Below are 57,671 nucleotides of genomic sequence, written 5' to 3'. Positions count from 1 at the left end.
ACGCTCCAGGACAACACGGACCAAACAGCCGTGGCAAAAAATCAGAATACGGCATGCAATTAACTGAAAAACAAAAATTGCGTCATATGTATGGCATGAACGAACGTCAATTCCGTACATTGTTTATCAAAGCAAGCAAAATCAAAGAAGGTAAACACGGTGTTAACTTCATGATCTTGCTAGAACAACGTTTAGATAACGTTGTTTACCGTCTAGGTTTAGCAACTACTCGTCGTCAAGCACGTCAATTAGTAAACCACGGTCACGTTTTAGTTGATGGCAAACGCGTTGATATCCCTTCATACCACGTTGAAGTTGGACAAGTCATCAGCGTTCGTGAAAAATCACAAAACATCTCAACAATCAAAGAAGCAGTTGAAGCAACAGCTGGCCGCGCGTCATTTGTAAGCTTTGATAGCGAAAAATTAGAAGGTTCATTAACTCGTTTACCTGAGCGTGATGAATTGTCTGCAGAAGTTGACGAAGCACTAGTCGTTGAATTCTACAACCAAAAACTTTAAGATTTCAACCGACACGATTCCTTTTTGGAATCGTGTTTTTTTGTGGAATCAACGGATTTACTGATCCTCTTAAGAAGACCCTTGAAAAAATACCAAAAAAACCGACAATGATACATCGCTGTATTCATTTGCCGGTTTTGTTCCTATTATTAGATAAAGTTCGCAACAGATTCGCCTTCTTCTTGCTTTTGGCGATAATTAAACATGAGCAGCTCTGTTTGGCGTCGTTTGAAAATGATCTTTCGTAAGTTTCGTGGCACGAATTTACGAATGTCTTCTTCATTGTACCCCACTTGGAGCTTGTTCTCATCTAAGATAATTGGCCGTTTCAATAAGTTCGGGTATTGTTCGATCAATGAAAGTAGCTCTTCTAGCTTCAACTCTTCTAAATCGATGTCTAACTTTTGGTACACTTTCGAACGAGTAGATATAATGTCTTCCGTTCCATTTTTTGTTAAAGAAAGAATCTCCATTAGTTCATCACTATTTAATGGATCGCTAAAAATGTTTCTCTCTTTAAATGGCAGTTCATTTTCGGTCAACCATGCACGGGCTTTACGACATGACGTACAGCTGGGTGTTGTATATAGTGATATCATTTGTTTATTCTTCCTTTCTCTTTGATGTACTTCGATTTTTTGCGTGGTGCTCAACCTTCGATTTGATCGATCGTTTCCTGTTTGACGATATCGGCGATTCGAATATTGATCTCTTTAACTTTTAAAGAAGTCAAGCGGCTAATTTCTTCTAAGACCACTTCTTGGACTTGCGCAAAGAGTTTGGGGATATCTTTGCCGTAAGCCACGATTACTTCCAAATCAACTGCAACCTCTTCTTTGCCAACTTCCACATCGATGCCAGAAGCGACTTGCGGCTGTTCTTCAAGGTTTTCGGTCATATCTGAAAGAAATCTGCCATTTACACTAATCAAGCCATCAATTGACTGCAAAGCGACACCAACAATTGTTTCAATGACTTTCTCTTCAAAGGACAGTGGACTTGCTTGCGCTGCTTCATTAGACACATTCGTTGTTTGCTGATCGTCAGTCATTTTTCACACTCCTTGGTTAAATAAGAAAGGATACTAGAGACATCGCAAAGTCGCATACACGACCTTGTCTAAAGTGGACATTCCTCTTGGGAATTTTTTTCCCTACCTTTCTAGCATAAATTCTTTTTGTTTTTTTTACAAAGAAAAACACTTGTTTTCGGAATAAATTTATCGTGCAAGATAAAATGAATGCGCTAAAAAAATCTCAAAGCATAATTTTCCTGAAATGATTCGTTTTTCTTGACAAAAAAAAGAAAGCAGCTACACTGCTCTCTTTTATTCTTTGTTATTTTGACAAGGCATCTAATGGATCAATCAGTTGATGCCGGGCTAAACTAGGTGAAAGACTAACTTCAAAATGCAAGTGAGGACCTGTACTGTTCCCCGTACTTCCCATGGAAGCAATCACTTCGCCTTGTTCGACCGTTTGACCGACTTCCACTAAATTGCGATGATTGTGCGCATACAATGTCGTCAGCCCATCTTTGTGCTCGATAGCAACATAATTCCCCCATGAAGAATGATACTCTGAGCGGATCACCGTTCCTGAAAGACTAGCCATGATCGGCGTTCCTTGCGGGGCGGCGAAGTCCACTCCACGATGAAACCCATTGCCTCGCGGACCAAAGACAGAAGAGACAACTGGATTGCTGACAGGATAGATCATCTGTTCGCTGCCTGTCGGTAATTCTGGTTTCTCTTTGTCATAACTCGTCAGAGCATATGCTTCGATCAGCGCATTTAGCTTCTCATTGTATTGTGTATCTGATGCATAACGCCCGGTCAGATATTCCGTGGCATCTTCATAAGACTCCGTTTCTGATTTCCAAACACCTTTATAAAAATTCGGATTGTGGTCCAATCCTTCTTTCAACAATTTCGCATAATCTTTCAAAGAAGATTCGATACTGTCATATTGGCGAAACGTGGCATGAACTGTGTATAAATTACCGGAACCATCGTCTTCTTGCGTTTGGAAGGAAATTCCATTCCCTTCATAAAGTCCCTTAATACCAAATAGGTTATAAAAAGGCTCCTGGCTCAGACGACTTCTTCCGCTACCAGACTCTAAAATCGCTTGTGCAATCATGACCGATGCGTAAAGATCTTCTTCTTGTCCAACTTTACGAGCATCTTCTCCAATCTCCATAATAAAGTCCCACGTTTCTTTGACTGGCGTGACTTCAAATTTTGCTGGCTCATCTTCTTGCGGCGGCGTTACCGTCAACTCTGGTACGTTCGGTACTTCTTTGATGTCAGGCGAAGGCTGGCTTGGTGTTGATTCTTGCTCTGGATTTGGTGTTGTCTCTGGTTCTGGGTTTGGTGCTGGCTCTTCTGGTTCTGGCGCCGGCTCAGGTGTTGGTTCTGGCTCTGGATTCGGCTCTGGATCAGGATTTGGTGCCGGTTCTTCTGGTGTTGGTTCTGGCGTCGGGGTTGGTTCCGGTTCTGGCAATGGTTCTGGTGTTGGCTGTTCAGGAACAGGTGTTGACTCTCCTGGAACTACTTCGCCGTTTTCTCCTGGTACCGTTGCGGCATCTTCAGGGACCAAGCCCATTGTTGGCCCGTTCACTCCCGGAACCGTTGACTCAGCTGTATTTTGACCAGCAGTAGACTCGCTCGTTAAAACAGCCGCAGCCGCTGATACTGGCAGCAATGTTGAAAATTGACTGGTAATAATGGCAATTGCCATCCATTTCTTTATTTTCATTCGTGAACTTTCCTCCTTTATTCCTCCCTCTATCATACAAAAAATGCAAGAAACTTTGTAATCAATTTTTGCATTCCTATATGAAAAAGGAGAAATACTTGATATTTTGCTACTCTTTCCTATCTTTAATTACGCACAAAAAGTTCCTCTTGCTTGCAAAAAAACAAAAAACAACGGTGCTTTTCTTCACCGTTGTTTTTATGCGAATGAGGGCTAAGAAATTCAGACGCTTCTTTTCGTTGATCGCTCAATGACGATGGGGTTTTGAGTAAGCGTCAGTTTCTTTTGATAAACTTGTAGTTGAATAGCTCTACCCTTTATTAGCGAAATTTTGATTGACTGATGGGTGACTGACACGTCAATCAAACATTGGTTATACGTAATTTTGAATGTATATTTTTTCCAGTCAACTGGAATTGTGGGGGCTAGTTTTATTCCTTCCCTATCAGTTCTCACGCCACCAAATCCATAGACAATATTCATCCAAGCTGCAGCAATCGAAGTCATATGCAATCCTTCACGAGTATTACGATTGAAATTATCCAGATCCATTCTAGTGGCAAATTCAAAAAAATGATATGCTTCATTTTCCATTCCCAATTCTGCCGCCAAAATAGAATGGATCGAAGGTGACAGCGAGGATTCGTGAATCGTCCTTGGTTCATAGTAATCATAGTTGATTTGCTTTTCCGCTTTCGGAAAAGATTGGTTATACAAGAAAAGAAACATTAAGACATCTGGTTGTTTGATCATATTGTTACGATAGATGCGATCATAGGACCAATGATCATAAAGCGGGAACTCTTCGATGGGAATCGAGCGGATATCCACATGAGGTAATTTGAAAAAACCATCATGTTGTTCAAACAAACCATACTCCGTTTTTAAAATAAGCATTTCTTTGCTACAAATTTGCCAGTAGCCAATCTCCTTTTCACTCAAACCATGCGCTGATAGAAGTGTACTATATCTAGTTTCATTACTCGTTTTCAATTTTTTCAATACCTCTACAGTATAATCGAATGTTCTTTTCGCCATATAATTTGTATACGTATTGTGGTTTACCATCATCTGAAATTCATCTGGTCCCATCACCCCAAAAAAGCCAAATTCACCTTCTGGAGACCAATCACCTCTAGAAGCCAAAAAGCGTGAAATTTCAATCAACATTTCGATCCCGTGTCCATACAAAAATTCAGTATCTTTCGCTACCTGCATGTAATGCCAGATGCCATAAGCAACAGCGGTGCTTGGCTGAAATTGAAGGCTTGCATGCTGCCAAAGATCGCTGGCTTCGTTCCCATTCAATGTAGCGATGGGATAACAAGCTCCTTGGCAATCAAGCTGGCGTGCTCGTTTTTTGGCTTCCAGCAAAGTATGATAGCGAAATTCTAATAAATTTTTTGCTGCATCAAGATTTGTCAATAAGTAAAAAGGAAGGCAGGACGTTTCCGTATCCCAAAAAGCATGTCCACCGTATGCTTCACCAGTGAGCCCTTTCGCACCAATATTATGACTAGGATCTTGACCATGGTATGTTTGATGTAGCTGAAAGATGCAGTAGCGAATCCCCTGTTGATTACTTGGATCACCATCGATTTGGATGTCTTCCTTAGCCCAAACGTTTTGCCAATAGGTGCGACTCTTTCGTTCCATCTCATCAAAGGAAAGACTTTTTTCCAGATCGGTGAGACAATGTTGTTTTAGTTGATTTAAATCAAGTCCGGTTTTATCGGCAATATTTACAGCATTTCGGTTTACTTGAAAGTTCATCCCTTCTTCTAGTTTAACGTTAAACTTACGGCCGATAAATTTATCCCTTTCCACAAGTTGCGTGTCGAGGGACTCAGTGGCGGATAGAGAAAAGCCAGCATAAATTGTTTGCTTAGTACTTCTTGTTTCTGCTGCTAAAAAAGCATGCCTATTTGAAGATTCTTTTTCTCGTTCCACCCAAAAATTTTGACCTTCAGATAGATGGCTCGTGGCAAAGTCAATCCCCATCAAAATTGAGATGGATGGACTACCTTCAATAACTTTTAACGAGATCTGCTGATACCCTAATGATACCGTTGCTCTATCTAGTGAACGTTCAAAAGTCACCTTTAATTTGATATCCTTCTCAGGTTTCCAATAAAAACTACGAGTCAAGATACCTGTTCTAAGATCAAGTCGTCGTTGAAAAGATTCGATATCTGAATAAGCTAAGTCAAGTAACACCTCACCACACCAAATTCTGGTATATAGCCAATCGACCGCATTGACCATAAAATGACTCCTCGAAATGATCCCCTTATACTTCACACGGTTTTCCTTAGGACTATTTTCGTAGATTCCATTGAAGTAGCTACCTAGCAATCGTTCTCCCGAGTACCCTTCTTCAAAATAACCACGGATGCCCATATATTCATTTGCTAAAGAAAAGATCGACTCGGACACTTCACTTCGTTCTTTATCAAACCCTTCTTCTGAAATAATCCACGGATCGACCGTATAGTATCTATCTGCAATTTTCCCCATAACACGTTCCTTTCTAGTATGTTGTTTTTCTGACAATCAATTTCCCATTGAGTAATGTGATTTGCGGTTCATTCGAATGATTATCAATGATATTAACCAAGGTAGTCATAGCTGCTTCCCCTTTTTTAATCTGATCTAATCTGATCGTAGTTAACGGAGGATCATTTAAAGCTGCATAACGAATATCATCAAAACTGATGATCGACAGTTTCTTTTCATAAAAAATAGTTTCTTGTTTTAGTTTATGAATAAACTTGATCGCTAAATAGTCTGCTGTAACGAGCACTGCTTGAAACTTTTCTATGCTGCTGATCATTGTTGCTTGTTGTTCTTCTGTATACTCTAATCCCTCATCAGGCTTTATACCAAAATCCTGCAAAGCCTGATGATAGCCTAGATACCTTTGTTGAATAACCGATGTCTTTGATTGATCGAATTCATAGGACAAAAAGCCGATCTTAGTCAGCCCTTTTTCAAGTAAAAATGCAGTTGCTTCATATGCCGCTTTTTGATCATTCGTATTGATAAAAAAACTATTCGGATAGTCCGTGATTCGATTGAAAACTTCATCCTCTAGATGCGTATCAATGAAAACGATTGGGACCTGGACAATCCGATTGACTTCTTCGAATAATTCTTGACTAAATCCTACTGCAATAAACCCATCAAATTTCCAATTTTTCTGTAATTCTCCAATATCATCTGTTTTGGTCACGCTATGGACGAGTGTAAAAAAGCTGTGCTCTTTCGTCACTCGCTGTATGCCATCTAGAACTTCTGTCACAAAAGGGTCCGCAAAGTCCAAATTTTTTTGATCTGAAAAATACAGTACCCCAATTAAACGAGAAGAAGATTTGACTAACGCTCGTGCATTCATATTTGGTGAATAATTATATTTTTTTATGATCCCTTCGATCATCTCTATCTTATCTTGGGACACACGGTGCGCTTTTTTATTTATAACATTCGAGACTGTCGTCACACTGACCCCTGCTTCTTCTGCAATTTTTTTAATTGTAATCCTCATGCGCTTTGTCCTTTCGATAGTACTTGTTTTTCCTTATTATACCGCATTGTCGAGAAGCATCAATCAAAGGATAGCCGACAAGAACGGGTACATTTTGTTAGAACAATGACAATTTAAGAAAGTGGACTCTTTCATCCTTGAGTTCTTCTTGCGCTCTCTATTTTATAGGACAAAGGGGCACAGCACATGGATCAAGTTCTCTAGCTAACTACGGACTCATCAAATTTCTTGGGGTTCAGCGATGGTTCGCTCAGTCTTTTGATACATTTTTTTTAAGAGCAGATTATTGATCAATGAAGTCATGGCGAACCCACCAAACGTATAAACGTAAATAGCAGTCAACAATCTTTCGGGGCTACTCAAGCTAAAATACATCAGCAAACTATTAAAGAGCAACAGCAAACCCGCTTGTTTTCCATTTTGAATCGCTATCAGCAAACAGTTTTTGATACTACGCCACACACCATCTTCATATCTACCAATATAAGAAAATAGCATGACAAACAATAATAAGAGACAGACGATGAAAGGGAATAAAATGGCTAAGCCAATCACCCTAAAGACTATATCTTGAAGGGTAAACAAATAGAAATTGAGTGAAAAGATCGTTGTAAAAAAAAGAATACCTACCCAAATAATTGTTGCTTCAAAAAAATCCCTTTTTATCGTAGAAAAGTAGTGTCGCACAAGCCCTTCTTCTTGCCCCGCCAGTATTTTTTGCCAACAAGTGTTCATGGCTGTCAAAGAGACGCCGATTGTAAGGATCGGCAGACTAGTAAAAAGAAATAAGCCGTTAAGCAAGCATATATCGGTAATCCTTGTTAATCCTTTCATCAATGGCGTATCAAATCGAAACAAAGTTTTCATGTATACTCCTTTCACCTAGAATAGGAAGGCTGAAGCAGTATTTCTACTTCAGCCCGCACGATCTAATTTATAATTGCTGAGTATCGATCAAAGGCATCGTTTTGGATTCCCATAAACTCTTCGATCCCCATTGCGTTCAATTGTTCCAGATAGCTCTCCCATTCTTCTTCAATTCCGCCTTCTACTACCCATTTGGCAGCCATTTGCGAAGCATAAGAACTAATATCTACATAAAGTGCTGACAACCGAGCCAATTCTTCTTGCGAGTAAATCACATTCGGAAATGCAGGTTGGACGTATTGATTGATTTCACTATCAAGAATCAATTTCAATCCATCCCCTTGTGTTTCATCAATCGTCACACGCTCATTAAATTGATCATCCACATATTTTGGTCCAAAATCGCGCAATGAATTGATCCAAGCCCATTCATCAGCTGATTTCCCATCCTGTGGTGGTAAAACTGTATACTGGTCCCCGTTTTTCTCAACCCCAACACCAAATGAGCCATAAAAGGTTTGAATACTTGCATCATCTGTATAGAATTGATCAGCCCACTTTAAGAGCTCAGCAGGATTTTCACAACTCGTTGTTATCATAAACTCATTCCGACCGTAGTTATAATGATCTGGATCAGATATGACATAGCGTTGTCCATCTGGTCCTTTCAATGGTGGTAGTGCAACATACTCCTCAGCATGTAAGCCAAACGTTGCATCCGCCGTCCAGCCAGCAGCCACCCCTACAAGAGCGGTATCTTTATTCATTCGTTTCGCATCACTCATGGATGTATCTTGGGTAAACAATTCTGGATCAATTAACCCAGCTTGATACGCCTCACTCATCCAAGCAATGCCATCACGATAGGTTTCTTCCATGCGTAAGTAGATTGGTTTTCCATCCTTCATTGACATTTCGTACGTATTGTCAGCTCCAAGCCGATTGTTAAACGGTAAAATGAATGAGAAGGTTTCACTAAAGTTTCCGACACCATACGGAATCTCATCCGTTGCATCTCCATTTCCATTGGCGTCCTCCTCTTTAAAAGCTGTTAAGACATCAATAAAGTCTTCATAGGTATCAGGCATCTCCAAGCCAAGATTATCAAGCCATGTTTGATTGATAAATAGTTGGTTCGCAATGAGCGGACGCATTGGTAATTTTTTCGGCAAGCTATAGATATGCCCGTCTGGTGATGTAATCATTGCTTTAATTTTCGGATCTTCCGACATGATACGAGTAAGATTAGGCATGTTTTCTGCAATCAAGTCTTCTAATGGAATAAACACATCTTGGTTTTGTGCTATTTCTGCATCATTAAAGGTGATTGACCCTAAAAAGGCATCAGGCAAATCGCCCCCAGCCATCAATACAGACTTTCTCTCACCCCAATCTGCTGAAAGATGAATATCCCATTCGATTTGAATCCCCGCTTTTTCTTCTGCATCTTCTAAAAAGCCTTTTGTAAAATCATCTCCCCAGTCTGACCAGCGAACAGTGGTGATTTTAAATTGATTCGTGTCACTTCCTTGCTCCTCTACCGCCCCTTCATTTCCACAGCCAGTCATCATCACTAAAATTCCTAAAGAACAAAACAAATACCTCCATTTAAACTGTTTCATCATCATTCCTCCATTTTTTATTCTTTCAACGCGCCGATCATGACACCTTGATTAAAATACTTTTGTAAAAACGGGTATAACATCATAATTGGTGCTGTAGATACGACAATTGCTGCATATTTCATCATGTCTGCCGTTGCTCTTAGCTCAGATGCAAGTTCTCCGGTTGCTTGTGTTTGTAGTAATTGATTACTTATTAGTAACCGTCTAAGTATCAATTGCAATGGTTGTAGATTGTCATTGGTCAAATAAATCAATGCATTGAACCATGAATTCCAAATACCAACTGCTGTCCATAAACCGATAACAGCCAATATCGCTTTTGAAAGTGGCAGTACCATACTAAAGAAATAGCGGATCGTTCCACAACCATCAATTTGAGCTGCTTCCCATAAGCCAGCAGGAATACTATTGTTGAAGAATGTTCTAGCTACGATGATATTGTAACTAGATACTGCAAAAGGAATGACCATTACCCAAAACGTATCTAAGAGACCAACATTCTTGATCGTTAAGTAAGTCGGGATCAAGCCGCCCGAAACGAACATGGGAATAATAAACAATAAAGCCAGCCATTTCCTACCGTGCAAATCTTTTCTAGATAAGGCATAACCAGCGGGGATATTAACGAATAATGCGACAGCGGTTCCTACGATAGTATATAAAATGGTATTCAAGTAGCCTCGCCAGAATAAGGTCTGCTCGAATAAGCGGATATACCCATCTAATCGCCATTCATTTGGCCACAACCAAACATTCCCATTCCCGACATCCGCTGGATCACTAAAGGAAGCAATGATCACAAACCAAAGCGGATAAATGATTAGAAGGATCAACAAAATGGCTACCCCATAAACAAAGAAATCGAATATCCTTTCAGAACCAGTTTTCTTACTTTTTTTCATAATCTCCTCCTAAAACAACCCAGTTTTCGTCAAGCGTCTCGACAATGCATTCACTAATATCAATATGATTATATTGATCACTGTATTAAATAAGCCGATAGCAGTTGAATAACTATATTGAAAGTTTATTAACCCTACTTTATAAACATATGTGGAGATAATTTCGCTTCCTGCTAAATTCAAAGCATTTTGCAACAGCAACACTTTTTCAAACCCAACACTCAATAAACTGCCCGCTCTTAATATAAGCAAGATCATTGCGGTGGGAAGAATCAGTGGTAAATCAATGTACTTGATTTTTTGCAGTCTTGTGGCACCATCCATAGTCGCAGCCTCGTAGTAAGTGGGATCGATCGCTGATAAGGCCGCTAAATAAATAATGCTGTCCCATCCAACATGTTGCCAGACATCACTCCAAACATATACGCTTGCAAAACTTCCTGGCTGAGAAAGCAAAGAAGGCAATTCTATGCCAACAAGCCGCATGAGGTTGACAATCAAACCATTGGTAGGTGATAGAAACAAGATCAACATCCCGCACATAACCATTGTAGAAATGAAGTGAGGTAAATAGGTGGTGACTTGGAAAAACTTCTTGAATTTTTCTACACGAATTTGATTGCAGAGAATTGCTAATGCAATTGGCAATGGAAAGCCGACAATCATACTGTAGAGGGAAATAGTTAGTGTATTTCTAAGGGTTACTCCAAATTGAAACGAATTAAAAAATTGAGAAAAATGCTTAAAACCAACCCATGGACTTCCAAAAATACCCAGTGACGGAGTGTAATCTTTAAATGCAATTACTAAACCATACATTGGAATATAGGTGAATATGACTAATAAAATCAAAGCTGGAGCTAATAAGACGTACAAAGAAAGACTATTTTTCATTTTATTCTTGTGAAAATTTGCGTTGCTTTTTTTTTGCACATGTAACCCTCCTACAAAGAAAATCATTCTTTTCATTTTTTGTTTTACGGTAGAGATAGGAAAAAAGTAACTACTCCTCCAAATAGCCTTTCGTCTACTATAGAACGAATGTTAAACAATCATTGGCCACGTATCCTGATTGTTTTTTTACTTAGAAGTCAATCAATTTTTTTGTCTGTCTCTTGAAGGTTTAACGTTAAACTATAAGACAAAGTTTAACGTTAAACTTATTTCTTGTCAACGCTTTCATTAATAAAAAACAACAAACTTCTTCTGAGTAATTGGATGGTCTTATAAGCACTAGGATTTTGAACAAAACAAAAACAGCAGCGAGCTTCCTCCCTGCTGTTTTGATCTATCTTGACTCTATATCGATATATTCCCGATCATTTGACACTTCTTTGTAGGCGGGACGCATGATTTTTTGTGCGTTGACCAGCTCTTCGATCCGATGGGCGGACCAGCCGACGATCCGCGCGATAGCAAACATTGGTGTATACAGTTCTTCTGGCAGATCCAACATGTTATAAACAAACCCGCTGAAAAAGTCGATATTGGCACTGACTCCTTTGTAGATTTTGCGCTTTTCATTGATGACTTGAGGAGCAATACGTTCGACCATCGTATACAATTGATATTCTTGCCAAGCTTCTGATCCTTTTTCTTGGGCCAATTTTGCCACATAATTTTTAAAAATCGCCGCACGGGGATCGTTGTCGCTGTATACCGCGTGGCCCATGCCATAAATCAATCCTTTACGGTCAAACGCTTCTTTATCTAAGACTGCTTCCAAATAGCTGCGGATCGCCTGTTCATCGGTAATATCAGCAACGTTGCGCTTCAAATCTCCCATCATTTCTGTCACTTTGATATTAGCACCACCGTGTTTAGGCCCTTTCAAAGAACCTAGCGCTGCAGCAATCGTTGAATAGGTATCCGTCCCACTGGAGGTAACGACTCGTGTCGTAAAGGTCGAATTATTCCCGCCGCCATGTTCCATATGCAAAACCAGTGCCATATCCAATGTTTGGGCTTCTTGGAAGCTATATTCTTTCGTTGGACGCAGCATAGTCAAAATCGTTTCAGCTGTACTCAACTCTTCGGTCGGGCGGTGGATATACATACTCTCCCCTTGATTGTAATGATTGTAGGCATGATAGCCGTAGATTGCCAAGAGCGGAAAGACACTGATCAGCATCAGACTTTGTTCCAATACATTTTCAATGCTGATGTCATCTGCTTGTGGATCGTAACTTGCCAGTGTCAAGATACTGCGAGATAAACTATTCATGATATCAGAAGAAGGTGCTTTCATAATGACGTCACGAACAAAATTGGTCGGCAAAGTACGTTTTTCTGCTAATAGGCAATGAAATGCCGCAAGTTCTGTTTTGTTTGGCAGTTCGCCGAAAAGTAATAAATATGCAATTTCTTCAAAGCCAAAACGTTTTTCATTGACGAACCCTGCTACTAACTCATTGATGTCAATTCCGCGATAACGCAGCTCGCCACAAGCTTCAACTGGCTTGCCGGCAATGATTTTTTCTGGATAAATGGTGGAGATCGTCGTAAGACCTGCTAAGACCCCCGTGCCATTTAAATCCCTCAGTCCACGCTTTACATCATACTCTGAATAAAGATTCATATCTATCAAATTGTATTTCTGACATTGCGATGCAAGATAGGACAATTTCTCTTTCTTTTCTAATCTTTCCACGGTGATGTTACCTCCAATCTTTCTACAAACTATCGACTATAATGTTATTTAACCGTATACAAACATCGTTAAAATAGTCATCCTATAAAATCGTTGCTTTTTAACAAACTTTCACACATTATAGCACGATGTTTAGAAAATGAAATATTTTTCATAAATTTAATTGATTTTTTAAATTATCAACGTATAATTATTCCTGATAAGTACGATTATCTTCGTAAAAAGGAGGATTCTTATGAAGTGGCAAACTCAACTCACCGTCAATGACACGCAATACACGTATATTGACTTAGCGAAAATCACCCAAGACTTAGGGGCTGATTTATCTCGCTTGCCCTACTCCATTCGAGTTTTATTGGAAAGTGTTGCTCGTCATCAGGACGAGGAAATTACAGAGGATTATTTACCATTTTTAGCGAATTGGCAGGCAGAAAGCCCTACCGGTGTCGTGCCATTCAAACCAGAGCGGGTCGTCTTGCAAGACTTTACTGGGGTGCCTGCAGTTGTTGATCTGGCTGCCATGCGGGATGCGATGGTCGCTTTAGGCGGTGCCGCAGAAGACATCAATCCTGAGATCCCCGTCACACTCGTCGTCGACCACTCTGTGCAAGTCGATCAAGCCGGTACGCCTGGGGCGATCGCTTTTAATACGGAGCGGGAATTTGAACGCAACGCAGAACGCTATCAATTCTTGAAATGGGCACAAGGTTCTTTCGACAATTTCGAAGTCGTTCCGCCTGAAACAGGGATCATTCATCAAGTCAACATCGAATCATTGTCTGATGTGATCTTGCAAAAAACACACGAAGACCAACGTCTGCTGTTTCCTGATACATTGCAAGGAACCGATTCTCACACCACGATGATCAACGGTTTGGGGGTCCTCGGTTGGGGGGTTGGCGGTATTGAAGCGGAAGCTGCGATTCTTGGCGAACCTTCTTTCTTTCCTACACCTGAAGTCATCGGGGTGAAATTTATCAACGAGATGCCTGCAGGTACCACAGCAACCGATTTAGCACTAAAAGTAACCGAAGTGCTGCGGATCGAAAAAGTGGTTGGAAAATTTGTCGAATACTTTGGCCCGGGCTATGGTCATTTGAGCTTAGCCGATCGGGCGACATTAGCGAACATGGCCCCTGAATATGGTGCCACTTGCGGTTTTTGTCCGATCGACCAAGAGACCTTGAACTACTTGGCAACGACCGGGCGCTCCAGCGAGCTGATCGAACTCGTTACCGCTTACGCCAAAGCCAACCATTTCTTTTATGATGAAACGACCGTGCCGACCTATACTAAGGCGATCACCATTGATCTAGCAGAAGTTCAGCCGGCATTAGCGGGCCCCAAACGCCCGCAAGATCGGATTTTGCTTCCAGCAGTCCGTCAGGATTTTGAACAATCAGTCACAGCAGCCGTTGGTCCCAAGGGCTTTGGACTTTCGGAGGATGAATGGCAAAAAGAAGCCAGCGTTACTTGGCCAGATGCTGCAGCAGACAAATTAGAGACCGGCGATATCGTTTTGGCGGCGATCACTAGCTGTACGAATACTAGCAATCCTTTCGTCATGCTCTCTGCAGGCTTATTGGCCAAAAAAGCCATTGAAAAAGGTTTGACCGTCCCTCGTACGGTCAAAACCTCCCTTGCACCTGGTTCCCAGATCGTGACCACCTATTTGCAAAACAGTGGTCTGCTGCCGTATTTAGAGCAACTCGGCTTTTATTTAGTGGGCTACGGTTGTACCACCTGTATCGGAAATTCCGGTCCTTTAGAAGCGCCGGTCGCTGAAGCAATTGAGGCGGAAAATCTACTGGTGGCGTCGGTTCTGTCAGGCAATCGGAATTTTGAAGGAAGAATCCATCCACAGATCAAAGCCAATTATTTGGCTTCGCCGCCGTTAGTTGTTGCCTATGCGATCGCTGGCAGCACTCGCAAAGATCTTACAAAAGAACCATTAGCTATCGTCAATGACGAGCCGGTGTATTTGTCTGATATTTGGCCTAGCAATGAAGAAGTCAATGCTTACGTTCAAGAATACGTCGGACCAGAAGCATTTCGCGCTGCCTATGAGCATCTTTTTGATGCCAATGAACGCTGGAATGCGATCGAAACCACCACGAGCGCATGTTATGAATGGGAGGAACAATCTACTTACATTGCTCATCCGCCCTACTTTGAAACATTGACCAAAGAATTGCCTAAACCAGATGTCTTAGCCGATCTGAAAGTCTTGGCAAAATTGGGTGATTCCGTCACCACTGACCATATTTCTCCTGCCGGCAGCATCAGTATGGATTCAGCAGCTGGAAAATTTTTACAAGAAAAAGAAGTTCCATATCGTGAATTCAATTCCTTTGGTTCGCGGCGCGGCAATCATCAGATTATGATGCGGGGGACTTTCGGCAACATCCGTCTGCAAAACCAGCTGGTTCCTGGCAGTACTGGCAGTGTCACGCATTATTTTCCAACTGGGGAAACCTTGTCGATATTTGATGCCGCTATGAATTACCAAAAAGCCGGCCAAAGCTGTATCATTTTAGCCGGTAAAGATTATGGCATGGGTTCTTCTCGCGACTGGGCCGCCAAAGGAACACAATTGTTAGGCGTTAAAGTCGTTTTAGCAGAAAGCTTCGAACGGATCCATCGCAGCAACTTGGTCATGATGGGGATCATTCCTCTTGAATATCTGGCTGGTGAAAGTGCCGCCTCTTTTGCTTTAGATGGCAGCGAAACATTCTCGATTGCTTTGCCAGAAGAGCCAGCGGTCAAGCAGCTGGTCGAAGTCACTGCGCAACGGACCGACGGAGGGACTGTCTCCTTTATGACCCGTCTACGCTTTGATGCCCCTGCAGATATTCGCTATTGGAAGCATCAAGGAATTTTGCCAATGGTCATTCGAAAAAAAGCGGAATTAGGAGGAGCTGCCCATGTCTAACCAAACAACCCATGAAGCAACGACGATCACCATTCCTTACATTGCAGGAGACGGCATCGGTGCCGAGATTTGGCAGGCTGCGCAACCTGTGATTGATGCAGCTGTGAATAAAGCTTATGACAATCAGCGCCACATCGAGTGGCTGGAAGTTTTAGCTGGAGAAGCCGCCTTTGAACAGACAGGGGAATGGCTACCGCAAGCAACCATCGATACGATCAAGGCCCAGCAATACGCCTTGAAAGGACCGTTGACTACCCCGATTGGCGAGGGCTTTCGCTCCTTGAATGTCACCTTACGGCAGACCCTGGATCTTTATGCCTGTGTCAGACCTGTTCGCTATTTTACAGGGGTCCCTTCGCCTTTAAAACAGCCAGAAAAAACCGATATGGTGATCTTTCGAGAAAATACTGAAGATGTTTATGCTGGCATCGAATTTGCCAAAGACGACGACGCAACACAGCGTTTGATCCAGACACTGCAAGCAGACTTTGCCGTCAAGGCGATTCGTTTTCCTAAAACTGCCGCTATTGGCATCAAGCCGATCTCTTTAGAAGGCAGTCAGCGCTTGATCGCTGCTGCCATTGAGTATGCGATTACTCAAAAGCGGCCCACGGTGACACTGGTGCATAAAGGCAATATCATGAAATTTACAGAAGGCGGATTTAAAAACTGGGGCTATCAGCTTGCAGAAACCACGTACGCCGACCAGTGTTTTACAATGAATCAATACAACAAAATCAAAGCAGAAAATGGTTCAAAGGCAGCCGAAGCCGCCCTTGCCTCGGCAAAAACGGCTGGAAAGATCGTTGTTAACGATGTGATCGCCGACAACTTTTTACAGCAGATCCTTTTGTATCCAGAAAAATTCGATGTCATTGCCACTTGTAATTTGAACGGCGACTACATTTCTGATGCACTCGCTGCACAAGTTGGCGGCATCGGGATCGCCCCCGGCGCCAATATCAACTACGATACTGGGGCAGCCATCTTTGAAGCTACCCACGGAACGGCACCGGATATCGCGGGACTTGGCAAAGCCAATCCTTGTTCCCTGTTGCTATCGGCGTGCATGCTATTAGAACATTTGAACTGGCCGGAAGCTGCTGCAATACTGACGCAAGCCATTGAACAAGCCTTGCAAAGTCAGCACGTCACTGCCGACTTCGCACAGTTGATGCCCGAAGCCGTCTGTTTAACGACACAAGCGTTTGGTGAATACCTCCTTCAGCTGATCCATTCGTAAACTCAAGCTGTGATTGAGTCGGCATTTGCCTGCTCAATCACAGCTTGATTGCGTTTTCACCTTTTGAGAAACTATACTTAGAGCATGAAAGGGGGAATTCATTTATGAGTGAATTCAACATGAGAAAAATTGGTCAGCAGATCGCTACCAAACGCAAAGAAAAAAATCTGACCCAAAGCAACTTGGCCGACCAATTACTTGTCAGCTATCAAGCGGTCAGTAATTGGGAGCGGGGCAACTCACTGCCGGACATTGAAAAATTGCCGCAGCTAGCGGCGATTTTAGGCCTATCGATCGATGAGCTGTTAGGGAAGCCAGCAGCTGCGGTTCAACATTATCAAGCAGGAACCGCGCAGCCAAAAGAAATCGCCGAACTAGCTCCGCTGATCAAACCGCAAGAACTATCGGCACTGATTCAAGAAGAACCGTTTCAAGAATCTTCTTTAGACCTAGACTTATTGCCTAGACTAGCTCCTCATTTGAATAGTGCTGACTTGCAGCACTTGCTTAATGGCGCCGAAAATATCCCAGAAGATGTCATGGAAGAACTCTTGCCGTTTTTGAAAAAGCCCCAAATAGAAGAGATCCTTAAAGGCAACCACTATTCCATGGCTTTTTGGGAAGAGGCGGCGCCCTTTTTAACCCCCAACTTTTTGGCGGGAGAAATCAAAGGCTGGCTTGAACCCCCTGACTTTCGCTTTTCTGAGATTGAAGAACTGCTTCCCTTTTTACCTGCACCGTATCTGGATGAACTCCTGCTGACGGCCCTGGAACAGCCAAACGTTACCGCATCAGAACGCTTGTCTTATGATGAAATCGAAGAACTGCTGCCGTTTCTGACAGAAGCAACGATCTGCCGGCTTGTTCAAGCACTGCCCTTCTCAACAGATGAATTGGAAGAAATCGCCCCTTTCCTCTCCTCAAAGAACTTACTTGTCCTATTAAAAAAAGGACACTAAAAAAACAAGATTCTTCTTTACTTTTGGTAAACCACCGTTTATAATTTCGTTAACCAAATAAATCTTTTTTAGGTTAACGAAATTATTACTAGAGAGAAGGATTCGATGAAATTATCATTACGTGAACAAATCCATGCCGCATTATTTGCGATCATTATTGCTGGTCTTTCCCAATTGACGATTCCGTTCGGTTTGATCCCATTGACAGGACAAACCTTTGCGATTGGACTGGCGGTGACTTTCCTCGGCACGCGAACAGGAACGATGGCGATCATCATCTACTTGCTGTTAGGATTGATCGGTTTGCCCGTTTTCGCTGGTTTTTCCAGCGGTGTCGGTGTTTTGTTAGGACCAACCGGAGGCTATTTAGTCGGCTTCCTCTTTAACGGATTGCTTACTGGATTGGTCGTAGAAAAAACGGCGTTTCGCTACACAGGAGCAGTGATCGGCAATATTGTCGGTGCGCTGGCAACTTTGTTGTTTGGTACATTATGGCTGAAATGGAGCACTGGCATGGCATGGCCGGCGGCTTTTAACGGTGGTTTTGTTTTGTTTATTATCCCCGGGATCATCAAAGCCGTTGCCGCAGCTTATCTAGGTATCTTTTTAAGAAACCGCTTGGCGCAACGACTGGCTTTGCGTTAATAAAAAACACTCGCGTCATATGCAGCGATTCCCATCAGTTAGCTTTTTCGTCTAACTTTTGGAAATCGCCACATCACGCGAGTGTTCTTTTTTAGTTGTCGATCTCTTCAATCAACAACTGCGGCCAAACTTTCTGCCACTGCTTCATCGCTTGGCGTTGTCGGTAAACCGCAAGGTACTGGTCATTTTGGGCGAAATGCGGTGTTGGACGCACCCGAAAACTGCAAACATCCTGCCAACCGAAAGGCGCCATCAATTCAATCTCGCCTTGTTTCATTCGTGCCGCCACCGCTGTACAACGCTCTGGAAACTTCGTTAAAGCATCGAAGGTACTTGTATAAGTGGGTTCCTCGGCAAAGTTGTGCTGGTGCATCAACGCTTGGTTTCGAACCTCCCAAGGAAATTCGGGAAACGAACGGCGCAGTTGCGCTTCGATCGCTGCTGTTTCTTCTAAGCTTACAGTCGGATCATAAAACACGACATCAATATCGGTTATCGGCACCTCCGCTATTTTTCCGCTGAGAAAACCCCATAAATAATTCCGCAGGTACCCGGCACACAGCCAGCAATCCGGAAGCTGTAACGCTTCAATGATCGTAAGCAGTTGTCGACATTCACGATTTTTTGCAAACAAGTTCTGGATCGCTTGTTCCTTCATTGGCGTCCTCCTCTAATGGGCTCAGGCTAGTTATTTCAAGGTCCAACCACCGTCGATGGGCACGATCGCCCCCTGCAAGTAACTAGCTTGCGGGCTGGCAAGAAAAAGGGTCAGCGCTGCAACTTCTTCTGGTTGCGCCCAACGCTTGACCGGCGTCTCCTCTGCCACCCATTGCGCCATTTTTCCGTCACCGGCAAAATCAGCCGCATTCATCGGCGTTTGAATCGCACCTGGCGCGATGCCCTTCACCGAGATCCCTTGATCTGCAACATCCAATGCCAACTGTTTGGTAAACCCGACGATCGCGTGTTTTGCGGTTGTATAAGCGATCCCACCTCCACCTGCGACCATTCCAGCGATCGACGCCATATTAATGATCGTTCCGCCACCATTGGCTTGCATCAGCGGCAAAATTTCTTTCGTTAAATAAAACATGCTGGAGACATTGGTTTGAAATATCTCCTCCCACTCCATTGATGTCGTCTCAGCGATCGTATGATAGCCATCTAGTTTCCCGGCTGTATTCAACAAGATCGTCATGCCACCAAAGTGTGTAACACAAGCTTGGACCGCTGCAAGACAATTTTCTTCCACCGCTAAATCGCAACACGTGCCGAAAAAGCGGGGCTGGGCTAAAAGCGTATCAGGAAACGATTGGCAGTCAACCCCAAATACTTGAGCGCCTTCTGCAAGAAACGCCTCTGCTTGCGCTCTGCCGATGCCTGAAGCAGCTCCTGTGACAAACACAATCGTTTTGTCATCGATCCACGATGCTGTCATTCCACGATTTTCCAATCTTCCGCAAGAATGTCGCAAACAGTCGGTGCGAAACTCGAGAATCCCTCATCTGCTGTTTTGATCAAAAAGTAAGGGGTGACTGGGGCATTGTCGTACACTTCGCCTTCAACGAATGTCACATAAAGTTCAAAACCGCCCCAACCTTCACGGATGATTTTTTTGCCGGCTTTTAATTCTGGTAAGATTTCTTCAAATGTCATAATTTTTCTCCTTTGTGTTTTTCTTCTAATGGTTTAAATTGCTTGGAAATTCAATTACGAAAACAAGCAGGACTCGGTTGCTGCGCTAATACGGCAGTAGTGTGATCGCTTGCGCCAATTCTTCTAAAAGATGCGTCGTTTTATAGTCCTCAAATGCCTCATGATGGTTTCGCAGCAGCGTCCGAACTTTCGTTGGCGAATATGCTTCTGCTAAGTGATTTTCCATAACGAACCGGCGGGTCAACTGCCATTCATAATAGTAGCCGAAGGGGCGGCAATAGTAGCTGGTTCCCGCAAGTTCTTTTTTCTCAAAGCGTCGATGGGTATGCCCAAAGACAACTGCCCGAACATTGGCGTAGCGGTCGATCACTGCGCCAAAATCGGGCGACCCTAAAAACGCATTTAGGTGGTTCCAGCGGGCATACTTGCCGGTCTGACGAACAATAAACGCTTCTTGGGGCACAAAATGGGTAGAAAGAAGAATTTCTTGGTCTTGCGGCAAACGGGCCAATGTTTCCGCTAAACGCTCATTGATGGCTTGGCTGATTTCCTTATCCGATCCCTTTCGCTGAATCATGCGGTCATACCAAAACAAATTTTTCAGCCGCAAGATCTCAGATTCACTGGTCAGATCAGAATATTGGTAGTCATACCAGCCATTGATTCCCAACAGCAGTGTTTTTTCTGATAAGCGATACGTCTGAAAATTAAGAAAGGCGGGATCATCGAAAGCCTCGATCTCTTGTTCCGTCAAGTCCACCATTTCATGATTGCCCCAGTGAAAGGTCGTTGGCACCTGTCGACTTTGAAAAAATGCGACCACGTCTAATAGCCTTTGCTTTTTATTCGCCACATCTCCTGCCAGATGCAGATGGGTCACCTGATTTTGCTGCAAATAATCAGCGATCAGCTGCAGATGGGGGTCGAATAATTGGTTGATATCGACGTGCAAGTCGCTAATAACCGCCAGCGTGCCCATATCAGCGGCCTGCCGTCTGCTTTTCGATCCGTAACAATTGGACATCATTAGCTAAGATCCCGCTATTTCCCACCAATTGCAACCGTTGATAGGTCGGTTCCACCTGCATCCGAGTCTGTTCTTCTAAATACACCTGAGCCCCTTGCTTCAACCAAATCGTGCCTAAGGGTGTCGTTAAAGGGGTGTCGTAGATCGCCAATCCTTCTTCTGGATAGCTCTGTGGCACGATGATCAGGCGAAAATGGATGTCCAAACGGCAGGTGATCTCCGTTGCGGGAAACGGACCGACGCCGTCTTCAAAATCCAAATAGAGACGATCATCTGGCTGTACATAAGAGGTTATTTTTTCAATTGCTGCTGGCTCAATGTTCAGTTCCATGACGAGAGCCCTCCTTTACATAATACGTTTTTTCCATTCCTCCAGCGTGATGCCGCGCGTGACTTCATCGATGATTTCTTCACCCGATTTGCGGGCAGCTGGGATCGTTGCTTCCAATTTCATCCCAATTTTCTCCATGACCCGTCCAGACTTGGGATTTCGAGCATCATGTCGAGCAAAAATCCGAATCAATTCGAGTGTTTCAAAACCAAAATGCAGCAGTGTCATTGCCGCTTCTGGCATGATCCCTTGCCCCCAGTAATCGCGACTTAATGTATAACCAAGCTCAGCGATCTCTTTTTCAGATTCCACCCGTAAATCGATGGTCCCGATCATTTTGCCTGAGTCTTTTTCTTCGATCGCATATTTCCCTAAGGGTGCAGCAACAAAATACTCGGCAATGCGCAGTTTTGTTTCGTCAACCGACCCATGTCTAGCAAAGACGAAGGTCGTCGTTTCTTCATCATTTGCATAGGCAAACATGTCTGCTGCATCCGCCAAGGAAACGGGGCGCAAGAGCAGCCTCGGTGTCTCCAACCGCTGATTTTCTGCTAATAATAGCAAATGTCGTTCTTTTGTTGTCATAGGATCCCTACTTTCTATCAGAACTCTCTCACGATCGCACCCCTCTTTTGCTATTTGTTGGATATGCTATAATAAGCATAAGTAAACGCTTTGAGGAGGATACTTCAATGTCAGACGAATTAGAAAAACGCCTTGATACAGGAATGTATGGGACGCCTCGCGTCAACCCAGATGAACAGCGCAAGTATTTAGGCACGTTTCGTGAACGGTGTTATCTTAGTATGACAGTAACAGAAATGAAGAAGAAGGACAACCAGAAAACGCTCTTGAACGCCTTACCAGATTATCAAGGTGCGCTCGTGCTGCTCAACGGAAAATTGCCAGAATCGATCCAGACCGATTACATCACTTTACTGACCAAACAACAGATGGAATTTCGGATCGTCTCCGATGCCCAAGATGCCGGTCCAGACAGTATCGGCTTGCTGATTGCCGGGAAAGAAGCCGTCAATCAAGACGTCATCGATATCGAAAAAAAATACCCTGCAGCTGCCGCTCCATCAGATAAAGAGCACGAACAACCAGAGAAAACGTCATTTTGGAAACGTCTTTTCCATTAAAAGGAGGAACTATCATGGAACAATCAACACCGCCCTACCTTTCATTAAAGAAAGAACTGCTTGATGCTTTGGATTTGCATATCGATTTGTTGAAAACGGCCCCTACGATCGAATCGAGCCATCTGGATGGCGTATTGTTCATGATGCGCAGCTTGGGTTTTATGCTGGATCGCGCTCCGAAAGTACTCCTACTGGAGGATCAGAATGAAATGAACTTTATGATGTTTCAATATTATAGCCTCCTGTCGGAACTGAAGTACAATCTCGTTTTAAACTTTCCCTATGCCTCGATTCAAGGTGTACCGTTATTGACCTTGATCCAACGTTTTCCTACCACGTATGAAAAAGAAATGAAACAATGGTGGGAAGCCCGAACGGGTCTCAAGGTGGAAGAAACAAAACAAACGATTGAGATCGCTGCTTTTGAATCCTAATAAAAAGACTGCACACTTTCGAAGGGAATCACCTTCCAGAGTGTGCAGTTCTTTGCTCTCTAAGCTTCCATCAGCTTTCGAAGACTTCAGGGAACAACAGGCGTAAAACAGACATAGTTAAGCGTCGGCCTTTCCCGCTGTATGGATAAACGTGCATATGCATCGCTGGGTTGAAATTGGCTTCAATGATTCCATAAGCCCCCGGTTCATTGGCTGGCTTGGTTTTATCTGGAATAATCAGATCGATTCCACTGATAGACGCTTGTAATGCGGCGACCGCATCGACTGCTACTTGTTTGTAGTCATCGTTGAAGTCATCCGTTACATCGATAGAATCACCGCCAGTACTGATATTCGAGTTTTCTCGCAGATAAATGATCTGCCCCTCTTCTGGCACTGAATCCACTTGATACCCTTGCTCTTTTAACATCAGTTGTTCCAGTTCCCCTAATTGGATCAACTCTAATGGAGTCCGATGATGGGTGCCGCGCAATGGATCGAGATTTTTCTCTGCGACGAGTTCCGTGATCGTGCGCTTGCCGTCACCCACGACATTGGCTGGGATACGTAATAAAATCGCATCGACTCGCCCATCGATCACGAAGAACCGATATTCCGTCCCTGATAAAAAGGTCTCAACGAGGATCGAATCATCTTCCGCAAAGGCAATGGCGACCGCCGCTTGATAATCCTCTAAAGAGGCGCCTTCTTTGAAAATCGAGATACCGATCCCATAGTTGGTGGTTTTCGGTTTTACCACAAACCCGCTGTGGGCGATTTGCGGATAAAACGCGATCGCTTCTTCTGCCGAAGCGAATTCAGCACCACCTGGTACATGAAAGCCATTTTCGGCTAAGATTTTTTTGGTGACCGTTTTATTCGCCATGATCAATGGGACGATGTACTGATCCTTACTGGTCATATTGGCATTTTTAATATATTCGATGTGGTCTTTCACGGCTAATTTCAAGAACTGATCCGTTTCATCCAGTACCGTCACTTCGATACCTTTTTGGATCGCATCGAACAAGAGAATCTGGGTCGACAATTCCATTGCTCGAAAACCAGCCAATTGATACGGTTTTTCCCAAGCAGCTTGATGATACGATTGTCCCAGCAATGTTGCTGTCTGCGCTTGGCTGGTTGCTTGACTCGCTGAGAAAAGACGTCCAGCGAAGGTTCTTTCTGGTTCAGCCAGCATCTCAGAAAGCTGATCCAAAAATGGCGAATGCGGCAGCTCAAGGGCTTGGGCAAAGTCCATCATCTCAGCAATCAGTGCTTGCGCTTCTTGCTGATACGTTAATGGTGCTAAGGGATGCTCTAATGCGACCTGATCATTTTTCTGATTGCCTTCTTCGATCCACGCATCGGCATCGCTGCCTTCTTCTTTTGTACTTAAAAACAATAAGAAGAAATGTAAGAACGCGACTTGCTCTTTGGAAATGCCATAGCGGGCAAAGGGATCGATATCGATATTTCTTAACTCAATATAACGGATACCAGCTGAGGCTAGATCTGCGACCCGTTTTCCCCCACGTAAACGCACTGGCGCATAAAATTCTTTTTCTTCTGAAAGCTTTCCTGTCTCCACTAATTTGGCAATATCCGCAAGATAGGTCTCTAACGAAGCATAAGATACCTTGACGTCTTCGTGATTCGTGTAGCCATAACGGCTATTGCGAATACTGCGGACTGGTTCTTGCGGTCCGTTTTCTGTCGTAAAATAATTGGCTTCTGATGCAGGGGTCGCCCCAAAGAAATACGTCAAAAACCAGCGATAATGCAAATAATTGCGAGTTACTTTCAAATAAAGCGCCGTTTTAAAGGCTTGATAGCTTTCCTTCGTTTCAGATAAAGCATACAGTTGCTGCAAAAAGTCTTCCGCAAATTCAAAATTGAAATGTATCCCACTGACCATTTGCTTGCGGCGACCATAAGTTTTGGCCAAATAGCGGCGGTAGAGCACATCTTCAAATTGGTCTAATTTAGCAATGACGATGTCTTCTTCTTTTTCTGGTAAAGCCGGTGGCATGCTCAAAGGCCAGAGCATTTCTTCTGCTGCCATTGAACGATATGCCACATCGTGGATGGCCCCTAAGAAACGGAACAATTCATCCACTGAATCCGCGACCGGCGTGATCAGTTCCAGTTGATTTTCCGCAAAATCCGTTTGGATATAGGGATGGAAGCGCCGATTGCCTAGCTTTTCAGGATGATTCGTTCCAGCAAAGGTTCCGTCTAATCGTACCCGCTGTGCTTCTCGCTCAATCCCGTAACGCCCTTTCAATAAATAAGGAAAAAGCTCTTTATGTGATAATAATGTTTTTATTTTCATGCGAATGCCCTCTATGTTCTTCTACTATTTTTTTCTTAAATTCTGCTTCTTTCCATCTATTATAGTGAAAAATGGTGAAAAATGCAGAAATTTGCTCTTCACTTGTAATATCTCTTACTAAAATTACCAAGAATTTATAAAATACTTGAATAAATTTGATATTTACCTTCAAAATAAAGTATACTGCTTATAGAACAGTAAATTATTATGTCCATATTACTCTTTTTGAAAGGAAGAATAGTGAATGAAGCCACTTAATCTTACCAAACGCGAACGTCAAATCATGAATATCTTTTGGAATTCAGACAAACCTCTTTCTGCAAATGACATTGCTGTCCAACAGCAAGATCTAAGCAAGAATACCATTCAAGCAGTCGTACGTAAACTAAAAAACCACGACTTATTGAAAGTAGCAGATATCGGCTACAGCGGTACTGTTTTGACTCGGTTGTATTCTCCGAATGTGACCCAAGAAGACTTCTTAGCAGCAGAATTGTCTGATCAATCTTTATTGAATTTGATTACGAACTTTATCGAAACCAATAAAGATATCGATACGTTGAACAACTTGGAAAAAATGATCACTGAGCGCCAAGGGGAACTTAAGAAATAATCTTTCCCCCTCGTTCAACTCGTTGTATTCTGCCTGATACTTCCCAAAGTTTTTAGACAGCGCAGAAGAAAACGAATCGTTCAAACTGCTTTTCCTGATTTTTGGCAAAGTCGTGCATCGCTGTACCCACATTTGCCACGCCAAGTGTTCTCAGCTTTCCGTCACAAGTCAAGCTCATGGAAAGAGACGACGACCCGTTTTCTCTTCCCTTTGATCTCACAAAAGCAACAATAAAGGAGAGCCATGTGCAGGTATTTGACCTGACACAGGGCTCTTCTTTTTTTATTCTTTGATCAAGCCTTTGAATAAGCCGACGACAAATTCATTTGGATCAAATGGTTCTAAATCGTTGATGCCTTCTCCAAGTCCCACTAATTTGACTGGCAGCCGCAGCTCGTTACGGATCGCCAAGACGATCCCTCCTTTAGCTGTGCCATCAAGTTTGGTTAAGACGAGGCCAGAAACATCCGTCGTCTCTTTAAACTGTTTTGCTTGATTCATGGCATTTTGCCCCGTTGTTGCATCCAACACGAGCAAGACTTCATGAGGGGCCGTTGGGTCCACTCGCTGAATGATCCGTTTGATTTTTTCTAATTCGTTCATCAAATTGACTTTGTTTTGCAAACGGCCAGCTGTATCTACTAATAAAACGTCAGCATTTTCTCGTTTTGCGCGCTCCATCGCATCAAACACAACCGCTGCTGGATCGCCTCCTGCATTGCCACGAACGACTTCAACCCCAGCCCGTTCACCCCAGACCACTAATTGATCGATGGCACCGGCACGGAAAGTATCCGCTGCAGCCAATAAGACTTTCTTGCCTTCGGCTTTGAATTGATGGGCTAATTTCCCGATGCTGGTGGTTTTCCCAACACCGTTCACGCCAACAAATAAAATGACGGTCAACCCCGGTTGCATGTTCAACTCGTTGACTTCACCGACACCCGCTTCCCCATATAGGTCAACCAGTTTTTCGATGATGACATTTTGGACATCTGCCGTTTTCTTCACATTACGCAATTTGACTTCTTGTCTCAATGAATCCGCGATCTTCATCGCCGCATCAAAGCCGACGTCTGCGCCGATCAGCGTTTCTTCCACTTCTTCGAAGAAGTCTTCGTCCACCGTACGGAAGTTGGCAAACAATTCGTTCATCCGTTGCCCAAAGGTTTTCCGTGATTTCGTCAATCCTTTGGTGTATTTGTCCTGCACACTTTCCGTCTCTGGCGCTGCTTGAAGGATTGGTTCAGAAGCTGGTACTTCCTCTGATGGTGTATCCTTAGCCACTTCTTCTGGAATACTTGGTGCTTCTTCTCCTTTATTCGCTGTCGTTGCTTCTTGCTGCGGGGACACTTCCGCAGTTTCTTGCTCTGCCTCCAAATCACTGGAGTCGGCGGCTTCTGCAGGTGCCACTGGTTCTGAAGCGCCTTGTTCAGCAGGAGTTTGTGCTGGCTGGCTTTCTTCTAAACGCTGTGCCTCTGGTGAGTCAGCATCGACTAACGGTTTGTCGGTTTCTTGCTCTGCTTCTTTGGTTTCTCCAATCAGCGCTTTTTTGATTTTGTCAAAAAATCCCATCTTACGCACCTCCTTTTAAGACATATTCTTCAATCACTGCTGCCACACCGTCTTCTTGGTTTGAAACGGTAACAACGTCAGCCGCCTCTTTAATGATTGGCACGGCATTGGCCATCGCTACGCCAATCCCTGCATAGCGAATCATCGGCAAGTCATTTTCTTCATCACCGATCGCCATCACTTCTTCTTGCTTGATCCCTAAATCTTGCGCCAATAGGCTGATACCATAGGCTTTGGTGATTCCTTTAGGCATAAATTCCAACAGGTTATTCCGGCTTTTGATAATTTCATACTTCTCGCGGATCTCTGAGGAAATCTCAGGGATCTTAGGATCCAAGACTTCCTGATGGTAGGCGATCACCGCTTTATTATAGAGCATCGATTCATCAAGATCAGCTACGGCAAAAGGACGACAATCCAATAAAGGATTCAACGAGCCATAAATCGATGGATGCGCTGCTGAAGTGGGTAAACTCAAGACGATCTCTTCGGATACCACGTCTAGAGGCAAATTCAAGTCTTCCGCCACTGAAACCAATTCATGGATATCTGCCAGCTGCATCGCTGCTTTTTCAATGATCTCGCCAGTCTCATTTTTTTGAACCAAACCGCCGTTAAAGGTGATGCTATAGTCGCCGGGTTCTTTTAGCGATAATTCTTCTAAATAGGGGCGGATCGCCCGTAATGGACGTCCCGTACAAATGACGATTTTTACGCCTTGTGCTTTGGCACGAGCAAGTACCTCTTTGTTGCGAGGAGTCACTTCTTTTTTGTCATTCAATAACGTTCCGTCTAAATCGATCGCAATCAGTTTAATCATACCATTCCTCCTCTATGCTTGATCTGCTGCAAAACTACCGCCTTCACGCACTTCTTCTAAGCGCACGGACACGGTCTTCGACACTCCAGATTCTTGCATGGTCACACCATACAACACATCTGCTGCCTCCATCGTTCCTTTACGGTGAGTTACGACGATAAACTGTGTATCATTTTGGAAAGCACTCAAGTAATGACCGAAACGAGAGACATTGGCTTCATCCAATGCTGCTTCCACTTCGTCAAGCACACAAAACGGTACTGGACGAACTTGAATAATGGAAAACAATAACGCAATCGCAGTCAGTGCCCGTTCGCCCCCTGATAGCAAGCTGAGGTTTTGCAATTTCTTGCCCGGTGGTTGGGCTTCGATCTCAATCCCAGTGTTCAATAAATCTTTCGGATCTGTTAAGACTAATTCCGCATGACCGCCGCCAAACATATTAGGAAATACTTGTTTGAATTGCAGACGGATCGCATCGAAGACTTCGCCGAAACGGGTTTTGACTTCTTCATCCATTTCAGACATCGTATCAAACAGCTGTGCTTTAGCCGACAGCAGATCGTCTCGCTGACTCGTCAAGAACAAATGCCGTTGATTGACTTGTTCATATTGTTCGATCGCATTTAAATTGACTGGACCAATTTGCTCGATCGCATGTTTTAGTTCCTGAATGTCGACTTTGGCTTGTTCTGCATCCTCAATTTCAGGGAAATCTTGCGCTGCCTTTTCAAAGGTGAGATTGTATTCTTCTTGTAAATACAACAAACGATTATCCATCACCAATTCTGCGCGATTTTTTTCGATCTCAACTTCAGTTTTTTCTGACAGCTTTTCTTTTTGCGTTAAGTTTTCAGCACTCAGGGCTTCGTCTAATGCGCCGATTTCTTGTTGAACGACTTGACGTTGTTCACGAATCACCGTCAATTCCGCTGTTACCTGCTGCTTGGTTTTTGTGAATGCTTCAATTCGCTGAAGAATGCTTTCTTCTGAAAACTCATGATCGCTGACGTTGCTTGTCAAGGCAGCTAACTGCCTTTCTAAGGAGTGTTGACGCGCTTCGTTTTCTTCCAATGCTTGATTCGTAGCGGCAATTTTTTGCTGCAAATGCGCCACTTGTTCTTTTTGAACTGCGAAAGCTGCCTGCAAGCGCGCACTTTCTTGTGCTAAGGTTTGGCGTTTTTCCTCGATCAAGTCTTCTTCGGCATTCATTTGATGAATATCTTGGTCGATTTTCGCCAATTGCGCTGCAATATTCTTTTGCTGTTCTTCCAAGCTCGTCTTCTTCTCATCATATTCCTCAAAGAAGGCTTGCACTTCGCGATGTTCAAAATCAAACACTTGCTGCTCTTGCTTCAAGCGGCTCAGGTCATTCTCAAGATTTTGTAAGCGGCTTTGCAGCTCATGCTCCGTCATGCGAGCCTGTTCTCCTTGCGTCCGCAATTCTTCTAATGCTGCTTGTGCTTCTTTGGTCGCTGCTTCAAAATGCTGGACTTGCTTTTCCGTTTTTAAAAGCCGCTCATCCAGTTGCGCCGCTTGTGCCGTCAATTGTTGCAGCTCGTTACTTTGGCTAAACAAACTACCGGCATTTTTCTTCGTTGCGCCACCCGTCATGGAACCGCCAGCATTCATGACATCCCCTTCTAAGGAAACGACCCGATAGCTATAGTTCAATGCCCGTGCTAACGCATTGGCACTTTGCAAGTCTTCGGCAATCAAGATACTGCCTAACAAGTTATCCGTAATCGTTTGGACGTGTTCGGGCGACTGGACCAATTCGCTGGCAACGCCGATAAATCCAGACACTTGCTTGGCTTGATTGCGGGCATAATCTGGCAAATGACGGGCTTTGATGGTCGTCAGCGGTAGGAAGGTTGCACGCCCCCCTCGATTTTCTTTCAAATACGTGATGGCTGCTCGCGCATCCCGCTCATTTTCAACGACGACATGCTGTGCAGCGGCGCCTAATGCGGTCTCGATCGCCACGGTATAGTCTTGCGGCACATCGATCAACTCCGCTACTGCGCCAACGATACCGCTGATCTGCTGTTTGTTTTTCAAAATCAAGCGAACGCCTTGATAAAAGCCGCTATAATTTTCTTGAATGTCTTGCAGACTGCGCTGTTTCGCTCGTACCTGCTGCACTTGACTCATTAACTGATACATTTTCTTTTGTTCTTCATCAAAGCGTTTTTTGTTGGTCTGAGCTTTTTCTTGAAGATGGATGTATTGCTTGCGTTGTTCTTCTAAAATCGCTTTAGCCTGCGTCAGCTGCTCTTCCACGATTTGCGCTTCCGTCGTCTTTTCTTTCAACGACGTATTCATTTGCGTCTGCTTGCTTAGCGCCGTTTGATTTTTCGCGGCTTCTTGTTGGTATTGACGCTCCAAGTATTTCAATTCGTTTCCGATCGTTGCCTGCTCCTGCATGGCTTCGACATATTGGCTACGCAACTCTTCAATGATTTCTTTTGCTGAACGTTGGTACTTTTCCTGCTCTTGCTGACACGCCAGCATCGCTGCTTCAACTTCCTGCACACTACGATTCTTTTGTGAAAGCAAGCCGATCAGTTCCGTTTTTTCTTCATTTAAAAGTGTGACCCGCTCTGTGACTTCCTCTAAAGTTTCTTGGTATTCGGCAGAGCTTTTTTGCGTATGCTTTGAACGTTCATCCAAGACTTCTTTTTGCCCTTCGGCTTGCTTCAGTCCTTCGGTGACCTCTAAAAGCTGCTGATTCAAACGCTCCAACGTTTCATCAAAAGCAGTACGTTGTTGCCGCAAAGAATGTAACGACAGTTCCCCTTGGTTGATCTTTTCGGAAATCTGCGCCAGTTCTTGGTTAAAGGTACTCAGTTGAGCTTTGGCTGTCTCCCACGCTTCTTTTGCTTTCGTGATCTCTAAGACCGCATAGGCCACATCGACCGTCGTCAATTTTTCTTTTAACGCTAAAAAGCGGTTGGCTGCTTCACTTTGGGCTGCCAGAGGCACCAACTGATCTTCTAGTTCATAAATGATATCTTGTAGACGGCTTAAATTGTCTTCCGTTTCAAACAATTTTTGCTCGGCTTTCTTTTTCCGCTGTTTGTATTTCAATACCCCCGCCGCTTCTTCAAAAATCCCACGACGGTCTTCTGGTTTGCTGCTGAAAATTGCTTCTACCTTGCCTTGGGAAATGATCGAAAATGATTCTTTCCCCAACCCAGAGTCCATAAATAACTCTTGGATATCCTTTAAACGGCAAGCTTGTTTATTTAAGAAAAAGTCGCTTTCGCCGGTTCTTCTCAAGCGGCGAGTCACGCTGATCTCACTGTAATCCATCGGCAAGTAATGATCGCTATTGTCTAAAACGATCGTCACTTCCGCTATATTTAGCGCTCTGCGGGTGTCAGAACCTGCAAAAATAACATCAGGCATTTTGCCACCACGTAGATTTTTGGCAGATTGTTCTCCTAAAACCCAACGAATCGCTTCGGTAATATTGCTCTTGCCGCTGCCATTTGGTCCGACGACTGCAGTCACTCGATGTTCGAAATCAATGACTGTGCGGTCGGCAAAGGATTTAAAGCCGGCAATCTCTATTCGTTTTAAATACACTCCGCCAGTCCTCTCTTACTGTTCAAGATCCGCCAAGGCATTCGCAGCGGCGTCCTGTTCTGATAATTTCTTCGATTTTCCTTGTCCTTTTCCGATCAAGGTGTCATCGCAATAGACTTCCGTCCAAAAAATCCGTTCATGGGCGGGGCCTGCTTCTTTGATCAAACGATAATTGATGGAAACATCGCCGCCACGCTGCAAGACTTCTTGCAAGCGGGTCTTGTGATCCATCTCATGGGAAAAAGCACCTGCTTTTACTTTTGGAAAAACAACTTTCGTCAAAAAGCCGCTGACACTTTCCAGTCCTTGGTCCAAGTATAACGCACCTAAAAAGGCTTCAAATAGATCACAAAGCAAAGAAGGTCGTTTACGACCGCCAGAGTTTTCTTCCCCTTTGCCTAGACGAATGTATTCATCGAATCGGCAATCTTTGGCAAACATGGATAAACTGTCTTCGCGAACGATTGCCGCCCGTAGCTTCGTCAGCTTACCTTCGGGCAGATCTGGCAATTCACGATACAAATACCGTGAAACGATCAACTCTAAGACAGCATCGCCCAAAAACTCTAAACGTTCGTTATCTGACAAGTGCAAGTTGCGGTGCTCATTCACATAAGATGAATGCGTAAACGCTTGTTCAAGCAGATCTACATCATGGAACACAATATCAAACTTTTCTTTTAGTTCTTTCGTTAATTGTGTATTCATTTGTCACATTCCTTCATTAGTTTATCGACACTTCCCTATTATACTGGTTTTTGCCGAATTATGAAATGTTTCCTCCAAATTCTTGGAAAGACTGTAATAAAATTTTATTTACTTAATCTTCTCCTGTATAAAAAAGCCTGTTTTCCTCAGATACCCGCAAAAAAACAGAAAAAAAAGACGTCCTGGAAAGGACGTCTTTTCATCGATCATTGATTAACGAGATTCAGCTGTAACTGAAATTGTTGCCCAAGGATTGTAATTCACATCATAAGCCCATGTGAAGTCTTTGACGCGATTTGATACAGGTAACACCGCACTACGGTAAAGTGTTGGGATAACAAACGCTTCATCAGCAGCATATTCTTGCCATGCATCAAATGCTTCTTTACGTTTTGCTTCGTCAAACGAATCTTTTGAATCGATTGCTTCTAGCAATTTCGTATTTTCTTCTGATTCAAAACGAGTGTAGTTGAACGCAGAGTTAGGTCCATACAAGCCCATTGGTGATGGGTCATAACCAGTATTCCATGCACCTTGGTAAACATCAATCTCAGGATCATCATTTTCCAATTTGTCATAGAATGCTTGGAAGTCAATCAAGCGACCTGTTGTGTATTGTACATCAAGTCCGATTTCATTCCATTGTTGGATGTAGTAATCTGCTAATGGTTGTGCTGTTTCGCCACCTGACATTGAAGCAAAGTTAATGGTTAATTTCTCACCATTTTTGTCTTCACGCATACCGTCGCCATCGACATCTTTGTAGCCAGCATCATCAAGTAATTGATTTGCTTTGTCGATGTTTAAAGTATAACCTTCAACATCTGTATTGTGTAATGAGCCAAATACTGGTGGGATCAATGTCGTTGCATTTGTACGCAAGCCATTGTAGAAACGGCTTCCGACAGCATCATTATCTAATGCATAACCCATTGCTTGACGCAATGACTTGTCAGCCATTTTTGAATCAGGATTGTATTCAACTTTTCCTTCATCGGCATTCCATTTACCTAATTTGAAACCTAAATAAGTGTAAGCAGTATCTGTTCGGCCTAAGATTTGATAACCGTCAGTATCTTTATAAGTAGGATACGTATCTGTCGGCATTGATAAAGCCATATCATATTGTTTTGCGTTCATCGCTTCAACAATAGATGAAGTTGGAACTGCTTTAAATGATAATTTATCTAGTTTTGGCTTATCTCCATAATAGTATTCGTTTGGAACGTACTCTACGGATTCACCAGCTACGATATTTGACATTACATAAGGTCCGAAGACGATTGGATTTTTACGAACTTGATCGCTTGATTCCATATCTTTGACTTCGATTCCTTCAAAGGCGTGTTTTGGTAATGCTGAAGCCCAAATACCACCACCTGCTTGCATCATACCAGGGTGAACTTCTTTGTATTGAATTTTAACGACTTTGTCACTTTCTTTGGTGATACCAGAAATAGTATCAGCTTTGCCATCATGGTAATCTTCCATACCAACAATGTTAGTAAAGTTACTATCATAACGAATACCAGTATAATCTTTGTTACCAATTACTTCGTAAGTGAAGATGATATCATCTGCCGTAACATCTTCGCCATCAGACCATTTCAGGTTGTCGCGTAAAGTAATTGTTGCTGCGTTGTTGTCTTCATCTAGCTCAAGGTTTGCAGCCCCGCCGTCAACAATTTTGAAATCAGCGTCATTGACGAATAAACTTTCATTACTTGGCAACATAAATTGTGCATCATAGTTATCTTGATAAAATTCTGTTTGGAACAACCCTTGGAATTGCGTATCCATCACTACTGCAACATCCAAAGTACCACCTTCGATTGCCTCTGCATCATTGCTAACTTCGATTGGAAAGTTGCTTACATCTTCCGTATCGTTTGCTGCATTGCTGCCGCCACCAGAAGAATCGGTTCCGCCGCCGTTGCTGCCACAAGCTGCCAATGCTAACACTGACAAAAGAGTGACCATACCAAAAATATTTTTCTTCATCCTGTATCCTCCTTGTTTATCCTAGTCGTTGACGCGCATCCGCTGAACGCTTAAATGCTTGACCAACGTAATTGATACTCAACATCAAGACTAAAATTAGAATTGATGCGGGTAACCAGATCCACTGTCTGTTGACCAGCACATCACCGCTGCTGGCATATCCGATCAGTGTTCCTAAACTTGGAACATTGGTCGGCAGACCAAAACCTAAGAATGTTAGTGTCGTTTCAATACCGATATTCGCTGCAAAGTTCATTGTTAAGTTGGTGATGATCAATGAGCTAAGGTTCGGCATGATTTCGCGGAACATGATGACAAAGTCATTGGTTCCGAGGGTTTTCGATGCACTAACATAGTCGCGACGGCCTTCTGAAAGGGTCTTACTTCGGAAGAGCCTTGCTTTTCCGACCCAGTAAAAGGCACTCATGACCCATATAAAGGTCCAAACGTTGTAACGAGGTACGATCGATACGATAACGATAATGATCAACATGATCGGCAAAATCATAACGAAGTCAACGATACGCATCAAAATGTTATCAATGATGCCACCATAGTAACCTGAGATGATCCCTAGTCCGACCCCAACGATCGACGTAATGATCGTGATTGAAAAACCAATCAAGATTGAGTTACGCGCACCGATGATCAATTGTCCCCAAACATCACGGCCACCTTCATCCGCCCCTAAAAGGTAGGTGCCGCCGTTTGGCGAAATCGCGCCAGGTACAGCGTATTTATCAAGGATGCTGACACGCATCACTTGTGATTGGTCGATAACTGCTGAGCCGATAAACACGAACAACAAAACTGCGACTAACAACACTAATGAAAAGATCGCCATTTTATCTTTTAAGAATTCGCGAAAAATCATTTTTAATCCCATAGGCGGGATGCTCTCTTGTTTTAGTACTTTTTCTTTCTTTTCAGACACATTTATCCCCTCCTATTACTGGATTCTGATTCTTGGATCGACAATACTCATGATGATATCTGATAGCAGCGTACCGATCAAGGTCGCTAGTCCTAAGATCAATGTCAGTGAAGTGATCACGGCATAGTCCCGTTGGACGATACTATCGATAAACAGTTTTCCGACACCTGGGTAAGCGAAGATTTTCTCAATGACCACAGAACCTGCGATCAATGAAGTGATCTCGTAGCCCATTTGTGATGCGATCGGCAACGATGCATTACGGAAAACGTGACGTGAGAAGACTTTATTCGTTGGTACCCCTTTTGAACGAGCGGTACGAACGAAATCCAATGATTTCGAATCAATGACTTCACTTCGCAAGTATTGGATCGTCACTGCTGTTCCTAATAATGCAGAAGTGATCGCCGGTAATAGTAGGTGATACAAGCGACTCCAAAACTCAGCCATGCCACTGACCCCCGGTGCAACGGAACCACCCGTTGGGAACCAAGCCAATCGGTAACCGAAGATGAACAATGCGATCAACGCAAAGATAAACAACGGTACGGCGAAACTGAAGAAGTTGTAAACAACGACGACTTTATCAAGCAATGAATTTTGGTAACGTCCTGCCCACATCCCTAAAGGAATGGCAATCACGTAAGTCAAAATGACCGTCAATAAAGATAACCACAATGTATTGCTGATACGTCCTGCTAATAACGTTGAAACAGGTAATTTAAAGATGAAACTTTGACCAAAGTCCCCTTTTAAGGCATTTCCGATCCAACGGAAATACTGGGTATACCATGGGTCATTCAAACCAGCGGCTTCACGCATCCGCTCAATAACAGCTGGATCTTGGTTTGGATTGATCAAACCTGTAAATGGATCCCCAGGCATTGCTTGTGCGATCAAGAAAATCAAGATACTCAAAATAATGACTTGCGGGATCATCAACAACAAACGACGTAGAATTGTTTTCCACATTATTCAGCACCCCCGTTTTTCAATGCGACTTGGTGCGACTCGGTGATTTTACGCAAGTCATACACTCTGCCAGTTTCGTCGTAGTAATCTTTTTGATGGGTCACATATTCCAACTCGACCTTGCGGCGGTTTTCTTTGTGAGCATCGCGATTTTTTACGTCGATTTGAGGAATCGCTGATAATAAACGTTTTGTATAGATGTGACGCGGGTCTTGATAGATGTCTTCCCGTGTCCCAATCTCAACGAAGCGGCCTTTGTACATGATGGCGATATTGTCGCACATATGTTTTACGACCCCTAAGTCATGAGAGATAAATAAGAAACTTAAGCCAAATTCTTGCTGGATCCGTTTCATAAAGTTCAGTACCTGCGCTTGCACGGATAAGTCAAGGGCTGAAACCGGCTCATCTGCGACGATCAGTTTTGGATTGGATGCTACCGCGCGGGCAACCCCTAACCGCTGACGTTGACCACCAGAGAACTCGTGAGGATATTTGTATAGGGCATCTTCTGGCATCCCAACGATATCCAGAAGGCTTTTCACTCGTTTTTTCTCTTCTTGATCGCTTAAGCGTTCAAAGTTGCGTAATGGTTCGGCGATAATGTCGACCACGCGTTTTTTAGGATTCAAGCTGGACATCGAATCTTGGAAAATCATTTGGACATCTTTGTTGTAGTTCATTTTCTTGCGGACAGAACGTTTGGTCACGTCTTGCCCGTCATAAATGATTTCGCCACTGGTGATTTTTTCTAACCCAACGATGGCTTTCCCCGTCGTGGATTTACCAGAACCAGACTCACCAACCAATCCGTAGGTTTTTCCTTTTTCTATGATGAAGTCCACACCGTCAACGGCATACACATGGTCCGTGACGCGGTTGAAAAATCCGCTGCGAATAGGATAGTGGACTTTCAGATCTTTAATTGTAATTAATTCTGTCATCTACACTTCTCCTTCTTCGTCTCTAAAATGAAAATGCTTGTAGCATGTGCAACGGACCAAATGATCAGGTGCTACTTCATGCAAGACTGGGTTTGCTTCGTGGTCGCTTTCAGGAATCCAAGGAATCCGTGCGGCAAACCGACAACCCGTCCGTGGCATATTTTTCAATGAAGGAACTACGCCTTCGATCACGTGCAGTTCACTGTCTTGTGAATTTTCTTGAGGGATCGAGTTAAGCAATGAGCGGGTGTATGGATGTTTCGGATTGGCAAACAACTCTTCGGCTGTTGCGACTTCCACAAACTGACCCCCGTACATCACGGCTACTCGGTCGGCCATCTCTGCTACGACACCTAAATCGTGGGTGATCAAAATGATCCCCGTCTGTGTTTCTTCTTGCAAATCTTTTAGTAGATCAAGGATCTGTGCTTGGATTGTCACGTCCAACGCGGTCGTTGGTTCATCGGCAATAATGATTGGTGGTTTACAAGCAATCGCGATCGCAATGATGACCCGCTGACGCATCCCACCAGACAATTCATGAGGGTATTGACGTCCTACTCGCGGTGGATTGGGAATCCCCACTTGTTCTAATAATTCTAATGCTCGTGCTTGACGCTGTTCGGCGGTCATATCCGTATGGTAGGATAACCCTTCTTTGATTTGATCTTCGATCCGCATCAAAGGATTCAGTGCAGACAATGGATCTTGGAAAATCATCCCAATATCATTTCCGCGAATTTTGTTGTACAGCGTTTCGTTTAAGTTTGACAAGTTTAAATCTTTATATAAGATTTCTCCGGTGATTTTCGTGTTGTTTGGGTCATGCAGCCCCATGATCGTTGTAGCTAACGTACTCTTGCCGCAACCAGATTCTCCTACGATCGCTAAGATCTCATTGCGATCCAGTGTAAAAGAAATACCATCTACTGCGTCATAGTAATCGTCTTTAATACGAAAACCTGTGTGAAGGTTTTGAACATCTAGTAATTGATTATCTCTGGACAATCGAATACCCCTCTCTACTTTCTAAGATGTCTTGCAATTTAATGTAAAAAAAGAAGGAACATGCATTTCATTTCCAAAAGCTTTCTTAACATTGTATAATATATTCTTAATAATTATATAGAAATGCCACCAATAATGCAAGTCCCAGAAAAGTTAATACACTGAATTTTCAGAAAATTTACATTATGCTTTCAACGCCGTCATGTCAGGTTTAACGACCGTTTTTTAGATTTCACTACCAAAGAAAAGCCGCTCAAAATCACTGCGGATCAATTATGAGAAAGAAAGAGCTAAGTCATCTAGGACTTAGCTCTTATGTCTGTCTTAAGCAAGATGGCTTGAAATATAATCAACCGCTCCACCGACTGTTTCGATCTGCTCGGCATCTTCATCAGAAATCTCGGTACCAAATTCATCTTCTAGTTCAAGGACGAATTCCATCACACTGATCGAATCAGCGTTCAAGTCGTCTTTAATGCTCATCGTATCCGTTACGTTCTCTGCGTCAATTTCAAAATGATTGGCGATCACGACCGCAACTTTCTTGAATACTTCATCTCGTGTCAACTGGCTTCACCTCCACGCGTTTGCACAAAACATAGAATGGCTAACAAACATTGTACTGCTTTCTATGCTTTTTGTCTAGATATTTTTGCAATTTCATTACAATCATTGCATTATGATTGCGTTTCGTCTTTTGCAGTCGGCATTTCTTCAAAGTGGGCGACCAATTGTGCCACGACATCTGTTGCTAGCATCGTATGGATCTGCTTGATGGTGTACGCTACCGCTTCTGGTCCTGTCGCACCATGGGTTTTGATGACTGGTGCTTTCAAACCAAACAATACGGCCCCGCCATGTTTCGCATAATCCATTTCATTTTTCACTTTCCGCAATGCATCTTTCAGTAACAATGCGCCTAATTTTCCTTTGGTACCTGAATCAAGAATCGATTGTTTCAACAACGCCATCAAGTTCAAGGCGGTTCCTTCGATCGATTTCAAAACAGCGTTCCCAGTAAAGCCATCTGTCACGACGACGTCAGCTGCACCATCCAGCAATTCCCGGGCTTCGACATTGCCGATAAAGTGGATCGTAGGATCCGCTGACAGCAGTTCAAAGGCTTTTTTCGTTAATTCACTACCTTTGGTTTCTTCCGTTCCGTTATTTAACAAGCCGACCCGTGGTCGATTGATCCCACGAACTTTTTGGGCGTAAAAGGATCCTAAGACGGCATAGTTTGCCAAATGTTCTGGTTTATTGTCGGCATTGGCACCTAGATCCAGCATATCAAAGCCAGCATCTTTGCCGATCACTGGCATTGTGGACATTAATCCTGGACGATCGATTCCTTTGATCCGACCGACGATAAACAAACCAGCCGCTAACAAGGCACCGGTATTTCCAGCTGAAAAAATCGCATCTGCTTCGCCATTTTTCACTGCTTGTGCCGCTAAGACCATTGAAGCGGTTTTTTTCCGTCTGATTGCTTTGACGGGTTCGTCATCACTATTGATTTTTTCATCTGTGTGGATGATAGTGACATTTTTATCATCCGTCATGTATTTTTTGATTTCATTTTCTTTTCCGTAAAGGAGGAATTCAATCTCTGGAAAGTCTTTTTTCGCCAGCATGACTCCTTCTACGATCGCTTTTGGGGCGTTGTCTCCGCCCATTGCATCAACAGCAATCCGCATCTCGCTGCCACTCCCTTCATTTTCCCAATCAGTATAGCATATTCTTTAATCAAAAAATTGTTTGTCTGCTTTTTTTGCTGCCAAATAGTTCGCCAATGCCGAAAATTCTGGCAACAGCTGCCAGCCGTTTTTTTGCCAAAGCTGGGTAGCTTCGACTTGTGCCACTTCTAGAATATGGGCATCCGCGACCAAATCGGCAGCCGCAAACTCTGGCAAGCCCGATTGTCGATTGCCGAAGACTTCTCCTGGCCCCCGCAACTGCAGGTCTTTTTCGCTGACTACAAAGCCGTTGGTGGTTTCTGTCATGATTTTCATTCGTTCGACCCCCGTCTCATTTTTCGGGTTCGCGATCAAAATACAGTAAGAAGCATCGGCGCCGCGTCCTACCCGTCCACGTAATTGGTGGAGCTGGGCTAATCCGAAACGATCAGCATCGATGATCAGCATCACTGTCGCATTGGGAACATTGACCCCTACTTCGATGACCGTCGTGGAAACCAAGATCTGCAGTTGATTTTCTTTGAATGCTTCCATAATAGTGTCTTTTTCTTGATTCTTCATTTTCCCGTGCAACATCCCTACTTGATAGGTTGGGGAAAAATAACTTTGCAGCTGCTCATAAATCTCCGTGGCATTCTTGACATCCAGCATTTCGGATTCTTCGATCAAAGGACAGATGACATACATCTGATGCCCCTGTGCCAATTCTTTTTGCGCCCACTCTAAGATCGATTCAAACTGCGGCGGTCTGACCCAGCGAGTCTCTACAGGAATCCGTCCTGCCGGCATTTCATCGATCACCGAAACATCCATTTCGCCATAGGCAGTGATCGCTAGTGTACGTGGGATTGGTGTGGCGGTCATAAAGAGCACATCAGGCAGATAGCCTTTTTCCCTTAATACTTTTCGCTGATTGACCCCAAAACGGTGTTGTTCATCGGTGATGACTAAGCCAAGATGTGCAAAGTCTACCCCTTCTTGGATCAGCGCATGGGTCCCAACGATGATATCGATCTCCCCGGCTGCTAAATGTTCTAAGATGACCCGCCGTTCTTTTGGTTTGGTCGAGCCTGTCAAAAGAGCGGTGGTCACTTCTAAGGGGTCAAAGAGTTGATTCAAGCTTTCTAGGTGCTGTTGGGCCAAAATTTCAGTCGGCACCATCAGTGCGCCCTGAAAGCCAGCCGTCATCGTAGCATAGAGGGCGATCGCCGCAACGACTGTTTTCCCGCTCCCTACATCTCCTTGCAAGAGCCGCTGCATGTGCTGCGGACTTTTCAGGTCATGGCAGATTTCATTGGTCACGCGCTTTTGCGCATTCGTCAATTCAAAGGGCAGTTTACGAGTAAATTCTTTCAAGCGTCGCACATCATAATCGATCGCCAAGCCGTTTTTCTCGGCTTTTTCGCTTTTCTTCAGTCCTTGGATCTGCATTTGGAACAAAAAGAACTCTTCAAAAATCACCCGACGCTTCGCTTGATGACTCTCTTGCGGATCTTTGGGAAAGTGCATCGCAAACATCGCGGATTTCCGATCCAACAAGCGATATTTTTCGATCAATGACAAAGGCAAGATCTCTGTGATCTGATCACCAAAATCAAGAAATGCCTGTTTGATCAGTTCGATCAACACACTTTGACGCACGGCTTTATTGACATGATAGATCGGTGCAAAGTCTTCGCCGCTTTTACTACCAAGAATCTTCATCCCCGTCAGTCCTTTGCGTTTGGCGTCCCATTTGCCATAGACGGCGATCTCTTCTGAGACCTCTACTTTGTCCTTCAAATAAGGCTGATTGAAAAAGGAGACATTAAAGACATCGTGGTCTTGCATCATGCGAAATTGCAACCGACTTTTCTTATAGCCAAAGCGATTGACGACCGGCGGGGAAACGACGATCCCCTTGATCGTTACTTTTTCTTGGTCTTGAATCTCCGCTAATTGCCGTTCTTGAATGTCTTCATAACGAAACGGATAATACTTCAGCAGGTCTTCAATGGTTTCGATCCCTAAACTCGCCAAGTCTTGGGCGCGTTTTTCTCCGACACCCTTTAATACCGTAAGTGGCTGATTCAGCATAGGTACCCTCCTTTTCCAAAATGATTTTGTTTATTGCAGAGATTCCTGCATTCATAGAAAAAGACGGAGCCAAAAATCATCTACGATTTTTGCCCCCGCCGCCTAATTTGTTTATTCTGCTGAGAAAAGATACGGATAAACTGGCTGATCGCCTTGATGGATCTCTACTTCGATCTCAGGATGCAGTTCAACGATCGCTTCTTCGATTTTCGCTGCTTCTTTGGCTTTGCCTTCTTCACCGATAATGATGGTGACGATCTCAGTATCTTCTGTGATCATTTTTTCTAAGGTAGTCATCGAAGCAGAGAAACGATCAGGAACAGAAACAACGATTTTGCCGTCCACCATTCCTAAGAAGTCGCCTTCTGTGATTTCGATGCCATCAATTGATGTATTACGGATCGCATGGGTCACTGAGCCACTGACAACACTTGCTAAGACATCAGTCATCGCTTGCTGGTTTTCAGCTAGTGTGGATTGCTCGTGGAAGGCTAGCATCGCCGTCATCCCTTGAGAGATCGTCCGTGTTTCAACAACCGCTACTGGAATCTCGGAAACTTCCGCTGCTTGCTGCGCAGCCATAAAGATATTTTTGTTGTTCGGTAATACGATCACTTGATCAGCATTGACTTCATTGATTGCCACCAAAATGTCTTCTGTACTTGGGTTCATCGTTTGGCCACCACTGATGACATAAGAAGCGCCTAGGCTAGTAAACAATTCTTTCAAGCCTTCGCCAGCCGCGATCGCGATGATCGCAAATGGTGTCCGCGGACGTTTTACTGGTGCAGTTTTTGCTTCTTGCTGATCGTGTTCCAAGATCGTTTCATGCTGAAGACGCATGTTATCGACTTTGATTTTCACCAACGAACCGAATTTTTGACCATAATTCATAACTTCGCCGGGATGTTCCGTATGGACATGGACTTTGATGATCTCATCGTCATTGACCACTAATAAGGAATCCCCTAACTCGTTTAAGTAATTACGGAATGTTTCATAATCAAATTCACTATCTACAGTCGGACCTTCACCGATCTTCACCATGATTTCTGTACAGTAACCAAAGGTGATGTCTTCTGTCGCTAAGTGCCCTTGAACGCTGCGATGATGTTCGGCATTGACCATTTCGTCCATAGCCGCTGGGGAAGGTTCGAAGATTTCATCGGCTGGGTATTCCCCAGTCAATGCATTTAAGAAGCCTTCATAGATAAACAACAATCCTTGACCGCCGCTATCTACCACGCCGACTTCTTTTAAGACGGGCAATAGATCAGGGGTTTTCGCCAATGAACGTTTTGCGCCGTGAACCACGGCTTTCATCACTTCGATACAATCATCGGTAGTTTGTGCTTTTTTCTCGCCATATTCAGCTGAGATGCGTGCCACAGTCAAGATGGTTCCTTCCACAGGTTTCATGACTGCTTTATAGGCGGTTTCTACTCCATGAGTAAAGGCTTGAGCCAATTCTGGTGCAGTGAGTGTTTCTGCGGTCGGGATAGCTTTAGAAAAACCGCGGAATAATTGAGACAAAATGACGCCGGAATTCCCACGTGCGCCCATCAATAGTCCTTTTGAAAGTGTAGCGGCAAGATCGCCGACGTTTTCTGAAGTCGCATCTGCGACAGCTTTTGCTCCACTGGTCATGGATAGATTCATGTTTGTCCCGGTGTCTCCATCTGGAACAGGAAACACATTCAATGAGTTGACAAACTCTGCATTAACTTGTAGACGAGCCGCGCCTGCCTGCACCATTTCTTGAAACTGACTTGCGCTGATATTCGTTACCTTCACTTAGATAGTCCTCCTTAAAATCATCCGCCATGAACGGATCCCTTGCCTAATCTGGCAGTACACGTACGCCTTGAACAAATACATTTACCGAGTTCGCAGATACACCTAGCATCGTTTCTAAGTTGTATTTCACTTTTTCCTGCACGTTGCGGGAAACTTCGGAAATTTTTGTTCCATAGCTAACAATCGTGTATACATCCACTGCAATGCCGTTTTCTTCTTGGCGGACAACGACACCGCGAGAATAATTTTCTTTTCGTAAAATTTCATTGATGTTATCTTTGATTTGTTTCTTGCTAGCCATACCAACAATGCCGAACACATCTGTTGCTGCGCCTCCGACCACTGTTGCAATGACTTCATTGCTGATTTCAATAATACCTGATGAGGTTTGAATTTTTACAGCCATTTTATAGCCTCCTTCAATGGGCATGACCCATCTTTCTTCTTACATATTTTATCATAGCTGTACCGCAAATAAAAGGATGAGACATATGAAAAGGGGCTTTCTGACCAAACGTCTTGCATTTCGACCTTGTTTAATTTACAATGTTTACTGGGAAAAGTCAATGTTTCTTGAAAATTACTCTTGCTTTTTTCACCTTTCTGTGATAAATTCAGATGGTATGAGCTGAAATAGCGCTCCAACATCAAGGCAAAGGAGGAAATAACCACATGGCTAAAGTTTGTTACTTTACTGGACGTAAAACTGCAAGTGGAAACAATCGTTCTCACGCAATGAATGCGACAAAACGTACTGTGAAACCTAACTTGCAAAAAGTTCGCGTTATGATTGACGGAAAACCTAAAAAAGTTTGGGTGTCAACTCGTGCTTTGAAATCTGGAAAAGTTGAGCGCGTATAATTAGACCTTTTCGGCCGTTCGTTTTGAACGGCTTTTTTTGTACCCTTTTTTCTTTGGTGCGCTTTCACTTAGGTTTTCATTAAAGAAAATAGGTCTTTGTTTTTTTAATCGATTCACCTGTGGTAAACTAAGAAAAAATTGATAAAGAACAGGTGACTTCTTGTGACGAAAATAAAAACATTTGCCAAACAACATTGGCCTTATATGCTTGCTAGTTTCTTCTTGCCGTTTCTTATCATGGCAGTGATCTATTTGACCATCGGTATCTACCCCGGCAGCAGCCGCAGTGTCTTAGCCAGTGATGCCTTTTCGCAATTCTCAAACTTTCATGCCAGCTTTCGCAATATGCTCTTAGGCAAGCAAAGTATCTTTTATACATGGAACGCCTCTTTAGGCTTAAATTATCTGGCATTGATCTCCTATTATTTAGGGGGAATCTTCACTCCCCTCGTCTTATTTTTCCCAAATCAGCTAATGCCAGATGCCCTGTACTTTTTAACCTTGATCAAAATCGGCAGTGCGGGCTTGGCGTTTTGGTTCTATGCCAGCCAAACCTTTAAGATCCAACGTTGGCAGCATGTGACTTTAGCCGTCTGCTATGCCTTGATGTCCTTCATCACCGCCCATTCGGAACTGATCATGTGGCTTGATGCCATGATCTATCTACCGCTAGTGATTTTAGGTATTGACCGGTTAGTGAAAAAGAAAAAACCAGTCGTGTTATTTATCAGTTATCTGCTGTTATTTTTATCCAGTTTTTACATGGGCTTTATGATCGGTCTCTTTTCCGTGATGTATTTCTTGGTTCAATTGGGTCGCAACTGGAAGCAAGCTCGCGGGGCGATCATTCCTTACGGCATCACCTCTTTGTTAGCTGGCGGCGCCTCAATGGTGATCATCTTACCTGCCTTATTAGATTTGCGGTCGAACGGGGAAGAATTGACGACGATTTCTTCCTTTAAAACCGAAGCCACCGATGTCTTTGATCTCGTGATGAAAAACATGATCGGTGTTTACGATACGACAAAATACGGCTCCATTCCCTTCATCTATATCGGCTTATTGCCGTTGCTGTTGTGTATTTTATATTTTGTTTCGAAGAAAATCCGCTTGAAAGATAAATTCTTATACGCTGGCATGTTTGCTGTTTTGATCGCCAGTTTTTATATCGTGCCGATGAATCTTTTTTGGCACGGGATGCATGCCCCAAATATGTTCCTTTTCCGCTATGCCTATTTGTTCTCCTTCTTAGTGATCATGCTGGCGGGATACGGATGGGAGCAGCTGCAGCAAAAAGATCGCGGATTGTTTCTCATTATTGGTCTTTCTACGATCGTGGTATTTGCCCTCTCCTACGCATTGAAAGGAGCCGGAACCTATGAATATGTTTCCGCTACTTCTTTTGCGCTAACGATCGTATTCTTTGTTCTTTACTTGTTATGTATTGGGTTCGGGCAATTAGGTCTTTTAACACAAAAACGAGTGACGATCTTGATGCTGATCTTCGTCTGCGGAGAAATGGCCGTCAATACCAGCGGCATGGTTCGCGGAATTTTGAATGATTGGAACTATGCTTCTCGTAGTTTGTATACAGAACCTTATCCGGACATCAAAAAACTAGTCACTCAAGCCAACGAAGACAATGATACCTTTTTTCGATTAGAAAACCTTGATCCTGTTTCTTCCAACGATAGTATCAATTATGGCTACAGCGGGGTCAGCATGTTTTCTTCAATTCGTAACCGCAATTCCTCAAGCTACCTGGATAAGCTGGGCTTTCGGTCTCGCGGCACCAATTTAAATATCCGCTATCCGAATAATACCTTGCTGATGGATGCTTTTACAGGAATCAAATACAATATCTCCAAGCCAAATCTCACCAAATACGGCTTTCAACGAGTCGGAGAATCTGGTGAATACAAGCTCTATGAAAATCAAAATGCGTTACCTCTAGGTTTCTTGGCTGAACCGACCATCGAATCGATTGAACAGCCGCAAAACGACAACTTGACGAGCCAGAAAAATCTTTTCAATGGCTTGGCCGATTTAAATTTAGAGTATTTTGCCTTTCAGCCGATCACGGTGATCCATAGTAAAAATACAGATATCACCAATGACGGCATGTATATGAAATTTACTGAGCAAGAAAGCAATGTCGCAAAAGAAGTGACTTGGCAAGTGGAGGTTCCGGCGAACTCGCAAGCGTACTTGAGTCTCTTCCCTGCCAACTTCGGAGAATTGGAAAGCTCATCTGCCACCGTGACAGTCAACGGTCAGCAGCGAGAAACGCAAATCAGTATCAACGGTCAATACTACGACTTAGGACATTATGAGACCGATACGACGGTTCAATTCACCGTCAGCTTCTACGGAACGCCTGAAATCTCATTCCAAAACCCGCAAGTCGTGACCTTGGATACCAACGCCTACCAACAAGCAATTGATGCGATCCAAGAACGAGGGGTCGCTATGACTGTCGGCAAACGCAGTGCCAAAGCCGACATCACGACTGAAAAAGAGCAGCAGCTTGTAACAACCATCCCTTATGACAAGGGCTGGACTGCTACGCTTGACGGCAAAGAAGTCCCAATCACGGCCTTTCAAGATGGCTTTATCAGTGTGACGATCCCAAGTGGCACCCATCACTTGGAACTCTCCTTCTTACCGCAAGGCTTTGTTATCGGTGTTTGCTTGTTCTTTGGCTGCATCGCATTGTTTATCTTGTTTGCTTGGTTTTACCAGAAACAAGTAGCCAAAAAGCAAGTCTTGGACAACCAACGCCAACTCATGGATCAACCACCAGAAACCTAATCGAAAAATAACCAACTCGTCCCTTTGAGGCGATCCCCTTAAGTTAGAGCAAAAGCTGACTTATGGGTGTCTCTCAATGATCGGTGAGTTTGGTTCTTTTTTGTGCTCAGGTTCCGCAGTTGTTCGCTCTAGTGGTCTTAGCATCCATTACCCGCTAGATCCCCTTCGATTCGGGGAGCAATGCCTAGCCCGTTAGCCCTTAGAGCGTTTAGCGAAACATAAGATAACTGTTGGGTTCTTCCGCATTTTTCTTGATGGAGTGCAACGATCGCTCCCATAATTTAACCATTTTGGTTTGTTTTAAGACGCGAAAGATCGAAAGCCCTTGATCGATTTTCAACAGTCCTTTTTCTTGATCGCCATAAATATACCAGTACCATCCTTGATAGCAAAGAAGATGCGTACTGTTTAGCATGTCTCCGCGATCTGCCAATAATTCCTCTGCAATGGTCAACACCTCTTTTGCCCACTCCAGGCGGCGAAAATTGACAAACGTCGTAAAACAACTAAAAATCAAATCCATTTGAATTTCTCGCATCAAGGACAAACCTTGTTCTTTTTTTGTGCGAGAGATAGCGATCTGCAGTAAGTGATAGGAGGTTTCGACAGGAAACAAGAATTGAAAATAACGAAAAAGCAAAATCTCATAAACGCCCCAGTTGTCTACTTTCGTAAGGTAGGAAATGACGGGGCGGGTTTTGGTGCGTAGCTTTTCCATATAGTCACCAGAAGAGTGATCGGGTTTAGGACCTGAGAGATTGATTTCATGTATCTCCTTTGTGATCTCAAGGTACAGAAAAACAAAAGAATGCTGTTTGGAAGCGGCGATCAGTTCGCTACGCATTTCCTCCAGCCCTTCTTTGCTTCTCTGGGCGTGGGCGTTACTCAAATAAGCTTCTTTGTTGATCCCTAAAATTCGATCCAGTAAATCCATAAATTCGCTCGTCATATAGCTGGGAAAGCTCATCAGGTTGTCGTGCCCTTTTACGCCCTTTTGCTGCGCACGCAAATAATAAAACTCCTCCACTGTGACATGGATATTTTCTAATAAGCGTTCCAATCGATGAATACTGATACTTGAAGCACCTTGCTCAAATTTACTGATGAACGAGCGACTGTTTTGTTCATCCGCCACTTGAGCGATCGTATAGCCACGCTCTTTGCGCAATTGTCGGTACAGTTTTCCTTCTTCCATAACCATCCTCCTCACAACGATCGGTCTACAAACGCCAAACCAATCCCACTTCACGAATGAAGCTCCGCAATTAAATTTTCCTGTTCTAGATTCAAGTTTAGATTCAAACCTATAAAATGTTGAGGAACAAAATCTGCGGCACCTTATTTACATGCCACTCTTTTAACTGCTAATCACTCGTGACAGTAACCTCTGGTATGCTCCTGGTACATTTAAATTCCACTATAGTGGATTATTTTCTTCTCTTAGTATAAAGCATCCTATACTGATTTTACAACGTAGAACGTGAAAGGATGATTTCGATGAAAGAATATCAACAAAACAACGGCTATCGTGCCTTAGTCAACGCCGCCTTACTCAGCGGTATCGGCATGAGTTTATTTAATATCGTCTTTGTAGTTTATGCCAGTACTTTACCCTTTAATGCCCTTGCTGTTTCCTTAGCCTCCATGGCACTGCTGATCCCTGATCTCTTACGGATCCTGACCGGCTATCTAGCCGATCGTACCAAAAACAAAGTGCAATGGATGATCAGAAGTCGACTATTACAAGGAGTCCTTTTTGTGGCACTCGCTTTTTTGATCCAACTGCCGCCTAGTTTATGGTCTTTCTTCCTTTTGCTAGGCATCAACATTGTATCTGATTGTTTGGGCGCTTATTGTTCTGGGTTACAGCTGCCCTATGTTCGCCGTCTTGTGCCTGCTGATACCTTAGACAGTGCCATGGGCTTTCAAATGGCGTGTCAAACCACCGTTCAAATCGTCTTTCAAGGCATCGGTGCTTGGGGGATCATTTTACTGAATAATAACTTTGCGGCTTTTGGTTTGATCAATGCCGTGACGTTTTTCTTAGCCGCGATCGTGATCTTCCTGAACCGCTCGCTCTTCTATGCGGTGCCAGGGAAAATCAATCAAGCAGCAACACCACTCTTTCAGAATTTCTCGGATACTTTTAAATTATTGACTGGTACGGCTTTTCTTAAAAAGATGATCCTCTTTGCCTTACTGATCAATACCTTAGCTGCTAGTACGAGCGGTCTACTAAATCTCCAGCTGTTGGATGACCTTGCGCTTTGGTTTGCCACTTATGGCAACACCGTTGCGATGGCAGGCATCGCTACTTCGATCGGTATGGTCGCTGGCGCCTTGTTTGCTGCCGACTGGTTCAAGAATACCGGTCTGGTTCGCTTGATTGCGTATACCTCTTTCGTTTTATGTCTGTTGACCTTGAATTTTCTCTTCCTGCATAACCGTTGGCTCATGATTGCGCTGCTCTTTGCTGAAGGCTATCTGATTGGAAAAATCAATCCTCGTTTTTCGGCACATCTGATTCGTGAGATCGATGAAGAACATCTCGCCATCAGCAGCGGGATCTTTTCCACCATTGTGATGCTAGGGGGACCTGTCGGACAAATGGTCTTTTTAGGCATCGGCAATCGCTATCACGTTGCTTGGAGCTGGCTGCTTTACTTGCTTTTCGCATTTTTGGTAGCCATCGCCGCCTTAGTCGCTGCCGGTACCTTGGAAAAAACACCCACCACTGCTGCGCCTAAAAACGCGACGGCAAGGACTGAAGATTGGCAAGAAACCACCTCTGTTTTGCCTGAGAAAAAATAAAAACACAAGCTTTCGCTATCTCTTGTTGTGTAAGAGCAGCGAAGCTTGTGTTTTTCCTTATTCATAAGCAACATGAACCAAATACAATCCTTCTGGATGAGCCGTGGGACCTGCCGCATTTCGGTCTTTTTGCGCAATGATTGCAGGAATGCTGTCAGGTGCGATCCGTCCATTGCCGATTTTCAGCAATGTGCCCACCATGATCCGGATCATCTTGTACAAAAATCCATCGCCGCGAAAGGTAAAAATTAACTCATCTCCAGCGTCATTGACCGCCATGGACGCCTCATGGATCGTCCGCGTCTTGTCATCGACTGAACTGCCCGTCGCACAAAAACTGGTAAAGTCATGGGTGCCTAAAAAATCTGGCAACGCCCGTTGGATTTTTTCCAAATCTAGCGGATACGGATAATAACTTGCATAATGACGGCGGAAAGGACTGCGGGGCTTCCCAATGTCTACCCGAAACTGGTAGGTTTTTTCAATGACTAAGTAGCGGGCATGGAAGGTATCGTCAACGATCTCCACCGATTTTACCGCAACATCTTCTGGCGTTTGGGTATCTAAACCAAAGCGCATTTTTTCCAGTGGACGCTTTTGAGGGAAATCGAAGTGGATCACTTGCCCTTGCGCATGGACACCCGCATCGGTGCGGCCAGAGCCATGAATCTGAATCGGCTGACCATTGTTCATCTTCGTTAATGTCTTTTCAATCTCTTCTTGAACCGTTCGTCCATTGGGTTGACGTTGAAATCCTTGAAAATTCGTGCCATCATAAGCGATCGTCGCTTTATAGCGGACCATTGAATCACCTGTTTCTTTCTATTTTTTCAAAAAAAGGCCTATGAGAAAAGTCTGATCGATCGACAGGCCTTTTCGAACCAGCCGCTGGGATTGCGAGCAGTCTCGTTGCTTCGTTAAGAACCTTTCGTGGGTTGACTTCAATCATAGGTCTTCGATTATCCTCTTAAGAACACTAACGCTACTGTAAAGAGCGCAAAAACGATGACAACCAATGTGTCCCGTTGGTGCCAGTGTAAAATACGATACTTGGTACGCCCTTCGCCGCCTTGATAGCCTCTGGCTTCCATAGCGGTAGCTAGATCTTCCGCACGGTTAAAGCTGCTGACAAATAAAGGAATCAATAAAGGAACGATCGCCTTCATCTTCTGCAACAGTCCCCCTTCGCCGAAATCGACCCCGCGGGCACGCTGGGCGTTCATGATTTTTTCTGTTTCATCCATCAAGGTTGGCACAAAGCGCAACGCAATCGACAGCATCAGTGAGATTTCATGGACAGGGAAACGGATCGCTTTTAAAGGACGCAAAATGTATTCGATCGCATCTGAAAGCTCTAATGGGGGCGTCGTTAACGTCAAGAGCGTCGACATGAAAATGATCAAAACAAAACGACAAAAAATAAAGATCCCGTTTTGGACACCATATTCTGTGATATTAAAGATCCACCAAGACCAATAGACGTCACCGCCGGTAGTAAACAAAATCTGTAACGCCACGGTAAACAAAATCAGCCAAATCAACGGTCGAACGCCTCGAATAAAGAAGCCAAAATCGATTTTTGAAAAGGAGATACAAAAGAGCGTAAAAGCACCCGCTAATAAATAGCTTTGCCAATTATTCGCCAAAAAGATAATCGCAATAAAATAAAAACTAGCAATCAATTTGACTCGTGGATCTAAACGGTGGATCAAGGAGTCTCCGGGAATAAAACGACCGAAAATCAGTTTATTCATCATGGGCAGTCGCCCCCTTTGCTACTAAAACATCTGCCAGCTCATCAGCTGTTAGTGGTAACTGCTCAAATGCCAGTCCTCTGGCTTGTAGTTGTTCCGCAAATGCGGTTGCTGTCGGTACCCCCAACTGCTTTTCTTGCAGCCAAGCAGTATCTTGAAACACAACGGACGGCGTGCCGGCTTTGACGAGACGTCCCTTTTCTAACACATAGACATAATCAGCATAGTTCGCCACATCATCCATCAAGTGGGTCACTAAAATGATCGTCATGTTCTTTTCCCGATGCAGGCGATCAAACATTTCCATCATCTCTTTGCGTCCTTGTGGATCTAAGCCAGCTGTCGGCTCATCTAAGACCAAAACTTCTGGTTCCATAGCTAAGACTCCAGCAATCGCTACACGGCGCATTTGGCCCCCTGAAAGGTCAAATGGTGAACGTTCCAGAAAACTTTCATCTAAACCTACCAATTGAATGTATTCTTGGGCTAAACCTTTGGCTTCTTCTTCGGAGATGCCAAAGTTTTTCGGTCCAAAAGCGATATCTCTCGCAACGGTTTCTTCAAATAATTGGGATTCAGGAAATTGAAAAACGATCCCGACTTTTTTACGTAACGGTTTTAGATTTTTGTTGTCTGACTCGGGTTTGATGACTCTCTCACCGATCGTGACCGTTCCAGTCGTTGGTTTTAATAATGCATTCAAGTGCTGCAGCAACGTAGATTTTCCGCTACCCGTATGACCGACTAAGGCGGTATAAGAGCCTTCTTTGATCTCTAAATCGATATCGAACAAAACCCGTTGTTCAAACGGAGAATGCGGTTGGTAGGTGAATCCTACTTGTTCAAAACGGATGTCCATAGCCAATCCACCATCCCTTCTTCAGTTAAGTACGCTTGTGGTACCGTGACGCCCCGCTGTTTTAGTGCCGCCTTTAATTTTTCAGGAAACGGCAGATCTAAGCCTAGCTCAATCAGTTCCGGACCTGCAGAAAAAATCTCTGCTGGTGTCCCTTCGCGGACGAGCTCTCCTTGACGCATCACCAGCACCCGATTGGCGTTAGCTGCTTCATCAATATCATGGGTGATCGATAGCACGGTCAAATTGTTTTTCTCTTTGATTTTTTTGATCGTTGCGATCACTTCTTCACGGCCTTCTGGATCTAGCATACTAGTGGCTTCATCAAGAATGATGATATCCGGGCGCAGTGCAACGACACCGGCAATGGCTACCCGCTGTTTTTGACCACCAGAAAGGCGCGCGGGTTCCCGGGTCGCAAACTCGCTCATCCGTACTTGTTCCAGAGCGTCTTTGACACGAACCAGCATTTCTTCTCGCGGGATTCCTTGATTTTCTAAACCGAAAGCCACATCATCTTCCACCGTCGAACCAACGAATTGATTGTCAGGGTTTTGAAAGACCATACCGACCATTTTTCGAATATTCCAGATATTTTCTTCATTCAAAGGCAATTCGCCGACAGAAACACTGCCTTCTTGTGGCAAGATCAAGCCATTGATGGTTTTTGCTAAAGTTGATTTTCCAGAGCCGTTATGGCCGATCAACGCCACCCATTCCCCTTTGTTGATGGAAAAGGATACGTTATTTAACGCGGCACGCTCTTCTTCGCTATAACGCACAGTAATAGCATTCAATTCAATGATTGGCTTCATGATAGACTCCTTCATTTGCGATTAATTCTTTCTAACACTACCAAAAAAGCGCACGTTTTTCAATGATTCGCGCACGATTTGTCTCCAGATCTTTTTTTCACTTGCCATCACCTGTCTTGACAGGTAATCGAAAGTAAAAAAAAAGCACTTTATGATGAGTGCGTACACCTCGAAATACATCGAGGTGTAGGCGCTGAGCTAGACTCGGAAAGTTTCTTCCAACATCATAACACTCTTAGTAAACATCTATAAAGTGATGATAAGTGTGATTTTAAACAAGTTCTAGGATAACCATTGGTGCAGCATCTCCGCGTCTTGGTTCTGTTTTCAAGATACGAGTATATCCACCTTGGCGATCTGTGTAACGAGGAGCGATATCATTGAATAATTTTTGTAATGCTGATTCAATAACTACTTCTTCGTTTTCTTCACGTACACTTGCAACTTCATTACGAACGAATGCTGCTGCTTGACGACGTGCATGCAAATCACCACGTTTACCTAAAGTGATCATTTTTTCTGCAGTTGAACGAACTTCTTTCGCACGAGCTTCAGTCGTAACGATACGTTCGTTAATGAATAAATCAGTTGTCAAATCACGCAACATCGCTTTACGTTGGCTAGATGTGCGTCCTAGTTTACGATAACTCACGTGGTTTCCCTCCTTCACTTTCGAATGTTGTATCGGTCAGACGAACCGAACTAACGTAATCGAAAACGGTTTAATCGTCTTTACGTAGTCCTAAACCTAAATCATGTAATTTCACTTTGACCTCTTCAAGAGATTTACGGCCTAAGTTTCTTACTTTGATCATTTCTGGTTCAGATTTGTTTGTCAATTCTTGTACAGTATTGATTCCTGCACGTTTTAGACAGTTGTATGAACGAACAGATAAGTCTAATTCTTCGATCGTCATTTCCAACATTTTTTCTTTTTGTGTTTCTTCTTTTTCAACCATGATTTCAGCGTTTTTCGCTTCATCAGTTAGGTTAACAAAGATGTCTAAATGTTCAGTCATGATCTTCGCAGACAAACTCATTGCTTCCAATGGTTCGATTGAGCCATCAGTCCATATTTCCATCGTTAATTTGTCGAAATCATCCCGACGACCGACACGTGTGTTTTCTACTTGGTAGTTGACACGACGTACTGGTGTATAGATTGAATCGACTGGAAGAACGCCGATTGGCATGTCTTCTTTTTTGTTTTCGTCCGCTTGAACGTAGCCGCGGCCAGGTTTCACTGTTAAGCGAGCATGGAACGTAGCACCTTCAGAAACGGTACAGATATACATATCTTTGTTAAGGATTTCTACATCACTATCAACGATGATATCGCCAGCAGTTACTGTAGCAGGTCCTGAAATATCAATTTCAAGGGTCTTTTCTTCATCCCCGTACATTTTCAATGCAAGACCTTTAATATTCAAGATGATTTGAGCAACGTCTTCCCGAACACCCTTAACAGTTGAGAATTCGTGTAAAACTCCATCGATTTGAATATTGGTGATTGCCGCACCAGGTAAAGAAGATAATAAAATACGACGTAGGGAATTTCCTAGTGTAGTTCCGTAGCCTCTTTCAAGAGGTTCCACGATGAACTTGCCATAATCTTTGTCTTCATCAATCTTTGCGATTCTTGGTTTTTCGAATTCAATCATTCTTATCTATTACCCCTTTCAAAACGAAAAGTGTCTTGTTCAATGACGTATTTGTTACACTCAAAATGAGCAGCACTCATTAAACACGACGGCGTTTTGGAGGGCGGCATCCATTATGAGGGACTGGAGTCACGTCACGGATCGCACTCACTTCCAAACCTGCTGCTTGTAATGAACGAATTGCTGCTTCACGTCCAGAACCAGGTCCTTTAACTGTTACTTCAACAGTTCTTAATCCGTGTTCCATTGCTGCTTTGGTAGCTGTTTCTGCTGCCATTTGAGCGGCAAAAGGAGTAGATTTTTTGCTTCCTTTGAAACCTAATGAACCAGCTGATGACCATGCTAATGCATTACCATGAGTATCAGTGATCATTACGATTGTATTATTGAATGTTGAGTGAATATGTGCAATACCCGCTTCAATATTCTTTTTCACACGGCGTTTACGACTCACTTTTTTTGCTGCCATGAAGTTTTAACCTCCTTCACTTAGGAATTATTTTTTCTTGCCTGCGACTGTTTTAGACGGGCCTTTACGAGTACGTGCATTGTTTTTCGTATTTTGTCCACGAACTGGCAATCCACGGCGATGACGGATCCCACGGTAAGAACCGATTTCCATCAATCGTTTGATGTTTAAGTTCACTTCACGACGAAGGTCACCTTCAACTTTTAATTTATCAACTTCTGCACGGATAGCATCTGTTTGTTCATTCGTTAAATCACGAACACGAACTTCTTCAGACACGCCAGCGTCAGCTAAAATTTGTTTTGCAGTCGTGTTACCAATACCATAGATATAAGTAAGTGAAACGACCACACGTTTATCACGAGGAATATCTACTCCTGCAATACGAGCCATATTTGTTACACCTCCGATTATCCTTGACGTTGTTTATGTTTTGGATTTGCTGGGCAAATCACCATAACGCGTCCTTTACGACGAATTACTTTACAATGTTCGCACATTGGTTTTACTGATGGTCTTACTTTCATGATAATACCTCCTGTGGTTTTACGGAGTACAATTATTTAAAGCGATAAGTAATGCGGCCACGGTTCAGATCATACGGGGATAATTCCACCGTTACTTTGTCTCCAGGTAAAATACGAATGTAGTGCATCCGAATCTTACCAGAAACGGTCGCTAGAACTTGGTGTCCGTTTTCCAATTCTACTTTAAACATTGCATTCGGCAAAGTTTCGACGACTGTACCTTCGACTTCAATCATATCTTCTTTTGCCACGCACAGTACCTCCTTGTACTTGTGATTTTCACACGATAAAATGGCGGAAACTCGGTTCCCACCTGATATTCTCAAACTATGCTCCTACTTAATAAAAAGTAGAAGTCGGACTGACATATTCTATCATATCCTGTCAAAGATTTCAAGAGAAAGTTTTAAGCTGCAAGTTGGACTCGGGCAATCTATGATTAGTCAATGATCTTTTGAACATCTTCGAATACAGCGTCGATGTCGCGATCCCCATCAATCGATTGCAATAACCCTTTGTCTTTGTAATAAGTCAAAATTGGTTCACTGCTTTTGATATTGACAGCTAGACGATTTTTGACCGTCTCAGGCTTATCATCTTCACGCTGGTAGAAGTCATGACTTCCACAACGATCACATGTTCCTTCCTCTTTGGGAGGATTGAACAATTTATGATAAGTTGCCCCACAATTGCGGCACATGAAGCGGCCGGCTAAACGTTCTACAAGAACTTCTTCAGGAACATGAATATCAATAACGGCATCAAGTTTTTTGTTAAGGTCAGCTAGCATCTCAT

Annotated in this window: 54 protein-coding genes (2 of these 54 cut by a window edge); 11 read left to right on the top strand and 43 right to left on the bottom strand. The window is 43.5% G+C overall.

Annotated elements, in window-relative coordinates; translation table 11 throughout:
- Positions 1 to 521, top strand: partial view of a 30S ribosomal protein S4 gene (gene rpsD / locus IGK63_RS01660; RefSeq protein WP_005227158.1) — the 3' portion only. Its footprint begins 91 nt before the window's first position; 521 of the gene's 612 nt are visible here — the last part of the coding sequence; its start codon lies off the left edge, out of view; its stop codon occupies positions 519 to 521.
- 149 nt (positions 522 to 670) lie between these two features.
- On the opposite strand, the gene spx is transcribed toward rpsD, so the two are convergent.
- The 10 genes from spx to IGK63_RS01610 form a co-directional block, all read right to left on the bottom strand.
- A complete protein-coding gene (spx, locus tag IGK63_RS01655) occupies positions 671 to 1,120 on the bottom strand; it encodes a transcriptional regulator Spx (protein ID WP_008376310.1) in 450 nt (149 codons plus the stop codon).
- Between the two features lie 50 nt (positions 1,121 to 1,170).
- Complete coding sequence (locus IGK63_RS01650; RefSeq protein ID WP_005227156.1) at positions 1,171 to 1,572, bottom strand: Asp23/Gls24 family envelope stress response protein; 402 nt, start codon at positions 1,570 to 1,572, stop codon at positions 1,171 to 1,173.
- A 286-nt stretch (positions 1,573 to 1,858) separates the two neighbouring features.
- Complete coding sequence (locus IGK63_RS01645; RefSeq protein WP_280517192.1) at positions 1,859 to 3,280, bottom strand: peptidoglycan DD-metalloendopeptidase family protein; 1,422 nt, start codon at positions 3,278 to 3,280, stop codon at positions 1,859 to 1,861.
- A 222-nt stretch (positions 3,281 to 3,502) separates the two neighbouring features.
- A complete protein-coding gene (locus IGK63_RS01640) occupies positions 3,503 to 5,797 on the bottom strand; it encodes a glycoside hydrolase family 65 protein (protein WP_016611471.1) in 2,295 nt (764 codons plus the stop codon).
- A 13-nt stretch (positions 5,798 to 5,810) separates the two neighbouring features.
- Positions 5,811 to 6,824, bottom strand: a complete 1,014-nt coding sequence (locus IGK63_RS01635; protein WP_005232441.1) for a LacI family DNA-binding transcriptional regulator — start codon at positions 6,822 to 6,824, stop codon at positions 5,811 to 5,813.
- A gap of 219 nt (positions 6,825 to 7,043) precedes the next feature.
- Complete coding sequence (locus IGK63_RS01630) at positions 7,044 to 7,691, bottom strand: DUF624 domain-containing protein (RefSeq protein WP_005232443.1); 648 nt, start codon at positions 7,689 to 7,691, stop codon at positions 7,044 to 7,046.
- Between the two features lie 62 nt (positions 7,692 to 7,753).
- Positions 7,754 to 9,319 carry an extracellular solute-binding protein gene (locus IGK63_RS01625; protein ID WP_061053650.1) on the bottom strand — a complete coding sequence of 522 codons (1,566 nt, stop codon included), beginning with the start codon at positions 9,317 to 9,319 and terminating at the stop codon, positions 7,754 to 7,756.
- Between the two features lie 11 nt (positions 9,320 to 9,330).
- On the bottom strand, positions 9,331 to 10,218 hold the full coding sequence (locus IGK63_RS01620) for a carbohydrate ABC transporter permease (RefSeq protein WP_005232446.1): 888 nt from the start codon (positions 10,216 to 10,218) through the stop codon (positions 9,331 to 9,333).
- Between the two features lie 9 nt (positions 10,219 to 10,227).
- Positions 10,228 to 11,187: an ABC transporter permease gene (locus IGK63_RS01615; RefSeq protein ID WP_016611473.1), complete on the bottom strand. Its 960-nt coding sequence runs from the start codon at positions 11,185 to 11,187 to the stop codon at positions 10,228 to 10,230.
- A gap of 319 nt (positions 11,188 to 11,506) precedes the next feature.
- A complete protein-coding gene (locus IGK63_RS01610) occupies positions 11,507 to 12,868 on the bottom strand; it encodes a citrate/2-methylcitrate synthase (RefSeq protein WP_016611474.1) in 1,362 nt (453 codons plus the stop codon).
- 235 nt (positions 12,869 to 13,103) lie between these two features.
- Here IGK63_RS01610 and acnA point away from each other — a divergent pair, with 235 nt between their 5' ends.
- From acnA to IGK63_RS01590, 4 genes are all read left to right on the top strand, one after another.
- On the top strand, positions 13,104 to 15,800 hold the full coding sequence (gene acnA, locus IGK63_RS01605) for an aconitate hydratase AcnA (protein ID WP_005232449.1): 2,697 nt from the start codon (positions 13,104 to 13,106) through the stop codon (positions 15,798 to 15,800).
- Positions 15,793 to 17,043 carry an NADP-dependent isocitrate dehydrogenase gene (gene icd, locus IGK63_RS01600; RefSeq protein ID WP_016611475.1) on the top strand — a complete coding sequence of 417 codons (1,251 nt, stop codon included), beginning with the start codon at positions 15,793 to 15,795 and terminating at the stop codon, positions 17,041 to 17,043. The genes acnA and icd overlap by 8 nt, the downstream gene beginning before the upstream one ends.
- Before the next feature lie 104 nt (positions 17,044 to 17,147).
- The gene (locus IGK63_RS01595; protein WP_016611477.1) at positions 17,148 to 18,002 is read left to right on the top strand and encodes a helix-turn-helix domain-containing protein; all 855 of its coding nucleotides are present in this window, start codon (positions 17,148 to 17,150) and stop codon (positions 18,000 to 18,002) included.
- A 105-nt stretch (positions 18,003 to 18,107) separates the two neighbouring features.
- On the top strand, positions 18,108 to 18,647 hold the full coding sequence (locus IGK63_RS01590) for a biotin transporter BioY (RefSeq protein WP_005232455.1): 540 nt from the start codon (positions 18,108 to 18,110) through the stop codon (positions 18,645 to 18,647).
- A gap of 91 nt (positions 18,648 to 18,738) precedes the next feature.
- On the opposite strand, the gene IGK63_RS01585 is transcribed toward IGK63_RS01590, so the two are convergent.
- From IGK63_RS01585 to IGK63_RS01560, 6 genes are all read right to left on the bottom strand, one after another.
- Positions 18,739 to 19,305 carry a nucleotidyltransferase family protein gene (locus IGK63_RS01585; protein WP_008376325.1) on the bottom strand — a complete coding sequence of 189 codons (567 nt, stop codon included), beginning with the start codon at positions 19,303 to 19,305 and terminating at the stop codon, positions 18,739 to 18,741.
- A gap of 30 nt (positions 19,306 to 19,335) precedes the next feature.
- Positions 19,336 to 20,085, bottom strand: a complete 750-nt coding sequence (locus tag IGK63_RS01580; RefSeq protein WP_005232459.1) for a 3-oxoacyl-ACP reductase — start codon at positions 20,083 to 20,085, stop codon at positions 19,336 to 19,338.
- Positions 20,082 to 20,303: a DUF2829 domain-containing protein gene (locus IGK63_RS01575; protein WP_005227147.1), complete on the bottom strand. Its 222-nt coding sequence runs from the start codon at positions 20,301 to 20,303 to the stop codon at positions 20,082 to 20,084. Before IGK63_RS01575 ends, IGK63_RS01580 begins: the two co-directional genes overlap by 4 nt.
- Positions 20,304 to 20,388: 85 nt before the next feature.
- The gene (locus IGK63_RS01570; protein WP_005232461.1) at positions 20,389 to 21,282 is read right to left on the bottom strand and encodes a metallophosphoesterase; all 894 of its coding nucleotides are present in this window, start codon (positions 21,280 to 21,282) and stop codon (positions 20,389 to 20,391) included.
- Between the two features lies 1 nt (position 21,283).
- Positions 21,284 to 21,661 carry an iron-sulfur cluster biosynthesis family protein gene (locus IGK63_RS01565; RefSeq protein WP_005232463.1) on the bottom strand — a complete coding sequence of 126 codons (378 nt, stop codon included), beginning with the start codon at positions 21,659 to 21,661 and terminating at the stop codon, positions 21,284 to 21,286.
- 15 nt (positions 21,662 to 21,676) lie between these two features.
- Positions 21,677 to 22,246 carry a GNAT family N-acetyltransferase gene (locus tag IGK63_RS01560; protein WP_005232465.1) on the bottom strand — a complete coding sequence of 190 codons (570 nt, stop codon included), beginning with the start codon at positions 22,244 to 22,246 and terminating at the stop codon, positions 21,677 to 21,679.
- 107 nt (positions 22,247 to 22,353) lie between these two features.
- Between IGK63_RS01560 and IGK63_RS01555 the strand changes: the two genes are divergently transcribed.
- Both IGK63_RS01555 and IGK63_RS01550 read left to right on the top strand, forming a co-directional pair.
- Complete coding sequence (locus tag IGK63_RS01555; protein WP_005232467.1) at positions 22,354 to 22,806, top strand: YueI family protein; 453 nt, start codon at positions 22,354 to 22,356, stop codon at positions 22,804 to 22,806.
- 14 nt (positions 22,807 to 22,820) lie between these two features.
- Positions 22,821 to 23,240: a hypothetical protein gene (locus tag IGK63_RS01550; RefSeq protein WP_005232469.1), complete on the top strand. Its 420-nt coding sequence runs from the start codon at positions 22,821 to 22,823 to the stop codon at positions 23,238 to 23,240.
- A gap of 70 nt (positions 23,241 to 23,310) precedes the next feature.
- Here the strand turns inward: IGK63_RS01550 and gshAB are convergent, their stop codons facing one another.
- Entirely contained in the window at positions 23,311 to 25,575 is a 2,265-nt protein-coding gene (gene gshAB, locus IGK63_RS01545; RefSeq protein WP_016611481.1) for a bifunctional glutamate--cysteine ligase GshA/glutathione synthetase GshB, read from the bottom strand.
- Positions 25,576 to 25,819: 244 nt separating this feature from the next.
- Between gshAB and IGK63_RS01540 the strand changes: the two genes are divergently transcribed.
- Positions 25,820 to 26,188, top strand: a complete 369-nt coding sequence (locus IGK63_RS01540; RefSeq protein WP_005227140.1) for a BlaI/MecI/CopY family transcriptional regulator — start codon at positions 25,820 to 25,822, stop codon at positions 26,186 to 26,188.
- Between the two features lie 282 nt (positions 26,189 to 26,470).
- On the opposite strand, the gene ftsY is transcribed toward IGK63_RS01540, so the two are convergent.
- The 14 genes from ftsY to IGK63_RS01470 form a co-directional block, all read right to left on the bottom strand.
- Positions 26,471 to 27,763: a signal recognition particle-docking protein FtsY gene (ftsY, locus tag IGK63_RS01535; RefSeq protein WP_016611484.1), complete on the bottom strand. Its 1,293-nt coding sequence runs from the start codon at positions 27,761 to 27,763 to the stop codon at positions 26,471 to 26,473.
- Between the two features lies 1 nt (position 27,764).
- A complete protein-coding gene (locus IGK63_RS01530) occupies positions 27,765 to 28,583 on the bottom strand; it encodes a Cof-type HAD-IIB family hydrolase (RefSeq protein WP_005227138.1) in 819 nt (272 codons plus the stop codon).
- Positions 28,584 to 28,595: 12 nt separating this feature from the next.
- On the bottom strand, positions 28,596 to 32,174 hold the full coding sequence (gene smc, locus IGK63_RS01525) for a chromosome segregation protein SMC (protein WP_016611485.1): 3,579 nt from the start codon (positions 32,172 to 32,174) through the stop codon (positions 28,596 to 28,598).
- Between the two features lie 15 nt (positions 32,175 to 32,189).
- Positions 32,190 to 32,882 (bottom strand): ribonuclease III, encoded by a 693-nt coding sequence (rnc, locus tag IGK63_RS01520; RefSeq protein WP_005227136.1) that lies wholly within the window; start codon positions 32,880 to 32,882, stop codon positions 32,190 to 32,192.
- A 213-nt stretch (positions 32,883 to 33,095) separates the two neighbouring features.
- Positions 33,096 to 34,883 carry an oligopeptide ABC transporter substrate-binding protein gene (locus tag IGK63_RS01515; RefSeq protein ID WP_016611487.1) on the bottom strand — a complete coding sequence of 596 codons (1,788 nt, stop codon included), beginning with the start codon at positions 34,881 to 34,883 and terminating at the stop codon, positions 33,096 to 33,098.
- Positions 34,884 to 34,899: 16 nt separating this feature from the next.
- Positions 34,900 to 35,769, bottom strand: a complete 870-nt coding sequence (locus IGK63_RS01510) for an ABC transporter permease (protein WP_153883525.1) — start codon at positions 35,767 to 35,769, stop codon at positions 34,900 to 34,902.
- A gap of 63 nt (positions 35,770 to 35,832) precedes the next feature.
- On the bottom strand, positions 35,833 to 36,789 hold the full coding sequence (gene opp4B, locus IGK63_RS01505) for an oligopeptide ABC transporter permease (RefSeq protein ID WP_005227132.1): 957 nt from the start codon (positions 36,787 to 36,789) through the stop codon (positions 35,833 to 35,835).
- Positions 36,789 to 37,733 (bottom strand): ABC transporter ATP-binding protein, encoded by a 945-nt coding sequence (locus tag IGK63_RS01500; RefSeq protein ID WP_005227131.1) that lies wholly within the window; start codon positions 37,731 to 37,733, stop codon positions 36,789 to 36,791. Before IGK63_RS01500 ends, opp4B begins: the two co-directional genes overlap by 1 nt.
- Positions 37,734 to 38,741 carry an ABC transporter ATP-binding protein gene (locus IGK63_RS01495; RefSeq protein ID WP_005227130.1) on the bottom strand — a complete coding sequence of 336 codons (1,008 nt, stop codon included), beginning with the start codon at positions 38,739 to 38,741 and terminating at the stop codon, positions 37,734 to 37,736.
- A 324-nt stretch (positions 38,742 to 39,065) separates the two neighbouring features.
- Complete coding sequence (acpP, locus tag IGK63_RS01490; protein ID WP_005227129.1) at positions 39,066 to 39,308, bottom strand: acyl carrier protein; 243 nt, start codon at positions 39,306 to 39,308, stop codon at positions 39,066 to 39,068.
- Positions 39,309 to 39,418: 110 nt separating this feature from the next.
- The gene (gene plsX / locus IGK63_RS01485) at positions 39,419 to 40,438 is read right to left on the bottom strand and encodes a phosphate acyltransferase PlsX (RefSeq protein WP_016611488.1); all 1,020 of its coding nucleotides are present in this window, start codon (positions 40,436 to 40,438) and stop codon (positions 39,419 to 39,421) included.
- 45 nt (positions 40,439 to 40,483) lie between these two features.
- Positions 40,484 to 42,514, bottom strand: coding sequence for an ATP-dependent DNA helicase RecG (gene recG, locus IGK63_RS01480; RefSeq protein ID WP_016611489.1), 2,031 nt, complete (start codon positions 42,512 to 42,514; stop codon positions 40,484 to 40,486).
- A 111-nt stretch (positions 42,515 to 42,625) separates the two neighbouring features.
- Positions 42,626 to 44,308 carry a DAK2 domain-containing protein gene (locus IGK63_RS01475; protein ID WP_005232500.1) on the bottom strand — a complete coding sequence of 561 codons (1,683 nt, stop codon included), beginning with the start codon at positions 44,306 to 44,308 and terminating at the stop codon, positions 42,626 to 42,628.
- A 46-nt stretch (positions 44,309 to 44,354) separates the two neighbouring features.
- Positions 44,355 to 44,717, bottom strand: coding sequence for an Asp23/Gls24 family envelope stress response protein (locus IGK63_RS01470; RefSeq protein WP_005227125.1), 363 nt, complete (start codon positions 44,715 to 44,717; stop codon positions 44,355 to 44,357).
- A 266-nt stretch (positions 44,718 to 44,983) separates the two neighbouring features.
- On the opposite strand from IGK63_RS01470, the gene rpmB reads away from it, so the two are divergent.
- Together rpmB and IGK63_RS01460 are read left to right on the top strand one after the other, a co-directional pair.
- Entirely contained in the window at positions 44,984 to 45,172 is a 189-nt protein-coding gene (gene rpmB, locus IGK63_RS01465; protein ID WP_005232504.1) for a 50S ribosomal protein L28, read from the top strand.
- A gap of 162 nt (positions 45,173 to 45,334) precedes the next feature.
- A complete protein-coding gene (locus IGK63_RS01460; RefSeq protein WP_034872076.1) occupies positions 45,335 to 47,983 on the top strand; it encodes a YfhO family protein in 2,649 nt (882 codons plus the stop codon).
- 208 nt (positions 47,984 to 48,191) lie between these two features.
- Here the strand turns inward: IGK63_RS01460 and IGK63_RS01455 are convergent, their stop codons facing one another.
- Positions 48,192 to 49,178, bottom strand: a complete 987-nt coding sequence (locus IGK63_RS01455; RefSeq protein ID WP_034872077.1) for an Rgg/GadR/MutR family transcriptional regulator — start codon at positions 49,176 to 49,178, stop codon at positions 48,192 to 48,194.
- Between the two features lie 302 nt (positions 49,179 to 49,480).
- Here IGK63_RS01455 and IGK63_RS01450 point away from each other — a divergent pair, with 302 nt between their 5' ends.
- Complete coding sequence (locus IGK63_RS01450) at positions 49,481 to 50,794, top strand: MFS transporter (RefSeq protein ID WP_034872078.1); 1,314 nt, start codon at positions 49,481 to 49,483, stop codon at positions 50,792 to 50,794.
- Positions 50,795 to 50,851: 57 nt separating this feature from the next.
- Here the strand turns inward: IGK63_RS01450 and truA are convergent, their stop codons facing one another.
- The 11 genes from truA to IGK63_RS01395 all read right to left on the bottom strand — a co-directional run.
- A complete protein-coding gene (gene truA, locus IGK63_RS01445) occupies positions 50,852 to 51,598 on the bottom strand; it encodes a tRNA pseudouridine(38-40) synthase TruA (RefSeq protein WP_008376361.1) in 747 nt (248 codons plus the stop codon).
- A gap of 155 nt (positions 51,599 to 51,753) precedes the next feature.
- Complete coding sequence (locus tag IGK63_RS01440) at positions 51,754 to 52,551, bottom strand: energy-coupling factor transporter transmembrane component T family protein (protein WP_016611496.1); 798 nt, start codon at positions 52,549 to 52,551, stop codon at positions 51,754 to 51,756.
- Positions 52,541 to 53,407, bottom strand: coding sequence for an energy-coupling factor ABC transporter ATP-binding protein (locus IGK63_RS01435; RefSeq protein WP_008376364.1), 867 nt, complete (start codon positions 53,405 to 53,407; stop codon positions 52,541 to 52,543). The genes IGK63_RS01440 and IGK63_RS01435 overlap by 11 nt, the downstream gene beginning before the upstream one ends.
- Complete coding sequence (locus IGK63_RS01430; protein WP_005227109.1) at positions 53,383 to 54,219, bottom strand: energy-coupling factor ABC transporter ATP-binding protein; 837 nt, start codon at positions 54,217 to 54,219, stop codon at positions 53,383 to 53,385. Before IGK63_RS01430 ends, IGK63_RS01435 begins: the two co-directional genes overlap by 25 nt.
- 271 nt (positions 54,220 to 54,490) lie before the next feature.
- Positions 54,491 to 54,871 (bottom strand): 50S ribosomal protein L17, encoded by a 381-nt coding sequence (gene rplQ / locus IGK63_RS01425; RefSeq protein WP_003128038.1) that lies wholly within the window; start codon positions 54,869 to 54,871, stop codon positions 54,491 to 54,493.
- Between the two features lie 70 nt (positions 54,872 to 54,941).
- A complete protein-coding gene (locus IGK63_RS01420; RefSeq protein ID WP_008376367.1) occupies positions 54,942 to 55,880 on the bottom strand; it encodes a DNA-directed RNA polymerase subunit alpha in 939 nt (312 codons plus the stop codon).
- 79 nt (positions 55,881 to 55,959) lie between these two features.
- The gene (gene rpsK, locus IGK63_RS01415) at positions 55,960 to 56,349 is read right to left on the bottom strand and encodes a 30S ribosomal protein S11 (protein WP_005227104.1); all 390 of its coding nucleotides are present in this window, start codon (positions 56,347 to 56,349) and stop codon (positions 55,960 to 55,962) included.
- Between the two features lie 27 nt (positions 56,350 to 56,376).
- The gene (gene rpsM / locus IGK63_RS01410) at positions 56,377 to 56,742 is read right to left on the bottom strand and encodes a 30S ribosomal protein S13 (RefSeq protein WP_005227102.1); all 366 of its coding nucleotides are present in this window, start codon (positions 56,740 to 56,742) and stop codon (positions 56,377 to 56,379) included.
- A gap of 17 nt (positions 56,743 to 56,759) precedes the next feature.
- Positions 56,760 to 56,876 (bottom strand): 50S ribosomal protein L36, encoded by a 117-nt coding sequence (rpmJ, locus tag IGK63_RS01405; protein ID WP_002288710.1) that lies wholly within the window; start codon positions 56,874 to 56,876, stop codon positions 56,760 to 56,762.
- A 32-nt stretch (positions 56,877 to 56,908) separates the two neighbouring features.
- The gene (infA, locus tag IGK63_RS01400) at positions 56,909 to 57,127 is read right to left on the bottom strand and encodes a translation initiation factor IF-1 (RefSeq protein WP_002288695.1); all 219 of its coding nucleotides are present in this window, start codon (positions 57,125 to 57,127) and stop codon (positions 56,909 to 56,911) included.
- A gap of 188 nt (positions 57,128 to 57,315) precedes the next feature.
- Positions 57,316 to 57,671: the 3' portion of an adenylate kinase gene (locus IGK63_RS01395; RefSeq protein ID WP_005227100.1), read on the bottom strand. 289 nt of this gene lie beyond the right edge of the window; only the last 356 of its 645 coding nucleotides appear in the window; the start codon falls outside the window, past its right edge; its stop codon occupies positions 57,316 to 57,318.

The organism is Enterococcus sp. AZ040 (assembly GCF_050499185.1).
Classification (GTDB): Bacteria; Bacillota; Bacilli; order Lactobacillales; family Enterococcaceae; genus Enterococcus_D; species Enterococcus_D entomosocium.
Note: the sequence above shows the minus strand (reverse complement) of the source record. Positions and strands in the feature narration are given on the sequence as shown.

Coding starts and splice junctions, on each gene's coding strand:
- spx (WP_008376310.1), bottom strand. CDS start 1,120: ATGATATCACTATATACAACACCCAGCTGTACGTCATGTCGTAAAGCC.
- IGK63_RS01650 (WP_005227156.1), bottom strand. CDS start 1,572: ATGACTGACGATCAGCAAACAACGAATGTGTCTAATGAAGCAGCGCAA.
- IGK63_RS01645 (WP_280517192.1), bottom strand. CDS start 3,280: ATGAAAATAAAGAAATGGATGGCAATTGCCATTATTACCAGTCAATTT.
- IGK63_RS01640 (WP_016611471.1), bottom strand. CDS start 5,797: ATGGGGAAAATTGCAGATAGATACTATACGGTCGATCCGTGGATTATT.
- IGK63_RS01635 (WP_005232441.1), bottom strand. CDS start 6,824: ATGAGGATTACAATTAAAAAAATTGCAGAAGAAGCAGGGGTCAGTGTG.
- IGK63_RS01630 (WP_005232443.1), bottom strand. CDS start 7,691: ATGAAAACTTTGTTTCGATTTGATACGCCATTGATGAAAGGATTAACA.
- IGK63_RS01625 (WP_061053650.1), bottom strand. CDS start 9,319: ATGATGATGAAACAGTTTAAATGGAGGTATTTGTTTTGTTCTTTAGGA.
- IGK63_RS01620 (WP_005232446.1), bottom strand. CDS start 10,218: ATGAAAAAAAGTAAGAAAACTGGTTCTGAAAGGATATTCGATTTCTTT.
- IGK63_RS01615 (WP_016611473.1), bottom strand. CDS start 11,187: ATGAAAAGAATGATTTTCTTTGTAGGAGGGTTACATGTGCAAAAAAAA.
- acnA (WP_005232449.1), top strand. CDS start 13,104: ATGAAGTGGCAAACTCAACTCACCGTCAATGACACGCAATACACGTAT.
- icd (WP_016611475.1), top strand. CDS start 15,793: ATGTCTAACCAAACAACCCATGAAGCAACGACGATCACCATTCCTTAC.
- IGK63_RS01595 (WP_016611477.1), top strand. CDS start 17,148: ATGAGTGAATTCAACATGAGAAAAATTGGTCAGCAGATCGCTACCAAA.
- IGK63_RS01590 (WP_005232455.1), top strand. CDS start 18,108: ATGAAATTATCATTACGTGAACAAATCCATGCCGCATTATTTGCGATC.
- IGK63_RS01585 (WP_008376325.1), bottom strand. CDS start 19,305: ATGAAGGAACAAGCGATCCAGAACTTGTTTGCAAAAAATCGTGAATGT.
- IGK63_RS01580 (WP_005232459.1), bottom strand. CDS start 20,085: ATGACAGCATCGTGGATCGATGACAAAACGATTGTGTTTGTCACAGGA.
- IGK63_RS01575 (WP_005227147.1), bottom strand. CDS start 20,303: ATGACATTTGAAGAAATCTTACCAGAATTAAAAGCCGGCAAAAAAATC.
- IGK63_RS01570 (WP_005232461.1), bottom strand. CDS start 21,282: ATGGGCACGCTGGCGGTTATTAGCGACTTGCACGTCGATATCAACCAA.
- IGK63_RS01565 (WP_005232463.1), bottom strand. CDS start 21,661: ATGGAACTGAACATTGAGCCAGCAGCAATTGAAAAAATAACCTCTTAT.
- IGK63_RS01560 (WP_005232465.1), bottom strand. CDS start 22,246: ATGACAACAAAAGAACGACATTTGCTATTATTAGCAGAAAATCAGCGG.
- IGK63_RS01555 (WP_005232467.1), top strand. CDS start 22,354: ATGTCAGACGAATTAGAAAAACGCCTTGATACAGGAATGTATGGGACG.
- IGK63_RS01550 (WP_005232469.1), top strand. CDS start 22,821: ATGGAACAATCAACACCGCCCTACCTTTCATTAAAGAAAGAACTGCTT.
- gshAB (WP_016611481.1), bottom strand. CDS start 25,575: ATGAAAATAAAAACATTATTATCACATAAAGAGCTTTTTCCTTATTTA.
- IGK63_RS01540 (WP_005227140.1), top strand. CDS start 25,820: ATGAAGCCACTTAATCTTACCAAACGCGAACGTCAAATCATGAATATC.
- ftsY (WP_016611484.1), bottom strand. CDS start 27,763: ATGGGATTTTTTGACAAAATCAAAAAAGCGCTGATTGGAGAAACCAAA.
- IGK63_RS01530 (WP_005227138.1), bottom strand. CDS start 28,583: ATGATTAAACTGATTGCGATCGATTTAGACGGAACGTTATTGAATGAC.
- rnc (WP_005227136.1), bottom strand. CDS start 32,882: ATGAATACACAATTAACGAAAGAACTAAAAGAAAAGTTTGATATTGTG.
- IGK63_RS01515 (WP_016611487.1), bottom strand. CDS start 34,883: ATGAAGAAAAATATTTTTGGTATGGTCACTCTTTTGTCAGTGTTAGCA.
- IGK63_RS01510 (WP_153883525.1), bottom strand. CDS start 35,769: ATGGGATTAAAAATGATTTTTCGCGAATTCTTAAAAGATAAAATGGCG.
- opp4B (WP_005227132.1), bottom strand. CDS start 36,789: ATGTGGAAAACAATTCTACGTCGTTTGTTGTTGATGATCCCGCAAGTC.
- IGK63_RS01500 (WP_005227131.1), bottom strand. CDS start 37,733: ATGACAGAATTAATTACAATTAAAGATCTGAAAGTCCACTATCCTATT.
- plsX (WP_016611488.1), bottom strand. CDS start 40,438: ATGCGGATTGCTGTTGATGCAATGGGCGGAGACAACGCCCCAAAAGCG.
- recG (WP_016611489.1), bottom strand. CDS start 42,514: ATGCTGAATCAGCCACTTACGGTATTAAAGGGTGTCGGAGAAAAACGC.
- IGK63_RS01470 (WP_005227125.1), bottom strand. CDS start 44,717: ATGGCTGTAAAAATTCAAACCTCATCAGGTATTATTGAAATCAGCAAT.
- rpmB (WP_005232504.1), top strand. CDS start 44,984: ATGGCTAAAGTTTGTTACTTTACTGGACGTAAAACTGCAAGTGGAAAC.
- IGK63_RS01455 (WP_034872077.1), bottom strand. CDS start 49,178: ATGGAAGAAGGAAAACTGTACCGACAATTGCGCAAAGAGCGTGGCTAT.
- IGK63_RS01450 (WP_034872078.1), top strand. CDS start 49,481: ATGAAAGAATATCAACAAAACAACGGCTATCGTGCCTTAGTCAACGCC.
- truA (WP_008376361.1), bottom strand. CDS start 51,598: ATGGTCCGCTATAAAGCGACGATCGCTTATGATGGCACGAATTTTCAA.
- IGK63_RS01440 (WP_016611496.1), bottom strand. CDS start 52,551: ATGATGAATAAACTGATTTTCGGTCGTTTTATTCCCGGAGACTCCTTG.
- IGK63_RS01435 (WP_008376364.1), bottom strand. CDS start 53,407: ATGGACATCCGTTTTGAACAAGTAGGATTCACCTACCAACCGCATTCT.
- IGK63_RS01430 (WP_005227109.1), bottom strand. CDS start 54,219: ATGAAGCCAATCATTGAATTGAATGCTATTACTGTGCGTTATAGCGAA.
- IGK63_RS01420 (WP_008376367.1), bottom strand. CDS start 55,880: ATGATTGAATTCGAAAAACCAAGAATCGCAAAGATTGATGAAGACAAA.
- rpsK (WP_005227104.1), bottom strand. CDS start 56,349: ATGGCAGCAAAAAAAGTGAGTCGTAAACGCCGTGTGAAAAAGAATATT.
- rpsM (WP_005227102.1), bottom strand. CDS start 56,742: ATGGCTCGTATTGCAGGAGTAGATATTCCTCGTGATAAACGTGTGGTC.
- rpmJ (WP_002288710.1), bottom strand. CDS start 56,876: ATGAAAGTAAGACCATCAGTAAAACCAATGTGCGAACATTGTAAAGTA.